55 protein-coding genes are annotated in these 57,021 nt (G+C 56.2%); 28 read left to right on the forward strand and 27 right to left on the reverse strand.

The window, feature by feature from the left end; all coding sequences use genetic code 11:
- From ACTRWH_RS17760 to ACTRWH_RS17800, 9 genes are all read right to left on the reverse strand, one after another.
- On the reverse strand, window positions 1–435 hold a 435-nt coding region (locus ACTRWH_RS17760), incomplete at its 3' end, for an aldehyde dehydrogenase family protein (RefSeq protein WP_462826694.1).
- 31 nt (window positions 436–466) lie between these two features.
- The gene (locus ACTRWH_RS17765; protein ID WP_379866295.1) at window positions 467–1,390 is read right to left on the reverse strand and encodes a catechol 2,3-dioxygenase; all 924 of its coding nucleotides are present in this window, start codon (window positions 1,388–1,390) and stop codon (window positions 467–469) included.
- 5 nt (window positions 1,391–1,395) lie between these two features.
- Window positions 1,396–1,731 carry a 2Fe-2S iron-sulfur cluster-binding protein gene (locus ACTRWH_RS17770; protein ID WP_379866293.1) on the reverse strand — a complete coding sequence of 112 codons (336 nt, stop codon included), beginning with the start codon at window positions 1,729–1,731 and terminating at the stop codon, window positions 1,396–1,398.
- Between the two features lie 13 nt (window positions 1,732–1,744).
- Entirely contained in the window at window positions 1,745–2,806 is a 1,062-nt protein-coding gene (locus tag ACTRWH_RS17775; protein ID WP_286810081.1) for an NADH:ubiquinone reductase (Na(+)-transporting) subunit F, read from the reverse strand.
- A 10-nt stretch (window positions 2,807–2,816) separates the two neighbouring features.
- A complete protein-coding gene (locus ACTRWH_RS17780; protein WP_379866291.1) occupies window positions 2,817–3,176 on the reverse strand; it encodes a phenol hydroxylase subunit P4 in 360 nt (119 codons plus the stop codon).
- 66 nt (window positions 3,177–3,242) lie between these two features.
- Window positions 3,243–4,790 (reverse strand): aromatic/alkene/methane monooxygenase hydroxylase/oxygenase subunit alpha, encoded by a 1,548-nt coding sequence (locus ACTRWH_RS17785; RefSeq protein WP_286810082.1) that lies wholly within the window; start codon window positions 4,788–4,790, stop codon window positions 3,243–3,245.
- Between the two features lie 14 nt (window positions 4,791–4,804).
- Window positions 4,805–5,074: an MmoB/DmpM family protein gene (locus ACTRWH_RS17790; protein WP_041333559.1), complete on the reverse strand. Its 270-nt coding sequence runs from the start codon at window positions 5,072–5,074 to the stop codon at window positions 4,805–4,807.
- Window positions 5,071–6,072 (reverse strand): aromatic/alkene monooxygenase hydroxylase subunit beta, encoded by a 1,002-nt coding sequence (locus tag ACTRWH_RS17795; RefSeq protein ID WP_462826695.1) that lies wholly within the window; start codon window positions 6,070–6,072, stop codon window positions 5,071–5,073. The genes ACTRWH_RS17790 and ACTRWH_RS17795 overlap by 4 nt, the downstream gene beginning before the upstream one ends.
- Before the next feature lie 48 nt (window positions 6,073–6,120).
- A complete protein-coding gene (locus ACTRWH_RS17800) occupies window positions 6,121–6,372 on the reverse strand; it encodes a phenol hydroxylase subunit (protein WP_462826696.1) in 252 nt (83 codons plus the stop codon).
- Window positions 6,373–6,754: 382 nt separating this feature from the next.
- Between ACTRWH_RS17800 and ACTRWH_RS17805 the strand changes: the two genes are divergently transcribed.
- The 5 genes from ACTRWH_RS17805 to ACTRWH_RS17825 all read left to right on the forward strand — a co-directional run bounded on the left by ACTRWH_RS17805 (window position 6,755) and on the right by ACTRWH_RS17825 (window position 15,487).
- Complete coding sequence (locus ACTRWH_RS17805) at window positions 6,755–8,461, forward strand: sigma 54-interacting transcriptional regulator (RefSeq protein ID WP_462826697.1); 1,707 nt, start codon at window positions 6,755–6,757, stop codon at window positions 8,459–8,461.
- A 258-nt stretch (window positions 8,462–8,719) separates the two neighbouring features.
- The gene (locus ACTRWH_RS17810) at window positions 8,720–9,709 is read left to right on the forward strand and encodes a WD40/YVTN/BNR-like repeat-containing protein (RefSeq protein WP_228210235.1); all 990 of its coding nucleotides are present in this window, start codon (window positions 8,720–8,722) and stop codon (window positions 9,707–9,709) included.
- 11 nt (window positions 9,710–9,720) lie between these two features.
- The gene (locus tag ACTRWH_RS17815) at window positions 9,721–12,186 is read left to right on the forward strand and encodes an MMPL family transporter (protein WP_462826698.1); all 2,466 of its coding nucleotides are present in this window, start codon (window positions 9,721–9,723) and stop codon (window positions 12,184–12,186) included.
- A gap of 42 nt (window positions 12,187–12,228) precedes the next feature.
- Complete coding sequence (locus ACTRWH_RS17820) at window positions 12,229–14,142, forward strand: DUF1302 family protein (protein ID WP_462826699.1); 1,914 nt, start codon at window positions 12,229–12,231, stop codon at window positions 14,140–14,142.
- Between the two features lie 16 nt (window positions 14,143–14,158).
- Window positions 14,159–15,487, forward strand: a complete 1,329-nt coding sequence (locus tag ACTRWH_RS17825; RefSeq protein ID WP_462826700.1) for a DUF1329 domain-containing protein — start codon at window positions 14,159–14,161, stop codon at window positions 15,485–15,487.
- Between the two features lie 47 nt (window positions 15,488–15,534).
- On the opposite strand, the gene ACTRWH_RS17830 is transcribed toward ACTRWH_RS17825, so the two are convergent.
- On the reverse strand, window positions 15,535–17,610 hold the full coding sequence (locus ACTRWH_RS17830) for a tetratricopeptide repeat protein (protein ID WP_462826701.1): 2,076 nt from the start codon (window positions 17,608–17,610) through the stop codon (window positions 15,535–15,537).
- Window positions 17,611–17,816: 206 nt separating this feature from the next.
- On the opposite strand from ACTRWH_RS17830, the gene ACTRWH_RS17835 reads away from it, so the two are divergent.
- Window positions 17,817–18,806, forward strand: a complete 990-nt coding sequence (locus ACTRWH_RS17835) for a helix-turn-helix transcriptional regulator (RefSeq protein ID WP_075195493.1) — start codon at window positions 17,817–17,819, stop codon at window positions 18,804–18,806.
- 22 nt (window positions 18,807–18,828) lie between these two features.
- On the opposite strand, the gene ACTRWH_RS17840 is transcribed toward ACTRWH_RS17835, so the two are convergent.
- Entirely contained in the window at window positions 18,829–19,821 is a 993-nt protein-coding gene (locus tag ACTRWH_RS17840; RefSeq protein WP_462826702.1) for a porin, read from the reverse strand.
- Between the two features lie 33 nt (window positions 19,822–19,854).
- On the reverse strand, window positions 19,855–21,540 hold the full coding sequence (locus ACTRWH_RS17845; RefSeq protein ID WP_075195495.1) for an arylsulfatase: 1,686 nt from the start codon (window positions 21,538–21,540) through the stop codon (window positions 19,855–19,857).
- A 312-nt stretch (window positions 21,541–21,852) separates the two neighbouring features.
- Here ACTRWH_RS17845 and ACTRWH_RS17850 point away from each other — a divergent pair, with 312 nt between their 5' ends.
- The 4 genes from ACTRWH_RS17850 (at window position 21,853) to ACTRWH_RS17865 (ending at window position 27,455) form a co-directional block, all read left to right on the forward strand.
- A complete protein-coding gene (locus ACTRWH_RS17850; RefSeq protein ID WP_075195496.1) occupies window positions 21,853–22,806 on the forward strand; it encodes an alpha/beta hydrolase in 954 nt (317 codons plus the stop codon).
- A gap of 35 nt (window positions 22,807–22,841) precedes the next feature.
- Window positions 22,842–23,762 carry a SphA family protein gene (locus tag ACTRWH_RS17855; protein WP_083637195.1) on the forward strand — a complete coding sequence of 307 codons (921 nt, stop codon included), beginning with the start codon at window positions 22,842–22,844 and terminating at the stop codon, window positions 23,760–23,762.
- Window positions 23,763–23,836: 74 nt separating this feature from the next.
- Complete coding sequence (locus ACTRWH_RS17860) at window positions 23,837–25,483, forward strand: flavin-containing monooxygenase (protein WP_075195497.1); 1,647 nt, start codon at window positions 23,837–23,839, stop codon at window positions 25,481–25,483.
- Window positions 25,484–25,748: 265 nt separating this feature from the next.
- The gene (locus ACTRWH_RS17865) at window positions 25,749–27,455 is read left to right on the forward strand and encodes a sigma-54-dependent Fis family transcriptional regulator (RefSeq protein ID WP_075195498.1); all 1,707 of its coding nucleotides are present in this window, start codon (window positions 25,749–25,751) and stop codon (window positions 27,453–27,455) included.
- 65 nt (window positions 27,456–27,520) lie between these two features.
- On the opposite strand, the gene ACTRWH_RS17870 is transcribed toward ACTRWH_RS17865, so the two are convergent.
- Window positions 27,521–28,633, reverse strand: a complete 1,113-nt coding sequence (locus ACTRWH_RS17870; protein ID WP_075195499.1) for an S-(hydroxymethyl)glutathione dehydrogenase/class III alcohol dehydrogenase — start codon at window positions 28,631–28,633, stop codon at window positions 27,521–27,523.
- Between the two features lie 89 nt (window positions 28,634–28,722).
- Between ACTRWH_RS17870 and ACTRWH_RS17875 the strand changes: the two genes are divergently transcribed.
- From ACTRWH_RS17875 to ACTRWH_RS17895, 5 genes are all read left to right on the forward strand, one after another.
- Window positions 28,723–29,310 carry a TetR/AcrR family transcriptional regulator gene (locus ACTRWH_RS17875; protein ID WP_075195500.1) on the forward strand — a complete coding sequence of 196 codons (588 nt, stop codon included), beginning with the start codon at window positions 28,723–28,725 and terminating at the stop codon, window positions 29,308–29,310.
- Between the two features lie 75 nt (window positions 29,311–29,385).
- Window positions 29,386–30,507 carry an alkene reductase gene (locus tag ACTRWH_RS17880; RefSeq protein ID WP_075195501.1) on the forward strand — a complete coding sequence of 374 codons (1,122 nt, stop codon included), beginning with the start codon at window positions 29,386–29,388 and terminating at the stop codon, window positions 30,505–30,507.
- 32 nt (window positions 30,508–30,539) lie between these two features.
- Complete coding sequence (locus ACTRWH_RS17885; protein WP_075195502.1) at window positions 30,540–31,289, forward strand: SDR family oxidoreductase; 750 nt, start codon at window positions 30,540–30,542, stop codon at window positions 31,287–31,289.
- A gap of 111 nt (window positions 31,290–31,400) precedes the next feature.
- Entirely contained in the window at window positions 31,401–32,723 is a 1,323-nt protein-coding gene (locus tag ACTRWH_RS17890; protein ID WP_075195503.1) for a DASH family cryptochrome, read from the forward strand.
- Between the two features lie 35 nt (window positions 32,724–32,758).
- Entirely contained in the window at window positions 32,759–33,238 is a 480-nt protein-coding gene (locus ACTRWH_RS17895; RefSeq protein ID WP_075195504.1) for a DUF6231 family protein, read from the forward strand.
- Window positions 33,239–33,247: 9 nt separating this feature from the next.
- Here ACTRWH_RS17895 and ACTRWH_RS17900 read toward each other — a convergent pair whose 3' ends face one another.
- Window positions 33,248–34,075 (reverse strand): fructosamine kinase family protein, encoded by an 828-nt coding sequence (locus ACTRWH_RS17900; protein ID WP_083637197.1) that lies wholly within the window; start codon window positions 34,073–34,075, stop codon window positions 33,248–33,250.
- A 35-nt stretch (window positions 34,076–34,110) separates the two neighbouring features.
- On the opposite strand from ACTRWH_RS17900, the gene ACTRWH_RS17905 reads away from it, so the two are divergent.
- The 8 genes from ACTRWH_RS17905 to ACTRWH_RS17940 all read left to right on the forward strand — a co-directional run bounded on the left by ACTRWH_RS17905 (window position 34,111) and on the right by ACTRWH_RS17940 (window position 41,903).
- Window positions 34,111–34,530 (forward strand): YkvA family protein, encoded by a 420-nt coding sequence (locus ACTRWH_RS17905; protein ID WP_075195505.1) that lies wholly within the window; start codon window positions 34,111–34,113, stop codon window positions 34,528–34,530.
- Between the two features lie 64 nt (window positions 34,531–34,594).
- Entirely contained in the window at window positions 34,595–35,371 is a 777-nt protein-coding gene (pomA, locus tag ACTRWH_RS17910; RefSeq protein WP_075195506.1) for a flagellar motor protein PomA, read from the forward strand.
- A gap of 2 nt (window positions 35,372–35,373) precedes the next feature.
- Window positions 35,374–36,291, forward strand: coding sequence for a flagellar motor protein MotB (locus ACTRWH_RS17915; protein ID WP_075195507.1), 918 nt, complete (start codon window positions 35,374–35,376; stop codon window positions 36,289–36,291).
- Window positions 36,292–36,514: 223 nt separating this feature from the next.
- A complete protein-coding gene (locus ACTRWH_RS17920) occupies window positions 36,515–37,723 on the forward strand; it encodes an ammonium transporter (RefSeq protein WP_075195508.1) in 1,209 nt (402 codons plus the stop codon).
- A gap of 214 nt (window positions 37,724–37,937) precedes the next feature.
- Window positions 37,938–39,371, forward strand: coding sequence for a circularly permuted type 2 ATP-grasp protein (locus tag ACTRWH_RS17925; RefSeq protein WP_091641618.1), 1,434 nt, complete (start codon window positions 37,938–37,940; stop codon window positions 39,369–39,371).
- Complete coding sequence (locus tag ACTRWH_RS17930) at window positions 39,365–40,303, forward strand: alpha-E domain-containing protein (RefSeq protein WP_036202232.1); 939 nt, start codon at window positions 39,365–39,367, stop codon at window positions 40,301–40,303. The genes ACTRWH_RS17925 and ACTRWH_RS17930 overlap by 7 nt, the downstream gene beginning before the upstream one ends.
- Window positions 40,300–41,085: a transglutaminase family protein gene (locus ACTRWH_RS17935; RefSeq protein WP_036202229.1), complete on the forward strand. Its 786-nt coding sequence runs from the start codon at window positions 40,300–40,302 to the stop codon at window positions 41,083–41,085. Before ACTRWH_RS17930 ends, ACTRWH_RS17935 begins: the two co-directional genes overlap by 4 nt.
- A gap of 92 nt (window positions 41,086–41,177) precedes the next feature.
- The gene (locus ACTRWH_RS17940; RefSeq protein ID WP_036202227.1) at window positions 41,178–41,903 is read left to right on the forward strand and encodes a proteasome-type protease; all 726 of its coding nucleotides are present in this window, start codon (window positions 41,178–41,180) and stop codon (window positions 41,901–41,903) included.
- Between the two features lies 1 nt (window position 41,904).
- Here ACTRWH_RS17940 and ACTRWH_RS17945 read toward each other — a convergent pair whose 3' ends face one another.
- The 3 genes from ACTRWH_RS17945 to ACTRWH_RS17955 are packed head-to-tail and all read right to left on the reverse strand — an operon-like array spanning window position 41,905 to window position 45,944.
- A complete protein-coding gene (locus ACTRWH_RS17945; RefSeq protein ID WP_075195509.1) occupies window positions 41,905–43,005 on the reverse strand; it encodes a lipocalin-like domain-containing protein in 1,101 nt (366 codons plus the stop codon).
- Window positions 43,002–45,275: an FtsX-like permease family protein gene (locus tag ACTRWH_RS17950; RefSeq protein WP_462826703.1), complete on the reverse strand. Its 2,274-nt coding sequence runs from the start codon at window positions 45,273–45,275 to the stop codon at window positions 43,002–43,004. The genes ACTRWH_RS17945 and ACTRWH_RS17950 overlap by 4 nt, the downstream gene beginning before the upstream one ends.
- Window positions 45,276–45,278: 3 nt before the next feature.
- The gene (locus tag ACTRWH_RS17955) at window positions 45,279–45,944 is read right to left on the reverse strand and encodes an ABC transporter ATP-binding protein (protein WP_075195511.1); all 666 of its coding nucleotides are present in this window, start codon (window positions 45,942–45,944) and stop codon (window positions 45,279–45,281) included.
- A gap of 241 nt (window positions 45,945–46,185) precedes the next feature.
- On the opposite strand from ACTRWH_RS17955, the gene ACTRWH_RS17960 reads away from it, so the two are divergent.
- The 3 genes from ACTRWH_RS17960 (at window position 46,186) to ACTRWH_RS17970 (ending at window position 49,137) form a co-directional block, all read left to right on the forward strand.
- Complete coding sequence (locus ACTRWH_RS17960; protein WP_036202215.1) at window positions 46,186–47,265, forward strand: GGDEF domain-containing protein; 1,080 nt, start codon at window positions 46,186–46,188, stop codon at window positions 47,263–47,265.
- Window positions 47,266–47,335: 70 nt separating this feature from the next.
- Complete coding sequence (locus tag ACTRWH_RS17965) at window positions 47,336–48,604, forward strand: sensor histidine kinase (protein WP_136633427.1); 1,269 nt, start codon at window positions 47,336–47,338, stop codon at window positions 48,602–48,604.
- Window positions 48,601–49,137 (forward strand): response regulator transcription factor, encoded by a 537-nt coding sequence (locus ACTRWH_RS17970; protein ID WP_075195513.1) that lies wholly within the window; start codon window positions 48,601–48,603, stop codon window positions 49,135–49,137. The genes ACTRWH_RS17965 and ACTRWH_RS17970 overlap by 4 nt, the downstream gene beginning before the upstream one ends.
- 39 nt (window positions 49,138–49,176) lie before the next feature.
- Here ACTRWH_RS17970 and ACTRWH_RS17975 read toward each other — a convergent pair whose 3' ends face one another.
- Complete coding sequence (locus ACTRWH_RS17975) at window positions 49,177–50,559, reverse strand: MATE family efflux transporter (RefSeq protein ID WP_462826704.1); 1,383 nt, start codon at window positions 50,557–50,559, stop codon at window positions 49,177–49,179.
- A gap of 130 nt (window positions 50,560–50,689) precedes the next feature.
- The gene (locus ACTRWH_RS17980) at window positions 50,690–51,118 is read right to left on the reverse strand and encodes a MerR family transcriptional regulator (RefSeq protein WP_462826705.1); all 429 of its coding nucleotides are present in this window, start codon (window positions 51,116–51,118) and stop codon (window positions 50,690–50,692) included.
- A 78-nt stretch (window positions 51,119–51,196) separates the two neighbouring features.
- On the opposite strand from ACTRWH_RS17980, the gene ACTRWH_RS17985 reads away from it, so the two are divergent.
- Window positions 51,197–51,688 carry a DUF2938 domain-containing protein gene (locus ACTRWH_RS17985; RefSeq protein WP_085681871.1) on the forward strand — a complete coding sequence of 164 codons (492 nt, stop codon included), beginning with the start codon at window positions 51,197–51,199 and terminating at the stop codon, window positions 51,686–51,688.
- Between the two features lie 36 nt (window positions 51,689–51,724).
- Window positions 51,725–51,949 carry a DUF2798 domain-containing protein gene (locus ACTRWH_RS17990; RefSeq protein WP_305936265.1) on the forward strand — a complete coding sequence of 75 codons (225 nt, stop codon included), beginning with the start codon at window positions 51,725–51,727 and terminating at the stop codon, window positions 51,947–51,949.
- Between the two features lie 191 nt (window positions 51,950–52,140).
- Here ACTRWH_RS17990 and ACTRWH_RS17995 read toward each other — a convergent pair whose 3' ends face one another.
- The 8 genes from ACTRWH_RS17995 to ACTRWH_RS18030 all read right to left on the reverse strand — a co-directional run bounded on the left by ACTRWH_RS17995 (window position 52,141) and on the right by ACTRWH_RS18030 (window position 56,361).
- A complete protein-coding gene (locus tag ACTRWH_RS17995) occupies window positions 52,141–52,725 on the reverse strand; it encodes a class I SAM-dependent DNA methyltransferase (RefSeq protein WP_305936266.1) in 585 nt (194 codons plus the stop codon).
- 100 nt (window positions 52,726–52,825) lie between these two features.
- Complete coding sequence (locus ACTRWH_RS18000) at window positions 52,826–53,047, reverse strand: DUF3565 domain-containing protein (RefSeq protein ID WP_305936267.1); 222 nt, start codon at window positions 53,045–53,047, stop codon at window positions 52,826–52,828.
- A gap of 115 nt (window positions 53,048–53,162) precedes the next feature.
- Window positions 53,163–53,552 carry a hypothetical protein gene (locus ACTRWH_RS18005; protein WP_085681876.1) on the reverse strand — a complete coding sequence of 130 codons (390 nt, stop codon included), beginning with the start codon at window positions 53,550–53,552 and terminating at the stop codon, window positions 53,163–53,165.
- Between the two features lie 85 nt (window positions 53,553–53,637).
- The gene (locus tag ACTRWH_RS18010) at window positions 53,638–53,934 is read right to left on the reverse strand and encodes a hypothetical protein (protein ID WP_199480265.1); all 297 of its coding nucleotides are present in this window, start codon (window positions 53,932–53,934) and stop codon (window positions 53,638–53,640) included.
- Window positions 53,935–54,016: 82 nt separating this feature from the next.
- Entirely contained in the window at window positions 54,017–54,415 is a 399-nt protein-coding gene (locus ACTRWH_RS18015; protein WP_136632733.1) for a GFA family protein, read from the reverse strand.
- A 103-nt stretch (window positions 54,416–54,518) separates the two neighbouring features.
- Entirely contained in the window at window positions 54,519–55,136 is a 618-nt protein-coding gene (locus ACTRWH_RS18020) for a hypothetical protein (RefSeq protein ID WP_199480263.1), read from the reverse strand.
- A gap of 100 nt (window positions 55,137–55,236) precedes the next feature.
- Complete coding sequence (locus ACTRWH_RS18025) at window positions 55,237–55,689, reverse strand: hypothetical protein (RefSeq protein ID WP_199480262.1); 453 nt, start codon at window positions 55,687–55,689, stop codon at window positions 55,237–55,239.
- Window positions 55,690–55,794: 105 nt separating this feature from the next.
- Window positions 55,795–56,361 carry a tetratricopeptide repeat protein gene (locus tag ACTRWH_RS18030; protein WP_462826706.1) on the reverse strand — a complete coding sequence of 189 codons (567 nt, stop codon included), beginning with the start codon at window positions 56,359–56,361 and terminating at the stop codon, window positions 55,795–55,797.
- Between the last annotated feature and the right edge of the window lie 660 nt (window positions 56,362–57,021).

Here is a 57,021-nt window from a genome sequence, read left to right on the forward strand (position 1 = left end):
CTTGGGGCGGCGTACGGCGTAGTTCAGCGCGCCGGTGCCGTCCGGCGTGGGCATTTCGAAGGATTCCGTGGGCACGTTCTTGATCATGTCCGCAAACACTTTGAAGTTGGCTGCGCCCCGGGGGATGTCGATGTGGCTCGCCAGGGATCTGGGCTTGCCGGTATCCAGGCATTCCGCTTCCAGGAACTCGTCAAACCGTGCGTTGATGCCGTCGGCCACCTTGTGCAGGATGCCCGTGCGTTCCTCCAGCGTCATCTTGCCCCAAGGGCCACCCAGGGCCGATTTCGCGGCCTTGACGGCAGCATCCACCTCCTCCCGGCCGGCTTCGTGAACCTTACTGATCACCTGGCCGTTGGCTGGGTTGACGTTGTCAAAAAGCTTACCGCTGGCCGAACCAATGTACTGTCCGTTGATGTAGTGTTTTATGTCTTTCATTGCTGCTCATTCCCGTGAGGCCAGTGTTGGGTTAGGTCAATACCGTCAAGAACCGTTCGTTCAGTACCCGGTCGTGGTAGAAAATCGCTTTACCGAGATCTTCCGCTTTCCAGGTGATCGGTTTGTGGTCCGGGTAGGTGTAGTCACCACCACAGAACACTTCGTTGCGGTTGCCGGACGGATCGAAGAAATAGATGGTCTTGCCATGGGTCAAGCCATGACGGGTAGGACCGATATCAATGGAAGTATCAGTCATGGAGATCAGGTCCGCGGCCCGCAGGACGTCCTCCCAGGTTTCCAGGAAGAACGACGCATGGTGGAATTTTCCCGGTTCTTCATGGTGAATGAAGGCGATGTCGTGTTCCTTCATAGAGACGGTCAGAAACTGGGCGACGCGGGTACCTTCCGGGTCCAGAACCTGCTCGGCCAAGTGGAAGCCCAATACATTGACAAAAATGTCGTAGGTTGCGGCCAATTCCGGGCCGTAAAACAGGCAGTGATCGAAACGTACCGCTTTCATACCCTCAAGACCGCGTGGCCAGGCTTCTGGATTAACCTCGGTGACCCCCCATTTTCCGGTGTATAACTTGTCGGCATACAGCTCGAAGGCGTGCCCCGAGGGCACACTGAAACGAATCCGGCGACCACAGTCTTTCAGGTCACCCTCGGGAATCTGATCGACATCCACACCAAAGCTCACCAAGTCATTTTCAAGCTGGACCAGCGCCGCCTCATCAACCACCTTGAAGCCCATGAAGTCGCAGCCAGGCTCGTCTGCTTCGCGCAGGACCACGGAGAACTTGTCCACCTCGGACCAGGCCTTCAGATACACCCTCCCCAGGTCATCACGGTCGGTTTCGATCAGACCCATCAGGTCCGTGTAGTGTTTGACGGCTTCATCCATATCGAGAACACGGATCTGGACATGGCCGGGACGCATTACACCTTTTTTCATGACAGTTACCTCAACGCTGTTGTTTTTGTCTGCTTGCTTGTGAGACCGGGCTGCGATGGCGGCCGGCACTCGATGGTCAAATCAGTCAGGGGATACACCCGGCAGGCCAGGACTTCCCTTTTCTCCAAGGCTTCCGGCGGAACATGGACCTTGCTCATCTTTCCGCACTCGAACTCTCCTGCCAGAACCTGGATCTTGCAGTAGCCGCAGCCACCGCCCCGGCAGCCCACGGGCACGCACTTCATGCCCCGTTGTTCCATCGCCTTGAGCACACTCTGGCCGGCCTCGCATTCAAAAGACTTGCCGCTGCACCGCTCGGTTATCCGATAGACCTGAGCCATATCGCACCTCCGGTCAGATCTTCTTAAACAGGGCTGAACGCTGGGTTTCTTCCGCGCCGTCTGCCGCTGTCAGGAACTTTTCCATGAAGATGTCCCGCTCAAACAGCCGGCCCTGCATCAATGCGGTAATCGCCGCATCGATCATCGGCGGTGGTCCGCACAGATAGGCTTTGTGCTCAGCAAAACGACCATCGAAGTGTTCCCTGGCCGCATCGTGCACATAGCCCCGGAAGCCAGACCACTCACCGTCTTCGTCCGCCTGGCTCAACGCCGGCACGTAGGTGAAGTTGTCGTTGTCCCTGGCAAGGGCCTCGAACAGCTCACGGTTGTAGAGCTCGGCACGGTTACGGGCACCCTGGAACAGGGTGATCTGGCGGTCATCGCCCTGCTCCAGCAGGTCGATGATCATGGATTGCGGGCTGGAGAGACCGGAGCCGCCGGCAATGAAAATCAGGTTGCCGGGCTGCGAACTGCGCACGAAAAACTGGCCGTATGGACCTGACAGATGCAGTTGCTCACCCACGTTCAGTTGCTGGTGAATGTAGGTGGTTGCGGCACCGCCCTCGACCAGTCGCACATGAAGCTCTACCTCATCCGCCTTGCTCGGCGGATTGGCCAGGGAGAAGGCCCTCGGGCCATCAACGCCCGGCAGTTCGATATTGATGTACTGGCCGGCCTGGAAGGTCATCGGGCGGTCGAGCTTCAGGCGGATGCCCTTGATGGTCGGAGACAACTCGACGATGTCTGTGACGGTTGCGGTGTAGTCCTCCACCGGATAGCCCTCGAAGTCTTCGTCGACATCGATATCCGCCTCGATGGTGACGTCGCTTTCAACGGTGGCACAGCAGGCCAGCACCTTGCCTTCGTCCCGTTCCACATCCATCAGGGCAAAGGGCGAGGCATCGCCGATTTCAACATCGCCCTCGATGACCTGGACCTTGCAGGTGGCACAGGTGCCGTGGCCGCACGCAAAAGGCAGCCAGACACCCTGGCGCAAAGCGGCGGCCAGGATGGTCTGGCCATCCTCGACCTCAATCTGTTCACCAATGGGTTCGATAGTAACGGTGTGACTCATAGCGCTACCCTCAGAATCCGGCGCCGGCAAGGCCATTAAGGCCCGGCGTGGTTACCGTCAGCATGCTCTTGTGATCAATGCCATTGTCTTTGAGGCTGGCATCAACATCCGGCGTAAACGGTTCATCATTCAGCAGCCACTGCGCCTCCAGGAAGTCAGCGTTCGCTGAATCCGGATGGGATGCCGTAGCCGGTTTCAGGATCTCTTCAACCATGGCTTCGAAGGTCATGTCCGGTTGCACCAGCAGGGCAAACGGAGCACAGAACATCAGATGATTCGGCCAGAGTACATACAGCAACTGCATGCCGTTGAAGTTCTCGACCTTATCCCGTGGTTCAAACTTGTAGTCGTATAAAGCGTTAACACTCATGGTGGTCACCTTGTTGTTTTTGCGGGTAAATCACCCGGCGTCAGATGACACCGGGTAATCTCCGTATCAGGCCGCGTCCTGCTTGGACCCTTCAGCCTTGTCATCAGACGACTTGCCCTTGATGGACAACCAGCGTTTGTGGTCCGGCGAGCCGACATACTCGAAATTGTCCTCGCCAATGTTGATGTGGTAGTACTTCTGAACCACCGTCTCGACGTCGCCACCTTCACAGTTGCCCTGGTAGATCTGGTGTACCGGCAACCACGCCTGAACGTACTTCTCCGGCTCGTGCTTGAAGATGTCGCAGCAGGCTTCCGAGCAGAAGTGGTAACGCTCACCTTCGTAGTTCATCTGGCGGTGGCTGAGCTTGGTGGGCTCGCCCATCTCGGTAAACAGCGTCGGTACCTGGCATACCTGGCACAGTTGCGGCAGGGTGTTGTTGTAGAAGCGGCGGCCTTCAGCATGCTCTTTGGCCCAATGCTCGTAGCGCGGGCGGTAGTACTTGTCGAAAGTCTCCGGATACTTCTCGGACATCCAGTCCATTTCTTCCTTACCGGGAATCCAGGTATGGAAGTTGGTGGCCTGGCTGTACTGGTAGAACGTGCCCCATAGCTGATGGCTGATGTGGTGCTTGGCATCGTTGGCCACATCCTGATATTTGGGCGGGCGGATGCCGTAGCGCTCAAGGTCTTTGAAAAGGGCGCCGCCGTTTTGCTCGTAATACACTTCCCAGGCTTCCGACCAGGACATGACCTTGTTCGGCAGCATGTAGTCCATCATCATGCTGACTAGGCTCAGCAGGCGGAAACCGCGCCAGAACCACTTGTCGATCCAGCGCTGTACGATCGGCACATTGTCCTCATGCTGTTCGAGGATGAACTTGATCACTTCAAGGCCCAGGGTCATGTGCCGTGCTTCGTCGGACTGCGCCGAGAAACCAAAGGTGACGGTGGCCATGTCGCCGTTATAAGCAGCACCGGACATGAACGGAACGAACAAAAGGTTAGTCAGCACATACTCGAACGAGAACGAAATTGCAGTCAGAAACTCGAACGGACCGGCCGAACGGGCATCATCGAAGAACGACTTGGGTACGGACAGAAACCACACCCGGTCGTGCATGTAAGCCGCATCGTGCAGGCCATTAAAATGCTTGTTGTAATGGCTCATCGCATGCTGCTGGGTCTGTGAATGGCGCAGCTCGTCAATGGACTGCATCTGGCACGCTACCCTGGCTCCGGCGCCACTGAACTGGCGCCCCACCTTGGCGTAGCCCTGGAAAGCCGCGTGTTCCAGGGGCGACACACCGGTCAGGAACAGTTTCAGCGCATTCACATAACGGCCGTCCGAAATGTTCTGGTGGCCGTTGTTCTGGGCAAAGGCATCGAAAATGGCGTACAGCTTTTTCTCTTTTTCAGCCTGGTACTTCCAGTAGGCGTCCATGGTCAGACGGAACGGATCTTCCCATTGGGACCAGTCGGTAATCTTGATACCTTCAAAATCCTCGTCCGGAAAAATGTCCTTCTTCTTTTGATAGGTTGGTTCCCAGGCCATGTCCCGGGTCAGGTACTGGTACTTGTCCTTGAGATTCAGCTTCTTGTTTTTAACAGCCATGATAAGTCTCCCAATTAGGTCCACTGAAGAATGAAGTGGTCGTCGTCTTCGTCGACATTGCCGCCGATGCTGATCACGTCGATGAGCATTTCCTGAACATCCCATTCGCGACCGAGCTTCTCTTCCATCGTTTCCCGGTTAATCACCAGTCGCTTCTCGGCCTGGATCCGGATCATTGCCGGCTGGTGCTGAACTTCCGCTTCCGGATTGTCTTCGGCGATGGCTTCCACCAAGTAGCGGGCGTTGTCGTTGTCCTGAAAGGCAATAAATACGAGCTGGCTCATGCGGATACTCCCTGGCTCTGCAGCTGGAATTTCTTGAGACGGGTGGAGAGTTGAGCCCGGGTTTCATCCAGGGCCTCAATGCCGGTGCTGGCCTCGGCCAGGGGCTTGAGTGCGCCGTACACCTGAGGTTCCCACTGATCGATCCAGGCCTGGAGCTGTTCGCGGTTGGCGTCGCTTTCCGCCGCCACAACCTTGATCATGGCGTTGGTCCAGCGCAGGGATTCCTTGTACCAGTCCCGCATGAATTCGGTGAGCATGGAGACATCTTCGGCATCCTGCTCGCCCAGCCACTGGTCCATCCTCTCGTACACCAGTGGAAACAGCAGGCCATCCACCAGCACGTTCTGGACCAGCGTCAACTCGAACCAGTCATCCACCACCAGGGTGTCTTCCACCAGCTTGCGCATTGGCTGCCACAGCTCGTCATCCATCCAGTAGCACTTGGATTCGTCCAGTGCTGCACCGGTACTGCCATCCAGCATCAGGGCAATTCGAGACAGGTACTGGCCAATGCCCAGGCGATCCATGGCGGTATATATGTGCATCTGCGAGACCGTCGTGGCGTTAACATCGCCCGCGATCTTGCTGTTGTTCATGTTGGCACCCAGCTCCACGTGGCGCAGAGGCACCAGCAACCTCAGGATCTGCTTCTGAGTGGCTTCGGGAAGTCGGGTCAGCAGGTTGCGCTTTTCGCAGAACCCGAAACTAGTCTCCGCGGCCTCCTGCATCTTGGCCCTGTTGCCAACGTAGGCGCCGTAGTAGAACTGGCGGGGATCGGTGACGGCGTACCAGTCTTCCATGCGGATCGCCGTGCGTGTGGGATCGTTCAGCGTGTGCTTTGAATCCCACAGCGGACGGTAGTGAAAGTTGGTTTTAGCTTCCAAGTCATAGCTGGCTTCCTGGTAGCGGGACGCCGGCTTGTTGCCGAAGCGACGGGCGATGTGCCCGTATGTCTGGCGGATGGGTTCCACCGAATTGGTTTTGATCTCAATGCTCATATCAACTTACCGTTTGTTGTTTTGAGTGGATGATCGATTTGGCGACGTTCAGCGGTGACCCTTCTCGCCGAAACGCCACTTGACCATGTCCGCATCAATCTCGCGGATCATGTCGGAATCCATGTGAACGACATTGTTGTGCTTGCAGAAGATCTCGAACGCTTCGCGGGGAAGGACAAGCTCAACAAACAGTTCGGGATGTCCGATGGCAAAATCGAACTCTACGAATCTGTCCTTTGGCCCGCTTCGGACCCGGATGTAGCGGGTCAGCTCGTCGAAGCTTTTTGCATGCTCAGTCATCGTTGGCACCCTTGTGTTTGTTATGGGTTGCCATGGCTGGAGCAACGGCTGTGCCAAGCATCGAAACCTACCATCAATAAAAACCCAAGCTTCTGTTTTAAAAGACTTTATATTGAGACGCGGACACTGAAGCAGCGTGAATTATCGGAGGGGAGATCAGGAAGCGAGACGAATTTTTTCACCATTTGATCAACATGAAATCGTGAACTGAGCAAATGCTCAGCTCACTAGCCAACAGCGACTTTGGCCCGAAATTTCATCATTTGATTGATTTTTGCCAAGGTTCGGGTGTTATATAAAATAAGGCGGCGTTCGGCTGCCTTCGCACTGGACGACCTTTCCAGGGTGCGACCCCATACAATTACAAACGGGGCTCCTGAGTATGGCTATTACCTACAAACCACAATTGCAATATGTGGATTTTCAGGATCTTACGGAACAGATCCGGTTCCAGAGCACGGAAGGCAAAATCTGGTTTGGCGAGCAGCGCATGCTACTGATGCAAGTCAGTGCCATGGCCGCCTTTCGGCGCGAAATGGTGAATACCATGGGTATTGAGCGTGCGAAGGGTTTTCTCCTGCGCCTGGGATACCAGTCCGGGCTGAAAGATGCAGAACTGGCCCGGAAGCTTCGCCCGCACTGCAGTGAACTCGACATCTTTCTTGCCGGCCCCCAACTGCATTCGCTAAAGGGCATGGTCAAAGTCGTTCCCATGGAGATCGACATTGATCACGACTCCGGCGACTTCTATGGCGAGCTGGAATGGGTCGATTCGTTTGAAGTGGATATCTGCCAGACAGAACTTGGGCAGATGGATGAACCGGTCTGTTGGTCACTGCTTGGATACGCCTGCGCCTATACCTCCTCGTTTATGGGCCGGGAAATCATCTTTCGCGAGGTCAGCTGCCGTGGCTGTGGTGACGAAAAATGCATGATCGTGGGCAAGCCTGCTGAGGAATGGGAAGACGCCGCCGAATTTGCCCAGTACTTCAAGGCAGACACCATCATGGAAGAACTGTATGACCTCCAGAGTCAGGTCAGTTCTTTACGCAGCAGCCTCGAAAAGCAGGAGGGGCAGTATTACGGCATAGGCCAGTCCGCCTCTTACAACAAGGTTTGCAAGATGATCGACAAGGCCGCTCTGGGTAAAGTGTCGGTCCTATTGCTCGGCGAAACCGGCGTAGGTAAGGAAGTGATTGCCCGCAGCGTTCACCTTCGCAGTGAAAGAGCCGAACAACCCTTTATCGCGGTCAACTGCGCCGCTATTCCCCCGGACCTGATCGAAGCGGAACTGTTTGGCGTGGAAAAAGGTGCCTACACCGGTGCCAACCAGTCCCGACCGGGCCGGTTTGAGCGGGCCAACACCGGCACCATTTTTCTCGACGAGGTGGTTGAGCTCACCCCCCGGGCTCAGGCCACGCTGCTGAGGGTGCTGCAGGAAGGGGAACTGGAGCGCGTGGGTGATAACCGCACACGGGCTGTCGATGTCAGGGTTATTGCGGCCACTAATGAAAGCCTGGAAAAAGCCGTGGAAGAGGGTCGTTTCCGCTCTGATCTGTTTTATCGCCTCAATGTCTTCCCCGTGAAAATTCCGCCGCTCAGGGAACGGCTGGAAGACCTGCCGCTGCTGGCCGAACATTTCCTCAATAAATTCCACTCTGAGTATAACAAGCGCACGCTCGGGCTCTCCGACAAGGCCCTTGAACTCTGCCTGCACTATCATTGGCCGGGAAATATCCGGGAGCTTGAAAACGTTATCGAGCGCGGCGTCATCCTGACTGACAACAATGAGTCCATCAGCCGCGAATCCCTTTTTGCAGGTATTCCCGAGCCGCAACCTAGTCAGCCACAGGGTATTGTCGACAGTCACGGACAACTTGTCGAAAAAACCTCTGAGACCTCCAAAGGCGACTGGGCCAGTCAGATACTGGGCAGTGGTATCGGCCTTGACGATGTCGAGGAAACATTAATGCGGCGTGCCATGGAAGAGGCTAACCAGAATGTTTCCGGCGCGGCTCGTATCCTCGGACTGACCCGTCCCGCTCTCGCCTACCGGCTCAAAAAGTCCGGTATTCTAGCCGAAAGCTGAACAACAACCGGCGCAGTTAGGACAGGGACGTCCACGGTTCGCTTTGCGGTTTGACGATATCAATAAGTACATCACTCATTTCATCATTTGATAAAAAACAATCCTCTTAATTGTCCCACCCAGCTTCCCTCACACTTCTTAAAATACCCATTTTATATATAAATACATATAGTTAGAGCATACAAGTCGTGCATGGCACACGCGTTGCTAAATCACCGTCAGTCGCGTTATCCACAAAAACAAAGACGGTGACATAAAATGCGAAATGCCTCCCTGCGCACATGGCGCACTACCGGCACAGCCGTATCGTTGGCCGGATTGTCTTCGGTTCTGTTAACGGGTTGCGAAGCGCCCCTGGATCTTGGCGCGGTTCGGGATCATTCGGTGCAAGCCGTTAAACGTACCGACTTCTATCAAGCCATTGCTCGCAATGACGAGGTTATCGTGCTGACTGGCAACAATGGTGTTGTGTTGGTCAGCTCAGACAACGGAGAAAGCTGGAAACGGCAGACGCCAACGTCGGAAAGCTTCCTGGCGTTAGATGTTTGCCCGGACAACAGCTTCATTGCGCTGACGTTTGACAACGAAATCTGGCATGGCGACACCAACGGAGACAACTGGACAGCCCACTCCCTGCCCAGCCAGGAACAGATGATGACCGCCGCTTGCGCTCCGGACGGCAACTGGTGGGCAGCAGGTGCCTTCACCACTATTCAGGGCAGCACCGACCAGGGTGAGACCTGGACCGAGACCTCACTCAACGAAGACGCTATCCTCAACAACCTTCAGTTCATCAACGCCGACCATGCTTTCATCACCGGCGAATATGGCCTGGTACTCAAAACCACAGACGGCGGCGAAAACTGGGACTATGCCGGCTACCTTCCAGACGAATTCTACGCCCATTCCAGCTACTTCCGTTCAGACAATGAAGGTTGGGTTGGCGGACTGAACGGTTTCATCTACCACACCACCGACGGCGGAGAGAACTGGGAGAAATCCCCCACCGGCATCAACGCTCCAATTTTCGGTTTCGTTGCCGGCCCTTCAGGGTTATACGCCCTGGCGGATAACGCCACCGTAATGCAGCAGACAGGTCAATCCTGGCAGAAGATCTCTGCGTCCGACCAACCCCTGTATCTGCGTACCGGCCTGATTCTCCCCAACCACCGACTACTCGCCGCTGGTGGCCGTGGCCTGCTGCTGAACCTTGAAACTCCCGTGGCCCACTCGGCCAGCACTGACTGAGGAAATCCGCCATGCCTGGATTGCATCGATTCACCCATCTCCTGCATTCGCTGGAGCTATGGATCTTCAACAACCCGCGCAAGGTATTGAGCGTGATCGCCATCCTCACACTGGCGTTCGCCCTGCGTATCCCCGGGCTGAAAATCTACACCGACTTCGCCGACCTGTTGCCGCAGCAACATTCCTATATCGAACTGCACAACAGCATCAAGGACAGCTTCGGCGGCGCCAATGTCCTTGCGGTGGGCATCGAATTCGAAGACGGCGACATCTTTACCAACGAGAATCTCGCCAAGATCGACCGAATCACCCAGGCCGTCGACAACCTACCAGGGGTGAACCACAACCTTGTGTCCAGCGTGACTCACCGGAATTCCCGCAAGATCTGGCTGACGGAAGTCGGCAGCATCAACTCGGAACCCTACTACGACTCCACCTCCGGCGAGTACTCACGGGAAGCACTGGCTGCCATGAAAGCCGATGTGGCGGCCAACCCACGGGTGTACGGCCCCCTTGTGTCTCCAGATATGAAAATGGCCCTGGTCAAGGCGCAACTGATTGAAGGCAAGCTGGATTACGAAAAGACGTTTGCACAGTTACAACAGCTGCGTGAAGCGGAGGAAAGTGCAGGAGTCAAGATCTACGCCACGGGACAGCCAGTCCTGGTGGGGTGGGCCTACACGTATATGGAACAGATCCTCCAGATATTCATTTTCACCGTAATCACCATGCTGGCCTTGCTCGTTTTCCATTTCCGCAAAGCCTACGGTGTGCTGATCCCCCTTGGTGGCGTTTTGGTCTCCACGATCTGGGGGCTTGGGATCATCAGTCTGCTCGGTTACAACCTGGACCCGCTCGGGCTGGTGATCCCCTTTTTGATTGCAGCCAGGGCGATGAGCCATGGCGTGCAACTTGTTGAACGCTACTACGCGGAAACCCGCGAACTGGGTAGTGGTCCCAAAGCCGCAAAAGCGACCTTTGACAGCCTGTTCCGTCCTGGTTCCTTGGGTGTTGTGTCGGATGCTATTGGCCTGTCGCTCATTGCCATCGGGTCCATTCCGTTGAATACCCATCTGGGCATCTATGCTTCCCTTTGGGCGATTACTGTTGTGTTCACGGTCTTGATTGGCGTGCCACTGCTGTTATCCATTCTGCCCACACCCAAAGATCCAAACCTGCGCGAAACCGCCCTGCGCCATATCGGCGCCAGTTGCTCACGCACGGTTGCTCGGCCGGGTGCGGCAAAAGTGGTGCTGAGTGTCGCGGCACTGGCGATGGTCGCAGGACTATTGGCGGCGTCCAACGTGCAGATTGGCGACTCGGAGCCGGGCTCCCCCATCCTCTATCCCGACCATGACTACAACGTCTCTTCCCGTGTGGTGAATGATCGCTTCCCGGGCTCCGAGGAGCTCTACATCGTGGCGGAAACCGAAGAGAAAGGGGGCCTGAAACGTCCAGAGGTACTGGCGGCCCTTTCTGACCTGCAGTCCCACATGCTGAAGGACCCGGAAGTGGGCGGTAGCAAAGGCCTTCCCGACCTCGTCAAGCAGGTTAACCGCCTGATGCACAACGACGATCCCCGCTGGTACCAGATTCCTCACGATGCCGGCTATGTCGGCGGGCTGATGTTTACTTACATGGCCTCCAGCCCGATTCCCGGGGCCCTTGATGAATTCAACGATACCGACGACCGCATTGCCAATCTGGTGTTCTATTACAAGGACCGCCAGGGCGAAACCATCCGCCGTGCCATTCACATGGCCAAGGAGTGGATCGCGGAGAACGGTGACCGCGTTGAGGGCCTGACCATCAAACTGGCGGGGGGCACCCTTGGTGTTGCTGCCGCAATGAACGAATCAGCCTTTGAAACCAATGTCATTGTTCTGCCATTGGTTTTCCTGCTGATCTTTGCCTTCGTCATGCTGTTCTACACCTCATTGCATGCCGGGCTGATGATGCTGTTGGCGATGATTTTCGCAACCACCCTCACCTACGCCTATATGGGCCTCAATGCGCTCAATATCGACATCAATACCGTGCCGGTGATTGCCGTGGGCATCGGCGTCGGCATCGATTATTCCATCTACATGATGGACCGGATACGGGAAGAAATGGCCCGGCTTGGCAACCTGCGGGACGCCGTCAGACGAGCCATCTCCACCACCGGCATGGCCATCAGTTTCACAGCCCTGACGTTGATGGCGGGCATCGTCATGTGGGTCATCTTCTCAGACCTTAGATTCCAGTCCGATGCGGCATTGCTGCTGTGCGTCATGATCGTGATCAACGGTATCGCAGCCATGCTCCTGGTGCCTTCCTGGGTACTGGTCTTCAAACCCCGCTTTGTTACCAATGTCTACGCCGACGAAGACGGCATTCTCCATGCTGATCGTCACCCAGCAACACCATCTCCATCGTCTGGTCCCTCACGGGAACAGCAGGATGGGTTTGTGCCGGGAGAGCCGTACCGGGTCTGACCCTGGTACCAAACTTCCATAAACCTGAAATGAGGACATGCCATGCAAACAACAATAAAAGGCCTGAGGTTCTGGTGCTGCACCCTCGCGGGTAGTGCCACCCTGGCGCTGTTAACGACGACTAACACCGTGGCGGCTGAAGACACCCGCGTTAATGGTTATGTTGAGAACGCAACGTACGGGCGGGAAGGTGTAGGCCTTTCCAAATTCCGCAACACACTGCAACTGGAAATGGAAAAAGGGGCGGGGGATATTGGCATCCTCAGCAACGTAAGATTCAATGCGACCCTTCGTGCCAGTTACGATGGGGTGTACGACCTCAATGACGATGAATATGGACGTAATGCCGGCGGCCCTGTTCAGTTGCAGGGCACACAAGGTTATGTCCCTCACGGCGGCGGTATAGCGCCTACCCCTTTCTTCGGCTTTGACACCAATCAAAACCCGAATGACGGCATGGTCGTCCTGGGCGAACACCTGCACGGGCAGGACAACGGTGTCGCCTTCGGTGTTCCGGTCCGCCCCTGTGATGAAGATGGCCGCGGTTGTATTGACGGCTATCTGGACAAAGATACCAATGACCTGCGCTACCAGGAGTTCAATGATCGTGCCGACGTCATTCGCGAACTCTACGCCGATTTCAACATCAATTTCGACAACGGCAACATTCTCAGCACCCGCCTCGGTAAGCAACAGGTGATCTGGGGCAGGACGGACCTGTTCCGGGTGCTGGATGTGATCAACCCGGTGGATTTCTCCCGTAACAACATCTACGACGAACTGGAAGATATCCGGATTCCCATGTGGATCCTGCGTACCGACTACCGCATGGGGCCCACCGAGGTATTTGACGGCCTGGCCTTCGACGACCTGAACTTCCAGGTGGTGTGGAACTTCGACAAGTTTCGTCCCCACGATATTGGCCAATGCGGACAGCCAAACGTCATTCTTGATGCGGGATGTTTTTTCCGCGGGATGCATAACCTCTGGGAGAACGGCGGTACCGTCGCCAACTTCGCAGGCGCCACTCCGGATGGCGGCTTCGCCACCGACTTCGGCCCCGGCCAGATTGGTATCCGCAAGGCCCATATGCCGAGCTGGAGCCTTTCGAACACACAACTGGGCCTGAAGATGGAAGGCGTCTATGGTGATCTGGGCTTCTCGCTGAACGCGCTGACCTACCGATCTCAGCTACCGTCTCTACGGGGAGGAATCCCCGCACAGAATGCGTTCGACGGCACCACCGATGTCTATCCGGGCCTGATCGCATTCGATATTCACTTCCCTCGCGTCAATCTGGTCGGTGGCTCGCTGGACTACTATTCCCAGGGTATCGATACCGTATTTCGGGTTGAAACGGCCTACACCTCAGGTGAGGAATTCGCCAACACTCTCCGCAAAGAACTCTACTCCGAGTCCGATGTGCTTCGTTACGTGTTCGGTGCCGACAAGAACATCTTTATCCCGGCTCTGAATGAAAGTCAGGCCTTCCTGTTCTCCGGCCAGATTTTTGGCCAGCACATCCTGGATCACGAACGCGAAGAGAGAACCTATGGCGAAGCAGGCATTCCAGACTGGGAGCACAACTGGACGGCCACACTGCTGATCCAGGGCTTCTATATGAACGGTCGTCTGACTCCGAAAATCATCACCGCTCATGACTTCCGGGCCCAGGCCACGGCGATTGCTCCCTCGGTTGACTGGCTGGTCAACGACAACTTCAAACTGACCCTGGGCGGCAATTTCAAAGTTGGCGACGGCGCACGCAAGTTTGATGACTGCCGTTCTTGCAACCCCTGGGATCCGTTCACGCAAACACCGGGAGTAGCCAACCACCAACCGGGTGAGTCCGCAGGGCTTTCGAGTTACGAGCCCCTCGGTCGATTCAAATCCGGCCCCATTGGTATGGCCCAGAAAGAAGATGAAATTCAGCTGACTGCCCGTTACAGCTTCTGATAAAAGAGGAAACACCATGAAAACAAAATTGCATAGATCCCTGTTTGGCGGCCTGGTTATTGGCCTGACGGCGATCGCTTTTTCCGCCAGCACTATCGCCAGCGACGCAGTCATCAATGAGTCGTTCCACCCCTACAACGATGGGACACCAAGCCATGATGGCCTCAATGCCGGCATGACCCTGGATCAGTCCAATGTGGAGCAGTTCAAAGACATTGTCGATCCGGCCTTCTACACGTTTATCAAAAACGGCTGGACCTCCATGACGGTTGGAGAAACCACATCGTTCGACCTCCATCCCGCCTACGTGGAAGCCACCCGGAAGTCACTGGGTGAGGTTTCCCTTGGTAGCCAAGTCGGCGAAATCAATGGATGGAATGCCGGCCGCCCGTTCCCACAGGAGCCGAGTGCGGATGACCCCCGTGCCGGCGAAAAACTGGCCTGGAACTACAAGTACGGCTACAACTGGGGTGACAGCGCTGCGATCTATCCCTTCTACTGGAAATACCGCGACATGGATTCGGGAAAGGTAGAACGGACTATCAAGTTCAATTTCCACTTCCTGAACTATATGGGCCGGGTTATTCAGGAACCTACCCCTGAAATCACTCCTAATCCGTCTGAACTGTTCCGCGCCATTTACGTTCAGGTGCTGGACCCTGCAGATGTTCGCAATACCCAACTGCTGATTCATCGTGCTTCTGACGATCTCAAGCGGGACAATTCATGGCTCTACCTCGGCTTTCAACGCCGTGTTCGACGTCTGGCAACCGGGCAGGTAACTGATGCTTTCCTGGGGTCGGACCTGATGATCGAGGACTTCGAGGGCTACAACGGTCGCATCTCTGACATGAACTGGACCTATAAAGGCACCCGCTACATGTTGATGCCATTCTACAACCACAACGATATGAAACTGGACGCGGAAACCCATGAGGACAATGACGGCTATCAGGTTGTCGCCTTCAACGGCCAGGGTGGATGCTTCCCGGACATTACCTGGCAACTCCGCAAAGTTTACGAAGTGGAATCCGTGCCAGTTGATGAAAGCCACCCGCTTTCAAAACGGGTTCATTACATGGATGCCCAGACCTTTACCATCCCCCGAACAATATCCTATGACCGCAAGGGCAGCCTGTGGAAAACTTTCACTATTGGACAGGCTCATCCTGATCATCACTTACCCAAGAATAAGGGTACGGGGGTGTCTATCGACGACAGCTTCAGCATGATCGATGTACAAGCCAGCCACTGCACAACAGGCCAGTTCAAGGGCCAGGTCGACCCTGAATTGTCACGCCCCAGTATGTTCAACGTACAGCATCTCCGCGCAACCGGCAGTTAAGGCTGGTGTACCCCTTGGGCCCGTATTATCGGGCCCTTTTTTATTCATTAAAGATGGCTCATCAGCGCCCGGATGCGACGATTGTCGGGGAACCGGCCCAGCAAAGACGCGATCACCTCACGGGCCTTATCCTTCTGGCCCAGCTGATACAGTGCCACCGCGTAGCGGTAACCGAACAACCATTGCTCCGGGGCAAGCTCAGCGGCCTGCTCCAGATTTTCCAGGGCTGCTGGGTAGTCCTCCAGCTTCAGGTTTATCAAGCCACGCAGGTGAACCAGCTGCGCCTCACCCGGCGATGCCTCCAGCGTTGAGTCAATCAACTGGATCGCTTCACGGTTACGACCTCCAGAGCGGAGAACATCCGTTAGCTGAATGGCTGCCGGGACATAACCACGGTCTTTCTCCAGGGCACGGTCTAACGTCTTTTCGGCCTTGTAGATCATGTCGTTCGCCAATAGGTAGCGGGCCTTCAGGACAAGGCCCGAGGGAAGGTCTGACTGAACATCCAGGAAGTGCTCGTATTCGTTCCGGGCATTTTTCCAGGCCCCTGAATCCAGGGTTTGACCCAGCCTCACCAGCGTTTCGAAGGCTGCGATGCGTACCGCAAGGGATGGATCATTAAGGCCGACTACCGCCAATTTCAGGGCCTGATCTTCGGCCCCATGGCGCAGCACTCTGTAGGCACTCTCACGAATCACCGCATGTTTGCTCCGGAGCAGTTCCGCGACAAGTGATGGTTTGTTCCGGGCCAGCGCTTCACCCCATCGCTCCAACAGCGTAGCCCGGCGTAGTGCCGGTTTGTCAGAGTCTGTGAGGTAAGCCGTCACCTCTGCTATGTCCTGCTGCTGAACGTGATACCAGGTATCAGTCTCATAGAGTTCCGGGAACCAGCCACCCACTGTGGCTACTGACCAGTCGCGCTCCTTGTCAGAGTGGCACGCCAGGCACACATCCGGGCTACCACTAGCTTTTGAGACATCCGGCCGCGGCACCATGAAGCTGTGTTCACGGCGGTCATCAATCTTCATGAAGGTGGTTTCTGGCATGTGGCAGTTCACACACAGGGCCCCGCCGCTGTCTTCAGGATGATGGTGATGCTCCGGCGTATCAAAATCGCCGGCATCGTGGCACTGCGCGCAGACGGCGTTTCCCTCTGCTTTAAGTTCCCCGCTGTGGGGGTTGTGACAGTCGCTGCATACCACGCCGGCCTGAAACATTCTGCTTTGCTCAAAGGAGCCCAGCACAAACACTTCTTCCCGCACCCGGCCATCGGAATAATACAGCGGCTGCTCTGGCCGGCTCAGGCTATACTGGTCATGGACCTGGCCGCCCTTAGTGTCGGCCAGACTGGTCCTTAACGAGTGGCAACGCCCGCAGGTAGTCACCTGCGCATCACTGGATGATTTTCCCGTGTGTCGTGGCGGGCGGCCACCTTCACTGACCAGCCAGGCTCCCATCGCCGCCAGATCGACGCCGGCGCCGAGGGACCTGTCCTGGTGCTTGGCTTCGGCGTGTGCCTGTGCCGTTTCATGACAGGCAGTGCAGCTCACTGCAACGTGATCCCAGGTGGTATTGTAAGTATCGCTTTGCGTATCGTAGTTGCGCTCTAGCCCAGTGGAGTGGCAATCCGCGCACTGGTTGTTCCAGCTCTGGTAGATGCCGGTCCAGTGCATGGCATCTCCGGGATGGTTTTCACCCGCTTGATCCAGCCTGAACCAGCGCTGACCACCTTCGGGCTCGTCCCGGGAATCCCAGGCAATATTGAACGCCTGGAGCCTGCCATTACCGATATCGATCAGATACTGTTGTAACGGATAAACACCGAAGGTATATCGCACCGTCCATTGCTTTGTTTTCCTGCCTTCAGTGGTATGGATAACGTAGGTATTTTCAGTGCGGCTGAACCGGACCTCAAGATCGTCGTCGCTGTAGGTCGCCCCGGAGAAATCGCCTGATACAGAACCTGGGCTGGCAGGCGCCATCGCCGCCGCATGTTGCGACTCACTCCATTGTTCCACTTCATCTGCATGACAACCGGCGCAATCTGCCGGTTTAGCGACAACACCTGCGCTTGTTAATACCAGACAAAAGAACACCGACAAACACCGGTCAGGGTTAATCATATCGTTCAATCTCGCGTCGTGAACGTCGGGTATTTACCAGATGCTTAATTGATTATCGCGTCTGGATCGCCTTATTGGCTTCCGTTGCCTTTGTCCTGCAAGGCCCGAGCTGAGACCCACTACAGCTGGCCTGTCCATTGCTTATAATACTCAACAAAACGGATGGAAATTCCGAACAGAGCATACAAAAACAACGATATTGCGCTATGAAGAAAGACGACGTTCCCTTTTCCCACAACATCGGCGTTCAGTCCTCCGATTTTGAGGAAGCCCGTTGCTTTATCAACTCCCGCATCGATGATCGGGAAGTGTCACCGCTGTCCGCTAGTGGGAGCGCTAACAATCTGCTGACCTGCCAACCACTGGGGGGCTCTACTCTCTTTGGTGCTCAATGGTCGGAGAAAGTCCATGTCCAGTCGGATGCACAGTCAACCTTCCATGCAATACTGGTATTGTCAGGTCGCATTCACTGCAACGCACTGAACCAGGATATTCCCCCCAACAGTTTGCTTTTAATCGCGCCGGGGAAGCTCGCAGATCTGGTCTGGGAAAAATCCACCAGATCCGTCGTTATAAACCTCTCCAAACAAACGTTGATTGACAACCTGGGCGTTCCAAGCCTCGAACTCCTGCGGGACGACACGACCCTTGTGTCTGGAAACCACCAGGATGCTCAGTTGCTTAAAAACGGCATTGAGTGCCTGGCAGCGCAGCACCAGATTTATCAGGGAAACATCGGGGTTTCAGTTCAAAAACAATGGGAGAGTCTCCTGGTAGCTCAGTTATCAGATCAACTCCACCGGCCTGGAACCGAAAACCTGAATATTCTGCCAGCGCGTATCCGGCTCGCAACAGACTGGATTCTGGCGAATATTCGGGAACCCATATCAGTATGCGATTTGCTTCGTGTTACCGGAGCCAGAAGGCGCTCCCTTGAGTCCGGTTTTCGAACCTACCTGAACACCACGCCTGCTAAATTCATTCTTCGTCATAAGCTCAAAGGTGTAAGGGAAACGCTCCTGTCGGACCCGGATATCAACATCGGCGATGCTGCGTTCTCCTACGGTTTCAATCACCTCAGCCATTTCACATGCAAGTACCAGGAGGCCTTCGGCGAGCTGCCTTCGGAAACCGTGCGGCAGCGCCGAAATGCGCACTTCGTGTTGCCTAAAAAGGCCCGGTCCAGGACGGTATAGGCCGGGCAAGACGCTTTCATGTTCAGAAAGACAAGCTAAAGCCCACCGCATAGTTGCTTGGCAGAGTGTCGTACTGACCGGTCTCGGCCCAGACTTTCATCTGCGGTGCCACTCGCTGTTCCACCTTGAGGGTGTAAACGCTCTCATCTGCAGCGTTATAGTCATGGTTCTTTTCCTTGTACCCAATCGCAACACCCGCCCCACTACTCGCAACGTAGTTGGCCGATATACCGTAAGAGTCATAGTCTGCCTTACCATCAGGCGCCAGGGGGTATGGTGAGTTGGAGTTGTGTTCCCAAACCGCGCCCAGTGTCAGGCCCCCAAGGCTGTAGCTAGCTCCGGCGGCGGAGATCTGGTAATCGTCGGTGGCGAATGGTGGCAGTTGTTCCTGCATCAACATCGTTGTTCCAACCGCAAAATTAAGATTCTCACTCTTGTGAACCAGGCGAATTGCTCTACCGTCCACATCCTGATCGTTGCTGTCATTCAGCGTAATTGCCGCCACTACCAGTTTGGTCTTCATTAACCAGGGTGTGTGATAGGCAAATGTCCCGGATGTCCTGTCCGGCTGGGCAAAAATTCCGTCAGGGTGGAGATCAGCGTGGGGCTCGTTGAATTCGTAATGATTGATGGGGCTATAGATGTCTACCCACTGCCCACTCGTTCCGCGCGGCGCCACTACAAACATGCCGTAACGGGTCGGTAGCCAGAACTTTGCTTCTTTGACATGTACCTCCGCTTCTCCTCCCGGATTGCGGCTATCAGCATCGTTGGCGGCCGCGGCCAGATCCACCTCAACTGCATAGTTCAGGTTCAGCCCCTTGTCGATGACCGCCTTGCCCCTCAATCCCAGCTCCAGTTCAAAAGCCTCAGCCTCGGCATCAGCACCTTCAATTTTCAGGGCACCGGCGCTCAGATAGCCGTACGCCTCCGGTTGCTCCAGCTCTACCGCTATTGCGGGGGTCGCGACAGCGGCGGAAACCGCAGCTGCCAAAACAGTTTTACGGATTGTCATACTAGTTCTCCTGCTTGTTTTTGCGGGGCGCGGTTACTCAACACACTTGCCGTACAGGCAGGTGGTGAAGCTGTAACCTACTTTCCTCATGTCCGCAGGATCAGCAGGAAAGACACCGTTGCGGCTAATGTATGCGTCCCACTCCACTAGCATTTCCTTGAGCTTTTCCGGCTTCTCCGCAGCCAGGTCGGTTGTTTCAGCAGGATCTTCTTCCAGGTTGAACAGCTGCCACTCTCCCTGGCCATAGGGCTCTTCCAGTAGCCGGATTTTCCAGTCGCCCTTACGCACCGCGGCACGGCCCAGCAACTCCCAACCAACAACGCGGTTTGTCTTGGCTTTACCATTCAGGCCTGGGAGCATGGACACGCCCTGGATATCGAAAATTTCACGGCCGTTATAGGGGCTTGTGGGCTGTTCAATACCCGCCAACTCCAGAAAGGTGGGCATAACATCCATCACGTGGAAGAACTCGTGGTTAATGTCGCCACCGGACTGACCCGGCAGGCTGAGAATGGCCGGAACCAGCAAGCCGCCCTGGGACGGGTATGCCTTCCACATAGGATATGGCGTAGCACTGACCTGCCCCCACTGAGCGCCATACCAGATGTAAGAGTCAGGACGGCCGATATTGTCGTAGCTGTTGTCGTACTCGGAGGCAATCCATTCCTTATTCCTGGGCAACACTTCCGGGCTATTGCCATCGGCACCGTTATCGGAGATGAACAGCACGACGGTGTTGTCCAGCTCGCCCGTCTCCTCCAGATAGCCCATCACACGGCCGATATTGTGGTCCATGTTGTCGACCATGGCCGCGTATACTTCCATCTTGCGGGCTTCAATCTTGCGCTGCTCATCAGTCAGTTCATTCCAGGTGGGAAGTTCATCAAACGGAACATTGGCTGAAAGCTCATGGCCTATGAGCCCCATCTCCTTCATCTTACCCACACGCTGCTTGCGAATTGCCTCATAGCCCTCGCCATACTGGCCCTCGTATTTGTTTATGTAGGACTCTGGTGCATGGAGCGGCCAATGGGGTGCGGTAAATGCAAGAAAACTAAAGAAAGGCTTGTCTTCTGCAGCATCGATATATTCGATGACCTTGTCGGCGTAGAAGTTAGATGAGTAGAAACCTTCAGGCGCCTCAACCTGCTTCCCATCCTCCAGATAGATTGCCTTTGGATCGACACCAATAATGGCGCGCCCATCATCAAAATGGCTGGCGCCACCTTGGACAAGCACCCAGGAGTTATCGAAACCACGAGCTGCCGGGCTCAGCTCTTCCGTCCGACCGAGGTGCCACTTACCGGCTATCGACGTACTGTAACCATTGTCTCGAAGGACTTCTGGAAGGGTTGCTACGAGATCGTTCAGATACCCTTCGTAACCGGGTTTACCTTTCTGCTCTGCAGTGAGTAGTTCAGCCATGTTACCGATACCGGCCTGATGGCTGTCAGTACCGGACAACAGCATGGACCGAGTAGGAGAGCAGGTTGGTGCGGTATGGAAGTTGGTCATGCGGACGCCTTCATCCGCCAAGGCATCCAGGCTTGGGGTTTCGATTTCCCCGCCGTAAGCGCCGATGTCGGAGTAGCCCAGGTCATCGGCCACAATCAGGAGAAAGTTGGGTTTGCCGGCCTTATCAGCAGAGGCCATCATCGAGGCTGCCATTAGCCCCAGGGCCATACCCAACCGACGAAGCAGTGCATTGTTGTTATACATTTCATGCCCTCAGTCAGTTTGTTGTTGAGCCACCTGTGAGTGGTCAACTTCATTCTGCTGAGGGTTGTCGCGTAAGGGTTATCCCGTATGCGCAGGCACTATCATAATAGCGCAACAAATTGATTGCGGATTTGCTGAAACCAACTAGAGAATTTCATGAAACGCCATCGTCGGTCATGCGTTTACATTCACTGTCAAAGCCAAGAATAAACACCCTATCTAATTGAATAAACAAGCCATTTCAAAAAAAGCATCTCTATGGCATAGCCGTTGCAATCCCGTTGACGACAACAACAATCAAGGGGAAACGTTATGGCTCTCGATCAAGCAAGCAGTCAATTCCTTCAGCAACTCGCCGATCAGGGTGCACCGGCTTTTCATACGCTGAACGCCCCCGACGCACGGGCGTTCTTCTCCACCCTGAGGGAAATCATCGGCAAAGGGCCTGTCGTCCACCGTAGTCAGGAATTCAGCATCACCTCCGGTAGCGCTGCCATATCACTCCGGGCGCTGGTACCCAGCTCCGAGCCAGACGGCATCATCGTTTACCTGCACGGCGGCGGTTGGGTGGTTGGTGATCTGGACGATTACGACACCCTGGCAAGATTCATGGCGACCGAGAGCAACTGTGCGGTGGTTCTGGTGGATTACCGGCTGGCTCCTGAACACCCCTTCCCTGCGGCCATTGATGATGCCTGGGCCGCGCTCCAATGGGTTTCGACTAACCAGAGCATGGTGTCAGGTCTGGACAATCCGCTCCCTCTGATCGTGGCCGGAGACAGCGCTGGCGGTAACCTGGCCGCCGTCGCGGCCCGCAAAGCCCGTGACGCCGGTGGCCCCGTCCTGACCCAGCAGGTCCTGATCTATCCGGTTACTCAACCGGATCTCGCCACACAGGGTTATCAGGATCCCGCTAATCAGGGCCTGTTAAGTCAGGACGATATGATCTGGTTCTGGAACAGTTATGTGCCAGACACCGCCCAACGCAAGGATCCCGACGTCTCCCCACTGCTGGCGAAAAATCTGTCCAATTTACCGCCAGCAGTCGTCATCACCGCGGAACACGATGTTTTGAGTGACGAAGGGGCCGCCTACGCCAGACAACTGGAAGGCGCCGGTGTTCCAGTCGTCTATCGCCAATGCCAAGGCCAGATACATGGCTTCTTCACCATCCTGAACGCACTGCCTGAGAGCAAGCCGGCCAGAGAGTTTGTAGTGAGCGAAATCGGCCGTGCGATCCGGGAAAGCAAAACCGCCAACGCATGATCCACCCGACAAAAGCAACAAAAAGGAGAACCAACATGAAACTGAAAAAACAGATACTGACCCGAAAAATCCTCGCCATGGCAATCTGTACCGGTACAGCGGTCACGGTCCAGGCCGTCGAGAATGGAGTGACCAACTGGCCCAACGGTGTGAATACCGTATTACCGGCAATGATGCCTGCCCCGGGAGAAACACAGTTCTACGGCTACACCGTGTTCTACTCCGCGGATGAATTTAAAGATACCAACGGCGACACTCTGCCCGGAAAATTCGAACTGGACGTGTTTGCCCAGGCATTTCGCCTGAATCACACCTGGGACTACCAAACCGATTCCGGAATCACCTTCACCAGCGGCGCCATCCTCTCTGGTGGCCGCAACTCCCTCGATGTGGGCGTGGCTGATGACTCGGAAACCGGTCTGAACCAGATATACCTCACGCCGCTGTACGTGAATTGGTCAGCCTCAGAAAGCCTACATTTTTCAACCGGTTTCAGCGGATTCATTCCGTTGGGCGACTACGACCGCAACAACCTGATCAACACCACCAGCAACACCGCTTCCTACGTTCAGGAGTTCAATATGACCTGGTTCGCGAACCAGGAGTGGGAGCTATCGCTGTCCCCCACCTTCACGTTCAACTTTGAAAATGACGACACCGACTATGAATCCGGCGACGTGTTCAACGTTGATTACTTTGCCGGCTACCGCCCCGCCTCCGCGCCACAGTGGCAAGTCGGCGTTGCCGGGCATTACACCAAGCAGTTCTCGGACGACGAGATCAACGGCCAAACCGTTGGTGATGGCAATCGCCTGCAGAAGTTGGCGATAGGACCTCAGGTTTTCTACGGCCTCGGACCAAAAACTGCCATAGTTTTCAAATATTTACATGAAACGGAAGTGGAGAACAGTTCCGAAGGCGGCTCCTTCTGGTTCCAGTTCGCCATGCCCCTTTAATTATCCGAACGCGTTGTAAACACGGGCCAACCGGCCCGCTTTGCTGAAGCAGACAAAAACAAGAGGTTAATATCATGACGACACAAACCAACACCACCCACACCGATGCCGTTGTCGTAGGCGCCGGCTTTGCCGGCCTCTACATGCTCCATACCCTGCGCGACAAACTGGGTATGAAAGCCGAAGTGTTCGAAGCTGCCGATGACGTCGGCGGCACCTGGTACTGGAACCGCTATCCAGGCGCCCGCTGCGACATCTCCAGCTATCACTACTCTTTCTCTTTTTCAGAGGAAATCCAGCAGGAGTGGAGTTGGTCCGAGAAGTATGCCGCCCAGCCAGAGATCCTGGCCTACCTGGGATTTGTTGCGGATCGACTGAATCTGCGCCCGGACATCAACTTCGAGACCCGGGTGATTTCGTCCGACTACGATAAGGACACCCAACGGTGGACCATCAAAACGGACAAGGGTCACACCGTGATTTGCAAATACTACATTTCGGGCGTGGGCACACTTTCTTACGCTGCCAACCCTCACTTTGACGGTAAGGATTCGTTCAAGGGCGAAGTCTACTCTACCTCCAGTTGGCCACACGAAGGCGTTGATTTCACGGGCAAGACGGTCGGCATCATCGGTACCGGCGCTTCTGCCATTCAGGCTATCCCTCTTATCGCCGAGGAAGCCAAACACCTGACTGTGTTCCAACGTACGCCGAACTACGCCACACCGCTCCAAAACGCTCCAATGGATGAAGAAGAAGCCAGGGCCATCAAGGCGAACTACGGTGAATTCCGCAAGGAAGCCCGTGCCGCACTGGCGGGCGTCCCCTTCTCCAATATGCGGGAATCGATTCTGAAAGAAAGCCCGGAGGAAGTTGAAAATCACCTTGAGAACTGCTGGGAAGAGGGCGGGTTCTCTCTCTGGCTGGGTAGTTACGGCGATATCCTGTTCAACGCGGAAGCCAACAAAGTCGCTGCAGATTTTGTGCGAAAGAAAATCCGCGAGCGGGTCAAGGATCCGAAAACCGCAGATCTGCTTTGCCCGAACTACCTGTATGGCACCAAGCGCCAGCCCTGCGAAACGAATTACTTCGAAACCTACAACCGAGACAATGTGTCCCTGGTGGACATCAAGTCCAATCCGATCCGGAGGGTCACCGAACATGGACTGGAGCAGGAAAATGGCGATGCACACACGTTTGACTGTCTGATTTACTCCACCGGCTTCGATGCCTTCACCGGCCCACTGTTTAATCTTAACCTCAAAGGCCGGAACGGCATCAGCCTCAAGGAATACTGGAGTGAGGGCCCTCGCACCAATCTGGGCATCATGTCCCACGGATTCCCGAACTTCTTCATGATCACCGGGCCGCAAAGTCCTTCCGTACTATTCAATATGCCGCTGGGCATCGAGCAGCACGTCGAGTGGATTGCCGATGTCATCCATTATATGGAAGACAATGGTCTTGAAAGTATTGAGCCCGAAAAGGCCAGGGAAGACGAATGGCGTGAGATGGTTGAGGGCATTGCCAACTCCACGCTGTTACCCAAAACCAACACCTGGTACACGGGCTCCAATATTCCGGGCAAACCACGTTCATTCATGGTGTATCTGGGTGGAGGCGCCGCCTACAAACAGGAGTGCGACCAAGTCGCACAGAATGGCTATGACGGGTTCATACTGGGTAAATCGACTGCCAATCGGGAGGCCATTGCATCTTGACCTCTCTACCGGGGAGGTAACCTCCCCGTTTCCCGGCGCCACCGGTGGCGCCGGGCTTTTTCAGCTCCAAAAATTCATCATTTGATGAAACGATTCTTTATATCCTGAAATTAGCCCCCCGAAATCTCCCCTCAAGGCCTGCCCCCCGTCATGTCTATGGCAGCAGTATCCGGGCATGAATCCTGCACCCTGTTCTATAAACTATTCTAATAAAATCTAAAATGCGGCCCTATAAAACGACAATAACAAAGGAATCACGATACCTATGTCAAAAGACCCAAGATTTCCAACTAGTCAGGATCTGGTTAGCCAGATCCGATTCGACACCAACTTCGGCAAGGTTTGGATGCAGGAGCAACGAATGTTGCTGATTCACAGCAGTCTGTTTTTGAATCTGCGTAATGAGCTGACCGCAACCATCGGAGAGCAGCGTACACGTGGGCTGTTGATGCGGTTGGGGTTCCACTCAGGCTGGCGTGACGCGGAGCTTGCTCGAAAATTACGCCCGGAACTCAGCACCGCCAATGCTTTCGCTGCCGGGCCACAACTGGCGATGATCAAGGGGATGGTCAACGTGACGCCCGTGCGCATGGATTTTGACCTTGATAAGGGCAGCTTTTACGGTGAATTCCTCTGGGACAGCGCCTTTGAAGCTGACTTGCAACTGACCGATGGTAGCCGTACCCAAAGCCCAGCATGCTGGCTACTAACCGGTTATGCCAGCGGCTTTACCACTTATTATATGGGCCGGCATGTGCTGTTCCGAGAGGAGGAATGCCAAGCCTGTGGAGACCCAAGCTGCCGGATTGTGGGTCGCCCTGCGCAGGAATGGGACGATCCGGAGGAACTAAACCGGATCCTGCAACCGGATGCCCTGGCTGAGGAGCTGCTTTCCCTGCAAAACCAACTCAGTGAACTGCAGGCCAACCAAAGCAATCCATACTATCCGGACGAACTTGCGGTGAATTCTGTCGGAAATTCCCGAAGCTTCCGGGACGCCTGGAAACTGCTCCAAAAAGCCGCAAATAACGATGTCTCCGTGCTTCTGCAAGGCGAAACCGGCGTTGGCAAGGAAGTATTCGCCCGCAGCTTGCACCTGAACTCTCCCCGGGCCAGCAACCCATTTGTAGCGGTCAACTGCGCCTGCATCCCTCCGGACCTTATCGAGTCTGAACTGTTCGGAGTTGAAAAAGGTGCTTTTACCGGCGCGCACACCAGCCGTCCCGGAAGGTTCGAGAGGGCTGATGGCGGTACTCTGTTTCTTGATGAGGTAGTGGAACTATCTCCGCGTGCCCAGGCCACTCTCTTGAGGGTATTGCAGGAGGGGGAGCTGGAGCGGGTTGGCGGCACCGAACCCCGAAAAATCGATATTCGGCTGGTGGTCGCTACCAACGAAAATCTTGAGGAAGCTGTAAAAACCGGTAAATTCCGCGCCGATCTTTTCTACCGCCTCAATGTCTATCCAGTGCATATTCCCTCACTGAGAGAACGCCGGGACGACATCCCTCTGCTCGTGGAACACTTCCTTAACAAGTTTCAGGCTCAATACCAGAAAAAGATCCCCGGCATCTCCGACAAGGCACGCCAGGCCCTTATGGAATACGACTGGCCGGGAAATATCCGGGAACTGGAGAATATGGTGGAACGAGGCATCATTCTGACCGACAACAATCAGCTGATTGATCTTGATGCCCTCTGCCCGACCCTGGGGGTGTCTAATCAACAGAATGCCGAGGTTACCCGACGCGGTCACGTTCAGTCTTCTATCTTCCAGAATTTTGGCAAACCGGATCCAGTCTGTGAGTCCATGCTGGATGAGGGATTCGAGTTTGATGAATTCGAGCGACGCCTAATCAGTACCGCCATGCAAAGAGCCGAAGGAAATGTATCACAGGCTGCACGACTACTCGGGTTAACCCGAGCAAAACTCGCCTATCGATTGGAAAAACTGGAAGCGACTGGAGCCAAATAGCCAGCCACAAAAGTATCTCCCCGAAAAGCCAACCCCGCTTTCCGGGGATTAAAGCAATCAGTATTTCAGAAATGAATAACCGTCCGAATACTCTTCCCCTCATGCATCAACTCAAACGCCTCGTTGATGTCCTCAAGGGGCATGTTGTGTGTAATAAACACATCCAGAGGAATGTCCCCTTTCTCGGCTTTCTCAACATACCCCGGCAGTTCGGTACGACCTTTTACGCCACCAAACGCAGAACCTTTCCAGACCCGGCCGGTGACCAGCTGGAACGGCCGGGTGCTGATTTCCTCACCGGCACCGGCCACGCCAATGATGATGGATTCGCCCCAGCCCTTGTGGCAGCACTCCAGGGCGGAGCGCATCACATTGACATTGCCAATGCACTCGAAGGAGTAATCCACACCGCCGTCGGTCATTTCAACGATCACTTCCTGAATCGGCTTGTCGTAGTCCTTGGGGTTCACCACATCCGTGGCGCCCAGTTGTTTCGCGATATCGAACTTGCCGGGATTGATGTCGATGGCGATGATGCGGCTGGCTTTGGCCATGGTCGCACCAATAATCGCCGCCAGGCCGATACCGCCGAGACCAAAGATAGCGACCGTCGCACCTTCTTCCACCTTCGCTGTGTTCAGCACAGCGCCGATACCGGTAGTGACGCCACAGCCCAGCAGGCAGACTTTCTCCAGCGGCGCATCCTTGGGTATTTTCGCCAGGGAGACTTCCGGTAATACCGTGTATTCCGAGAAGGTGGAGCAACCCATGTAGTGGTAGATAGGCTCACCCTTGTAGGAGAAGCGGGAGGTGCCATCCGGCATCACACCCTTGCCCTGGGTTTCGCGCACGGAACCACAGAGGTTAGTTTTACCGGACCTGCAGAACTTACATTTTCCACATTCGGCCGTGTATAGCGGGATCACGTGATCACCCACGTCTACAGAGGTGACACCTTCACCAACGGCTTCAACAATGCCGCCGCCTTCATGGCCCAGAATGGCCGGGAAATTACCTTCGGAATCGGCACCGGACAATGTGTAGGCGTCCGTGTGGCAGACGCCAGTGGCGACGATACGCACCAGCACTTCCCCTTTCTGGGGTGGAGCAACATCCACTTCTACAATTTCGAGCGGTTTGTTGGGGGCAAATGCCACTGCGGCACGGGATTTAATCACTGGCAGACTCCTTGATCATGGTACAGAATTGACTGTCTCGGGTTTTACAGGTTTGACGTATTCTAGACGACCGGTCTAATATAACAACCATGACATCGAACGACACGCGCAATCACATCATAAACACCGGCGCCGACCTGATCGGCCAAAAAGGCTTCGGCGCGACGGGTATCAATGCCGTGCTGACCACCGCCGGCGTACCCAAAGGGTCGTTCTACCATTACTTTAGCAGCAAGAACGATTTCGGGTTGGCTGTCATCGACACTTTTGCGCAGGAATACGACACCAAGCTGGATCTGATTCTGAACGATCACACCCGCTCGGGGGTGGATCGCCTCAGAGCCTACTTCGACACTGGCCTGGAAACCATGACCAGTTGCGAATTCACCCGGGGCTGCCTGATAGGCAATCTTGGCCAGGAGCTGGCCGGGCAGAACGAAACGTTCCGCAGGCGCCTGGACACCGTCTTCCAGGGCTGGGAAAAGCGCTTCGAGCGTTGTATTGAAGAAGCTCGTCAGGCAGGTGATATTGACGACTCCATCAATCCTGCCGACGTGGCCAGCTTTCTGCTTTCGGGCTGGGAAGGCGCCATTCTGAGAGCCAAGGTCCTGAAGTCTACGGAGCCCATGGAGCTGTTTGTGCGGGTCTTTTTCCGTCAATGCCTTGGTATTCGCTGAACGAACATATTTTTTTCTCAAGTTACTAGTAGACTGGTCTAATTAAATCTGGTTAATCCTCAAGGAGAGTAATCAATGAACAACGTAAACGACGCACTGTTTCAACCGCACGATCTCGGCACCGTAACGCTGCCCAACCGCGTGCTGATGTCGCCCCTGACCCGTTCGCGCTCCAGCCAGCCTGGAGACGTACCGAGCGACATGAACGCGCAGTACTATCAGCAGCGGGCCGGTGCAGGGCTGATCATCAGCGAAGCAACCCAGGTGTCACCTCAGGGTAAGGGCTATGCATTCACGCCAGGCATCCACTCGGAGGAGCAAATCGAAGGCTGGCGCAAGGTCACCAGTGCGGTGCACATGGCGGGCGGACGCATTCACATGCAGCTCTGGCACGTTGGCCGAATTTCCCATACGGCGCTGCAGCCGGATGGCAACAAGCCTGTAGCACCATCGGCGATCAAACCCGAGGGCGCCAAGACCTTCATCAGCGCCGACTCCGGCATGGTGGACGTGCCTGAGCCCAGGGCTCTTGAAGCCGGCGAAATGGCGGACATCGTGGAGCAGTATCGCCAGGGCGCCCTGAACGCCAAAGCGGCCGGGTTTGATGGCGTTGAAGTACACGCCGCCAACGGATACCTGCTGGACCAGTTTCTCAAGAGCGGCAGCAACCACCGCAGTGATGAGTTTGGCGGCTCCGTTGAAAACCGGATGCGCCTGCCACTGATGGTGATCGAGGCCGTGATCGACGTCTGGGGCAAGGACAATGTCGGCGTTCGGGTCAGCCCGACCGGCAGCTTCAACGCCATGTACGACGAGGACCCGGTCGAAACCTTTGGTGAATTCGCGAAGCGGCTGAACGACCTGGGCATCAGCTACATCGAGGTCGTGGAAGACTCGTTCCAGGGCAACCATGCGAACGGCCGCCCGGAATCGGTGATCGATGCCATCCAGGCTGGATTCCACGGCACTTACATCGCCAACGGCGCCTACACCGCTGAGGAAGCTCGCAAACGGATCGGCAATGACCGCTGTGATCTGGTGACCTTTGGCCGTCCATTTATCGCCAACCCCGATTTGCCCGAGCGTTTCCGCCAGCATGCGGAACTGAACAAATGGGATGACAGCACCTTCTACGGCGGCGATGAGCGCGGCTATACCGATTACCCGACGCTGAAGGAACTTGAACCCAGCGTCTGAACATCACTTTCACACGAGTAAGGAGTCAAACCATGAGCAATACCAACGACCCAATCAATAGCAAAGTCGTGATTATCACCGGCGCCAGCAGTGGTCTGGGTGAGGCAACGGCCCGCCGCCTGGCAGCGCGAGGAGCCCGGCTGGTGCTTGCGGCCCGTCGCGAAGACCGCCTGTCCAAACTGGCAGAAGACCTGAAAGCCGAGGGTGCTGAAGTCACCTGGCAGGTGACCGACGTGACTGATCGAAACCAGGTCGAGTCACTGGCTGCCACCGCGAAAGAAACCTTCGGCCGGATCGACGTACTGATCAACAACGCCGGCCTGATGCCACTGGCACCGCTGGACGCTTTGAAGGTTGATGAGTGGGACCAGATGGTGGACGTCAACATTAAAGGCGTGATGTATGGCATCGCGGCTGTGCTGCCGACCATGCGGGAGCAACACAGCGGGCATGTGATCAACCTGTCGTCCGTCGCCGGCCACAAACTGTTCCCGGGCGCGGCTGTATACTGCGCCACAAAATACGCGGTGAAGGCGCTGTCTGAAGGCTTGCGCATGGAAGCCGGTGACGAGATCCGCAGCACCAACATCTCTCCGGGCGCCATCGACACCGAACTCACCAGCACCATCACTGATCCGGATGCAAAACAGGCAGCGGATGAGCTCTACAAGGTGGCGATTGATTCCGATGCGGTGGCGCGGGCCATCGTCTATGCCATCGAACAGCCTGCGGACGTGGATATTAACGAAATCATTCTGCGCCCCACCGCCCAAGAGCTGTAAAAGCCTGAAATGCCGTAATGCCGCCTTCCCGATTGGCGGCGTTGCGGCAATCTAACACCCCACGAACGACGTAACACTCCCTGTCTTTTCCCTATTCCGAGGTTCCCTACCGTGGTCAGCCTTTACTGGTTCACGCGAGACCTTCGTCTGCATGACAACGCAGCGCTTCTTGCCGCCTCAAAGTCGGACATGCTGCTTTGCGTCTACGTTGTTGATCCGCGCTGGTTTGTCCCTGGTCCATTTCAGTGCAGAACGCTGGGGGAACATCGCTGGCGATTTTTGTGGCAAAGCCTGATGTCTCTCGAACGTAGCCTTCGACCTCTAGGGCAAAGGCTGCACATCGCCTTTGGTGAACCAGAGAAGGTGATTCCCGACCTGGTACACGATCACAACATAGATCGAGTCGTTCGTTCCCGCCTGCCTGGCACACGGGAAGCGGATCAGTGGAAGAGCGTCAAAGACAGGCTGCCGCGAACGATTTTCCAGCAATTTGAAACGCTCAGCCTTTTTACAGAAGGCTCTCTACCGATGGCGCTTGCGAACCTGCCGGGCACTTTCTCCCAGTTCCGTAAACAAGTGGAGAAAACCGGCGAGCGCAACTCGGAACGGCTGCGTATTCGCACACTGACAGCACTGCCCCCAGCCCCCGGCTACCCTGAGGACAATCGAGGTAACTGTCCGGCCATTTCCGAACCACGGCATGCATTGTCGTTCACCGGCGGGGAATCGGCAGGGCTCCGGCGCCTGGAAGACTACTTGTTCGTCAATCACCACATCGACCACTATAAAGAAACCCGCAACGCACTGGACGATACCGAAGCATCTTCCCGGTTATCGACCTGGTTGGCTAACGGTTCCCTATCCGCGCGGGAAGTGGCCGACACCATCATCGACTACGAAAACCAGCATGTTAAAAACGACTCCACCTACTGGCTGTGGTTCGAGCTGTTGTGGCGGGAGTATTTCTACTGGTATGCAATGAAGTACGCCGCCAAACTATTCCGCCGTGACGGCATACAACAGAACAAACGTTCTGCGTCCTTTTATCCCCATCGATTCAAGGCCTGGTGTGCCGGCACCACCGAGTATCCGTTGGTCAATGCGGCCATGAATCAGCTACGCGAAACCGGCTACATCAGCAACCGCAGCCGCCAGATTGTCGCCAGTTGTCTGGTTAACGAACTGGAATTGGACTGGCGTTACGGCGCTGCCTGGTTCGAGCAACAACTGGTGGATTATGACGTGGCGAGCAACTACGGCAACTGGCAATACCTGGCTGGCGTGGGTGCCGACCCCAAGGGACCGCGGCATTTCAATCTCGAGAAACAATCCCGCCAGTTCGATCCGGACGGCAAATTCGTCAAGCGCTGGCAGGGGGATGCGGCACAACCGATCGGATTGCACGTGGTTGATGCCGCCGACTGGCCGGTGTGATACTGGTTATTCCATTCCAGACGGACACACCAAACATGACCACTGTGCAGCAGGCCCTGGCCCGCATTATCGACACCTGCCAACCGGCCACACTGGTGGTTTGCGGCGAGATCGCTGGTGAGGTCGGGGATCACTGGTGCCGGCACCACAGCGAGTCGGCCATGACCACCCTGAACACCAACGCCCCCAACGATGCCTTCCCTCTGCCCGAGACCCAGGACCTGGCCCTGGTGACCAACACGCTCGAACACCTGAGTCACGACGAAGGTCAGGTTCTATTGGGCCAATTGCGCAACTACGGCACCCACCAGATTGCCGTTGTGGTGAAAGACTGCCCCGGGTGGTCGTTTACGGACTTCATCGGGCTGGGCTTTCGCAGACAGGCTGAGCTTGGTGACGAAGACAGCCCTCTCACGCTCTACACCTACAACATCGACAGCTACAACCACAAACGCGCCTGGAACAATCCCGACAACTGGGCCAATCCGGAAATGTGGGACAAGGCCTGGTGGTAGCGGCCACGCTTACAGCGAGGCCACCACATCCAGGTTGTGGCGACAGGCGCTCAGATAGGATGCCCCAAAAAGGTTGTAGTGATTGAGGGTGTGGTACAGGTTGTAGATGGCCCGCTTGGTGTTATAGACATCCGTTCTGGGGTAGCCCCGGTCATAGGCACGATAAAAAGCCGAGGAGAAGCCACCAAACAGCTCTGTCATGGCAATGTCCGCCTCCCGGTCACCGTGATAAACCGCCGGATCAATGAGCCATGGCCCGGCGCTATCGAACAGGACATTCCCGGACCATAGGTCGCCGTGGAGCAGGCTTGGGTGTTCGCAATGCGCATTCAGAAACCGGGCAAGCTTGTCGCCCTGACGCTCAAGCACCGTTTCAAACTCTCTCCGGACATGGTCGTTGCGAATCATGCCTACCTGCACACCCAGTCGATCTCTCAGGAAAAACGCACCCCAATCGTCCGTTAGGCGGTTCTTCTGGGGTGACATCCCAATCATGTTGTCGGCGTCGAATCCGTACTCGGGCTGACGTACCGCATGCATTTGCGCCAGGCCTTCGCCAAGCGCGGCCATGGCTTCCTCGCTCGCCGGGCCGGAGTGGATCTTCGGAATCACCAGTTCGTGGGCTGAGACAGCTTTCACCTCCGGCACACGCAATCCGCTGACACCGGCCGCCTTGAGAGTGCCTGCCAAAACCTCAAGACCTCGCGCTTCGCACAACAGCGCATCGGGAAAGGACGAGGGATTCTGTTTCACGAAATCGGTCATACCACCAGTATAACCATGATCGGAAATCGCCTCGCAAACATCCTTGGCTTTGTCACAGGCTTCATGGATCATGGAGAGGCAAGGCCATCCGACACAGGAATAGCCCGATGACAGGTTTTAGCAAGCGCACGGCAAACGAACAGTTGAATCAAGAGGCGGACAAGGTTCACCGCAGAGATGTGGGCGCCCTGCTCGACCGCCAGCAGGCCATCGAGGACAAAGTCAGGAACAGTGGCAAACTGAGCCGGTTCAGCACCGATATCCGGCTGATGTTTTCCATGCTCAGGGACTACTGGCAGGGCAACTATCGCGAAGTACCCTGGAAAAGCATTGCGGCGATCGCCGGTGCCCTTGTTTACGTGCTCAATCCCCTGGATTTGATTCCGGACCTGCTGCTTGGATTCGGCCTGCTGGACGACGCCGGTGTGGTGGCCGCATGCCTGGCCCTGGTGGAATCCGACCTGCTTCGTTACGCAGCGTGGAAAGATCTTAAAATAGAAACACAAACGCTTACGGATAGCGATTGATTCAATAGTGGACTACCGTTAATCTTCGAAAGCCCTCTGAATCACAAAACCCTTTGGAGCTAATGTGGATTTTGCCACCCTGATCGGCCTTGTTGGGGCCATCCTGCTTATAGCCTCAGCCGTCATTCTTGGCGTGTCGCCGGATGTTTTTATCAATCCCCCCTCCATACTGATTGTGGTCGGTGGCACCATGCTGGTTGTGCTGGCAAAATTCAGCTTCAACCAGTTTTTCAGCGCCTTCAAAGTGGCCGCTCGAGCGTTCAAATTCCGCTTGCCGGACACCCGTGAAAGCATTGATGAACTGATTGAGGTAGCCAATGTTGCCCGCAAGCAAGGCATGCTCGGCCTGGAAGAGCGCGAAGTTGGCTCGCCGTTTCTCGGCCAGGGAATACAGATGCTGGTCGATGGCCAGGATGCTGAAACCATCAAACACCTGCTGTCCAAGGAGCGCCTACTGACGCTGGATCACAACCGGTCTGGCGCAAAAGTCTTTACGGCAATGGCCGATGTGGCCCCTGCCATGGGGATGATCGGAACCCTGATCGGGCTGGTGCAGATGCTGTCCAACATGGAAGACCCGAAATCCATCGGTCCTGCCATGGCGGTTGCCCTGCTAACCACACTCTACGGCGCAATGATTGCCACCATGATCGCCACCCCCATCGCGGACAAACTCTCGCTGCGAATGACTGAGGAAGCGCGTCTGCAATCGCTCTATATTGATGCGCTGGTTGCTATCAAGGAAGGCACCAATCCGCGGATTATCGAACAGATGCTGTCGAGTTACCTGACCCCGAAAGAACGTGAGAAAAACTCAGAAGCCGAGACCGCAGGCGTTTAGCCATGGACGAATTACCAGAAGAGGAAAAAGCGGGCATTCCCGCCTGGGTAGTGACATTCGCGGACCTGATGTCGCTGCTGATGTGCTTTTTCGTCCTGCTGTTGTCGTTCTCCGAGATCGACGCACAGAAGTTCAAACAGATCGCTGGTGAACTGTCGAAAGCGTTTGGTGTGCAGCGCGAGGTGCCCGTCCTTGAGGTACCCATGGGCACCAGCCCGATTTTCGATCAGTTTTCTCCGGCACCGCCCGAGCCCACCGTCGTCAACGAAGTCAAACAGACAACCACCGACGAGCAGCCCGAACTGGAAACCCTGAAAAGCCCTACGGATGTGGCTGTGGAATCTGCCATTCAGGAGGAACTCGAGAAGACCCTGGAGCAGGTTCGATCGGTTCTTGAGACCGCCATCGAAGACGGCCGGGTCAACCTCACCCAGGATCATCATAGAATCATTGTTCGCGTTGAGGAAAAAGGGGCGTTTCCCTCTGGTTCGGCAGACCTGACCTGGGAGTTTGAAGGGCTGTTGCTGGAAATGGCCGACATATTGGTGGAGATCCCCGGTAAGCTGACCATCGAAGGCCACACCGACGATGTTCCCATCCGCACGCAGCGGTTCTACAGCAACTGGGACCTGTCCGCCGCCCGGGCAGCAGCGGTTGCCAATACGCTCCTGGCCGAAGGTAAACTGGAGCCAGCCCGGCTAGCGGTCACCGGTCTCGCGTTTACCGAGCCACGGGTACCAAATACCTCTTCGGAGAACCGTGCCAAAAATCGTCGCGTGGAAATCATCATCGATCTGTCCGGGCCAATCGAGGAACAGGAGCTGAGGTTGAGGGAACTCATGAACCCCGAAGCCGATGTGTCCGCTGCACCGGATTCCCGCAGTTCCGACGACTCCGACCAGGACGAATTGCTGTGGTAAGCGGCCAGATTGGTGCGCCTACCCCATAAATGCACCATTAAAGAGCGAAAATACCCCGCCTCCAACTCAGCCCTGCCCAACTTCAGAGCAGAAAATCACCTAATCGACTACCCGCTCTGAATTTGCCTCAAAATGGAACACTCCTTGCTTGGTGTGCACGCTATCAATGCACAACCCGCCCGTGACAGGTGGATAAAACCAAAAAATCAGGAGCAACCAACCCGTGGACATCACGAGTGCAGTACATACCCTGACCGAAAGCGCCAACACACTGTTCATTCTGATCGGTGCCATCATGGTACTGGCCATGCATGCTGGCTTCGCCTTCCTGGAAGTCGGCACCGTGCGCCACAAGAACCAGGTGAATGCCCTGGTAAAAATCATGACCGACTTCGGCATCTCCGCCGTGGCCTATTTCTTCATTGGCTACTACATCGCCTACGGCAGCCACTTTATGGCCGGCGCTTCAGAGCTAACGGCCGCAAATGGCTATGACCTGGTCAAGTTCTTCTTCCTGATGACCTTTGCCGCCGCCATTCCCGCCATCGTCTCCGGCGGTATCGCCGAGCGTGCGAAGTTCTACCCCATGCTTATCGCCTCCGGGCTGATCGTGGCATTTGTATATCCCTTCTTCGAGGGCATGATCTGGAACGGCAACTACGGCTTCCAGGCCTGGCTGGAGAACCAGTTTGGTGCAGCCTTCCACGACTTTGCCGGCTCGGTCGTGGTGCACGCCGTGGGCGGCTGGATCGCCCTGGCCGCCGTGCTCCTGCTGGGCGCACGTAAAGGCCGTTACCGCAATGGCCGCGTGGTGGCGTTTGCCCCCTCCAACATTCCATTCCTGGCGCTGGGCGCCTGGATTCTCACCGTCGGCTGGTTCGGCTTTAACGTGATGTCCGCCCAGACCCTGGATGGCATCAGCGGCCTGGTGGCGGTGAACAGCCTCATGGCCATGGTGGGTGGCGTTCTGGTGGCCATGCTGGTCGGCCGCAAGGACCCGGGCTTCATCCACAACGGACCGCTCGCCGGCCTGGTGGCGGTGTGCGCCGGTTCAGACCTGATGCACCCGGTCGGTGCGCTGATTACCGGTGGCATCGCCGGCGCCATCTTCGTGTACATGTTTGAGTGGGCCCAGGACAAGATTGAGCGCCTGGACGATGTACTGGGTGTATGGCCCCTGCACGGTGTGTGCGGTGTATGGGGTGCCATTGCCGCCGGCATCTTTGGCCAGGAAGCGTTCGGGGGCCTGGGCGGGGTCAGCCTGATGTCGCAGATCATCGGTGCGGTTGCCGGTGTTGTGGTGGCTTTTGTCGGCGGCCTGATCGTCTACGGCATTGTTAACGCCATCTCCGGCCTGCGTCTCACAGAAGAAGAGGAATTCAACGGTGCGGATGTCAGTATTCACCGCATTGGCGCTACGTCCCTGGAATAACCCTTGCCCGCCAGCCGCCTTTCCCGGCGGCTGGCAATGCTTTTTATTGACACTTCCCTCCGTCTGGCCTTTTCTTAAATAACCCGTTCCGGTGATAAACCCACGGTTTGCCGCCAGAGTGGCCTGCCTTTTGCTGTTCCTTTACATCATGGGAATGGCTGAATACCGACCGCCCACATCCGGTGGACGGCGTGTTCAGGAGAGGGTCATGGTTATGTTGATACAAACCCCACCCGAGGGTATCTACGACGAACTGTTCGACCAGAATAATCGGGTACGACCCAGCTGCAGGATGCTGGAGGACTGGCTGATCCGATCCGACGAAGCCCTGTTGGCCGAGAAGCGCCGCGAGGCAGACGTGCTGTTCCAACGCCTGGGCATCACCTTTAATGTCTATGGCGAAGACCAGGGGGCCGAACGGCTTATCCCGTTTGATCTGATCCCACGAGTAATCTCCGCCAGCGACTGGCAACGTCTGCAAGCTGGTTTGCGCCAGCGGGTGCAGGCGTTGAACCGCTTCCTGTTCGATATCTATCACGAGTTCGAGATTATTCGCGCCGGTGTCATCAGTGCTGAACAGGTATTCGCCAACCCCCAGTACCAGCCCGGCATGCAAAACCTCAAGCTGCCACGTAATCTGTATTCCCACATAGCCGGCATCGATTTGATCCGCCACAACGACGGCGATTTCTACGTGCTGGAGGACAATCTCCGCTGCCCCAGCGGTGTCTCCTACATGCTGGAAAACCGGCGCATGATGATGCGCCTGTTTCCAGAACTGTTTGCCAAGGCCCCGGTAGCACCGGTTGAACATTACCCGGCCCTGTTGGGCGAAACACTGCGCGCAGCGTCGCTAAATCCCAACCCTACCGTAGTCGTGCTAACCCCCGGCCGTTTCAACAGTGCCTATTTTGAACACGCCTTCCTGGCCCGGCAGATGGGTATCGAACTGGTGGAAGGGGCGGACCTGTTTGTACGGCGCAATAAGGTCTACATGAAGACCACCGTCGGCCCCCAGCAGGTGGACGTGATTTACCGGCGGGTCGACGACGACTTCCTCGATCCGCTGGCTGGCAACCCGGATTCCATGCTGGGTGTCCCCGGGCTCTATGCAGCCTACCGCACCGGCAATGTGGTGCTTGCCAACGCCATGGGCACCGGCGTCGCCGACGACAAGGCCATTTACCCCTTCGTACCCGAGATGATCCGTTTCTACCTGGGTGAAGAACCGATCCTGAAAAATGTCCCCACCTGGCAGGGCCGCAAGCCAAAAGACCTCAAGTACATCCTCGACAACCTGCCGGACCTGGTGGTCAAGGAAACCCAGGGCGCTGGTGGCTACGGCATGCTGATCGGCCCCAAGGCCAGCAAAAAAGAGCTGAGCCATTTCCGCTCGCTGTTGCGGGCCAGGCCAGACAACTACATTGCCCAGCCCACACTGAGCCTGTCTACCTGCCCGACGTTTGTAAACGAAGGCGTAGCGCCCCGACACCTCGACCTGCGGCCTTTTGTGCTTTCGGGCAAGAAAGTGCAGATGGTACCTGGTGGATTGACCAGGGTGGCCCTGAAAGAAGGGTCGCTGGTGGTGAATTCGTCCCAGGGCGGTGGCACCAAGGACACCTGGGTACTGGAGGGCGAGGAATGCTGAGCCGAGCTGCATCAAGTCTGTTCTGGATGGCCCGCTATCTTGAGCGGGCGGAAACCCAGGCCCGTCTGCTGGACGTCAGCCTCACCATGGCGTTGATCGACGTTCCCGAAGACCGCGAGGAACAGCTATCCGTGCCATTGCTGGTGACCGGTAGCCGCGAAACCTTTCACGAGCTCTACCCGGAAATCACCCCCCAGAACCTGATTGATTTCCTGCTTCTGGACGACCGCCACCCTGCCAGTGTGTTCAGTGTGATCCGCAGCGCCCGGGATAACGCCCTGCACGTGCGAGGCAATCTCTCCGCAGATGTCTGGGAGAGCATTAACCTGGCCTGGATGGAGCTGAAGGAACTACGCCATAAAGGGGTGACCGAATCCAACGCCAGCCGGGTGTTTGACTGGACCCGCGAACGCTCAAACGTGTTCCGTGGTGCGGCCTATGGCACCCTGCTGCGCAATGACGCCTTCCATTTCCTGCTCCTGGGTACGTTTATCGAGCGTGCAGACGCCACCGCCCGCGTGCTGAACATCCGCCACCACATGGCCACCAAATCCCTGGAAGGGCACCCCACCCAGTCGTTCTTCGAATGGACGGCGCTGCTGCACTCGTTGGCCGCCTTTGAGGCCTACCAGAACACCTACGGCCACAATATCGAACCGATGAATGTGGCCGAACTGTTGATTCTCAAACCGGATGTTCCCCGTTCGCTCCACGCCTGCCTGGAGGAAATCGCGGATCTTCTGGAGCAGATCGAAAGCGGCGAGGCCCGCCGGGCCCGGCGCCTGGCCACAAGCCTGTATGCCAACATCCGCTACGGCGACCGCGAGTACATTGCCGAGCGCGGCCTGAATGAGTATCTGACCGACTTCCTGCAACGCATCCAACGCATCGCCGGCCAGATCCAGAAAGACTACATGGGGTGGAAACAATGAAGCTGAATATCCGCCATGACACCACCTATAGCTACGACGAACCCATGCACAAAGGCATCCAGTATCTACGCCTGACACCCCGTAACACACCCCAGCAGAAGATACTGGAGTGGCACCTGAGTGCCCCCGGCGAAACCAGCCAGATGACAGACGGCTTCGGCAATATTGTTACCGTCATGACCATGGACAAAGCGACCAGGGAGATCACCCTGACGGCGGAGGGCGTGGTTGATCTCACGGGCAAACCATTAACCAAGGACGACTCACCGTTTCCGCCCGAGGTGTTCCTGCGCCACACTCCGTTAACCGACGCCGACAAAGCCATCAAGGCCTTCGCCAGCCAGTTCTCCGCCAACAAGCGCAGCCTGGTGCGAATGATGAACCGTATCCTCGAGCACATCGAATTCACGCCCGGCGTCACCACGGTGACCCACACAGCCGCCGAAGCCTTCCAGCAGAAGGCGGGGGTGTGCCAGGACCATACCCATGTATTCATCTCCTGCTGCCGCCACATTGGGGTGCCGGTGCGGTATGTCAGCGGTTACATCCACACGTTCAGCGATGACCACCTGGCCACCCACGCCTGGGCCGAGGCCTGGCTGGGCCATAACTGGCATACCTTTGATGTGGTGAACCTGCTCAATGTTGCTGAAAGCCATATCAAGCTGGCAACCGGGCTGGATTACCGGGATGCAGCACCCGTGCGGGGCATTCGCAGCGGCGGCGGCATGGAGCACCTGCAGACCCGTGCCTGGGTCACCATGGCCGGGGAAAGCCAGTAACAAAAAGCTGTGCAAATTCCACACGCCGCCCCATGCTTTCTGCGCAGAAACGGGTAAACTGAGCGCATTCAGTACGACCCGAGGGTAGCCCCATGACCTATTGTGTGGCGATGCGCCTGGCCGACGGCCTGGTTTTCGCATCCGACTCCCGCACCAACGCGGGCTTTGACCAGATTTCGACCTTCCGCAAAATGCATGTCTTCGAACAGCCGGGGGAACGGGAACTGGTGATTCTATCGGCGGGCAACCTGGCCACCAGCCAGAGCGTGATCAGCCTGCTGGAAAAACGCGCCGGCTCCGAAGACCCCAATGTGTTCTCCACCGCCTCCATGTTCGAGACGGCAGAGGTTGTCGGCAGAACCATCCGCGAGGTTATTCACCGCGACAACCCCGAGGGCAAAGTGAACCATGTGGACTTCAGCTGTTCACTGATACTGGGCGGCCAGATCCGGGGCGAACAGGTACGCCTGTTCAACATCTACCCCGAAGGCAACTTCATTGAAGCCACTGAAGAAACGCCTTATTTCCAGATTGGCGAGTCGAAATACGGCAAGCCCATCCTCGACCGCGTCGTGAACTACAATTCCTCACTGGACCGGGCCTACCAGTGCGCCCTGATTTCCTTCGACTCCACCATGAAGAGCAACCTGTCGGTGGGGATGCCGCTGGATGTGGCCATCTACCGCAACAACGAACTGAAGCCCTGCTTCGTCGACCGGGTGGACGAACACAACGACTACTTCCACCAACTCCGCCAACAGTGGCACCGGGGTATCCAGGAACTGATCAGCGGTCTGCAGCCGCCGGCTATCCGCTAGCTCAGTTGCGGTAACCGGTCAGTTCCATATACCCCACACCATCGTGGGAACCTGTCACCGTCACCGGGCTTTCCCAATACGGGTAGAGCCCGGCGTTCCAGTAGTCGCCGGGCGGCGCGGCAACCTGTACATCCACGTTTTGCTGTGGCATCCGCAGGCGCCACTCCACTGGAACCCTGCCCTGCGGCGAGGATTGCCAGTCGAGTGGGCTCAGGCTGATGTCGTTTCCGTTCAACGTTTCAACCTGCCCATTGGCGTTTATCCAGCTGCCAGACACGAAGGCGCCTTGGTCTTCCCGCAGGCGAAACGCCATCAGTTTATGGCCGTCATCCAGATGCAGGGCGAACCAGTCCCAGCCCTGCTGGCCAGCCTTCAGGAACTGACTGCTCCACTCGCGATCGAACCAGCCCTTGCCGGAAACGGCCAGGGTTTCATCGCCAAGGGTCACCGTACCCTCAATGTGCAGATCCACCAGGCTGAAATACATTGAGCCCTCGCCACTGGCGGATTTGGCACTGAACCCGTTTTTCCCATGGGGTACCGGTTTGCCGGTGTTGCTCAGGCGCAGATCGTAGCGCCAGTTACCGCCCTCAACCTGCAAATGCCACTGTTCGGAATCCGGTTGCGATACCAGCCGCCAGTCATCCAGCCATACCTGTAACGGGTCCGCCCTGGCCCCGGCATGCCCCAAATCACCCCGGGCCAGCTTTTCTTCAAACCAGTGCTCACCCTCAAATGACACGGCGGCGTGTGCCATCCACGCCGCGTCCAGGGGCCAGGCACTGGCCTCTGGTGGTTCCGCATTGGCGGGTCGCGGTTTCAAAGCCTGACGGAACTGTGTCCACTGCAGCCCCAGCGGTCTGCCGTCCTGGGTTTCCAGGTTAGCGGTCAGGTACCACCATTCAATACGGTGTTGCGGATGGGGCCCCCAGTCCTCGGGAAAGATCAGGGTGTCGCCTGGCTCCGGCTGCTGGAATTGCGATTGCTCCACCTCGCCTGTCTGCTGCGCAAGCCCGGCGAATCCGGTGTCGTTCTCCAAATCCGTACAGCCCGCAAGGACGACCGCCAGTAGGCCGGCAACAACGCCGGTTTGGATATTCATGGCTCCACCTGTTTAATGCTGTCCATGTGGCCAAGCTGCCGGCGCATCAGATGGGCGATTATCAGCCCTGTCGCCACGGCCACCAAACCCAGTTCAATCCAGAACAACGGGTACAGGTCCATCGGCAATGACCACCCAAAAGCCAGCGGGTTGATGCGACTGACCAGCACCCAGGTCAGCCACACGCCCAGCGGTAGCGCAGCAATGGTCACCGTGAGGGTCAGCGCCACCGACAGGCGCCGGAGCTGACGCCTGACCTTCGATGCAGGCAGTCCCCAAACGCCCAGCAGTTGAAAGTATTTCACCCGGGTAATGAAAAAGACCCATCCCATAATCAGCAGGGCCATCGCCGCCAGCAACAAGGTCAACAGGCTGATGGCGCGAGTAAGCAGGAACGTCTGACTGAAGACCTTCGACGCCAGCGCGCGGATGCTGTTGTTGTCCCTGATGGTGAGTTCCGACGTCTGCCAGGTGTCCGACAGGCGCCCGCGGATGTCGGACATCGCCACGCCGCCGGGTGTCACCGAAAAGCTTTGGAAGTGGGGCTTGAAAGCCGCCGGCAGCGCAGAACCGGCCATCAGAATTTCCCCCGCAGGCCGCCCGTAGTCAGCGTAGATAGCCACCACTTCTGCATTACGATTGGTATCCGCTAATCTGATGTCGAGGGTGTCGCCCACCTCAAGCCGGTAGCGCCGGGCCAACTGCTCATTGATCATTACGCCATCGGATTCAAGCTTTAGCCAGGGCTCCTCAACACTTTCCAACAGAGACCACGTTGTCACCAGATCACTGATTGGCATCAGGGCAAGCAGGTCCACCGCAATACGCTCATCGCCAAGGCCGCGTTGGCTCCCGGAATCCGCCCTCGCAATGTGTGCCTGGCCACGGATCACCCGATGCCACGGCCCGATGCCGTCCAGGCTCTGCAATTGCGCAGCCGCCATGTCGGCGTCTGCATTCGCAGGCACCTCCACATAGAACTCCGCTTCCAGGCGCTGGGCCAGCCAGGTTTCGAAGGTGCCCTCAAAGGTCGTCACCAACGCCTGCACCGCCAGCACCGTGGCCATGGCAAATTGCAGCGCCACCATCGGCAACGCCAGGTGCCGGAACATCACCGCCAGTTCCCGTTGCCGCCAGCGGGCAAGTGGGTCTTCTCTTCGTGAGCCGGTGCGATCGGAATGTCGCTGGGCGAGCAGCGCCAACCATCCAGGTGTCAGCCAACCGGCGCCCGCAAACACCATCGCCGTTGAGGCAAAGACCCAGACCAGGTCCGGGGCCAGGGCAACCCCCACCAACCCGACCAGAAACATCAGGAAGGCAATCGTTCGCCCCCGGGCCTGGACCTGGCCAGCCATCGCCCGCCAACGCGCTGGCACCACCCAGTCCACCAGACAGACCGCCGGCACCAGAAAGAGCATGATGCCGGCCGCCCTCCAGGGCAGTGCTCCTTCGGCGCCGGCATAGACGGCCACATCAAACAGGCTGTCGAGGGCCTGGCCGAAACCGCTACCCAGCATCCCGGCAAGCCTTGCCCCCAACCATAACCCCGGCACAACGCAAATACCGGTCAGCACCAACAGCTCCAAGGTCAGCCACTGCGTTATCCGTTGGCGAGGCACTCCGAACCGGTGCAGCAGGGAAAAGCTGCCGTGCCGTTGAGCAATCCCCAATCGATGTACGCTGCGCACCAGAAGGCCCGTAATCAGAAGCACCAGGAGGCTCAGGGCATCCAGATTCAGCAGGAAACTGTCCGCCAGTTCACCGGTGGGTGGGCCCATGGAAAATTCACGCAGAATATAACCAGTTGGTAAATCCCTGTTCTCATCCCGCGCCAGCAGGTAAAGCCGGCTGCCGTACCCTTCTTTCGAAAGTTCTGCGGCCTCGCTGATATCGAGGAAAGGCGCACCATCCAACGTGTCGGCACCACTGCCGAGGCCAGTGTCACCGAAACACCCCATCGCCAACGGGTCGATGCCGATCACCCGCCCTTCCGGCGGCGGTCGCTGCAGCTCCAACCAGGGCGCCACACACACGCCGGCCATACGCAGGGCAGCAAAGTCATCCACACCCACCGGTCGCCCATCCGAGCGAATCACATGAGCGCGAGCCGCCACCGCATTCTCGCTCTGCAACAGACTATTGCGGGCCTGGTCGGTCAGTACCGTCACCCCGGTCCAAAGCATGGTTGCCAGCACAATCATCAACGCCAGAGCCAACAGCTGGATGGGGTGGCGGCGGTAGTGGCTGACGAAGGCGCGCGCAAGCATCATTGGTCAAACAGTCGTGCTGAGATCAAGCAAGTGGTCGCAGCGGGACGCCAGCTCCCTGTCGTGGGTAGCAAGGACCAGTGCACAACCGGTTTGCTGTTGCACAGTGAACAGGCAGTCCGCCACCTCATCAGCGGTGTGACGATCAAGGCTGCCGGTGGGCTCGTCCGCCAGAATCAACGCCGGAGCCATGGCGAATACCATGGCCAGTGCCGCTCGCTGGGCCTGGCCACCCGACACCTGATCCGGGTAACGGTCAGCTTCGGCCCCCACACCCAGGCGCTCCAGCCACTCACGCTCGCCGCCAGCATCGTGGCCGGCCAAATGGGAGCGCAGGCGAACGTTGTCCAGCAGCGAGAGCGCGGGCATCAGATTAACGTCCTGGAACACCACGCCAATGGTGCGCCGGCGGAGTTCTGCCCAGCGCACTTCGGCGCCTGCGCCAGTTGCTGCAAAGGACTCACCCGCGACGGCGATGCGTCCGTCATCCAGTGTCTGCAGGCCACACAACAGGTTCAACAAAGTGCTCTTACCGGAACCTGATCGTCCCACAACCGCCAGGGACTCCCCCGAACAAACCGACAGGGACAGATCCGCCAGCACGGACACCCGCTGGCGACCGCTGATATAACCTTTGCTTAACCCTTCAACGGCCAATACCGGACTTCCCATCATGCGCTCCGCTGGACAGTATCTTTAAGTACTATACAGCCCGAATGCCCTTATGGATCCGGGCCGGGACGTTGGTGAATTTGGATTTAGAGGCAGAAATGCTACGACTTTAGTCTTAACTCCCCTCACTTTTTTGTTGAAAATCTGATCTAATTCGCCCCTCTTTACTTGTGCTTACATTACCTACATATTTTTACCGCCTGGATACATTGAGTTACCGGGCCACCAAAGATCTCGCCTCATGGATAGCTACAAAGAACCCCTGAAAGCCCTGGCTCGCCCCTATCGCAAGGCGGTATTAAAGGCGTTGCTGGTTCTCACCATGCTCGGGGGCGCCCTGTTTGCCATGCTCAACCTGCTCACAGGCAGTTATCCGTTAGCCATCGTCGAACTCGCAATGGGTGCATACGCCATTCTCGTTTACAGGGCGGTACGCAACACACAGCATCTTGAGCGCTGGATCATTGCTTACGCCATCCCGTTTTTCACCGCCATGATGTTCGCCATGACCATCCCCAGAGCCTCGGCCACCGTACACGCCTGGGTGCTCCTGATTCCGATCGTCTCTCACCTGCTGATGGGGCGTCGACTTGGCCTGGCTATATCCGTGTTCTACATGAGCGTCGCCGGCATTATTTTCCTGCTCAGGTATCACGATGAGCCGGCCATGATGCAAGCGCTGCCAGTTGCCAACATTGCCGTCATCTCCCTGTGCATCCTGGTGTTCTCCCACGTCTACGAAGTGACCCGGGAACAGTCACAGCGCCAACTGCTCAAGATTGCCCAGACCGACACCCTCACTGGCCTTGCCAACCGGGCCAGGCTCAGTGACATCTTCAAACGGGAGCAACAGCGCAGCCGACGCTATAACACGCCGATGACCCTGCTCGCGCTCGACCTCGATCATTTCAAAGAGGTCAACGACCGCTATGGCCACGACACCGGCGATCTGGCCCTGCAACACGTTGCCCGTATTTTCCGGGAATGCCTGCGTGCAACCGATCTGGCGGCACGCCTGGGAGGGGAAGAGTTTGGCATACTGCTGACCAATACCAATGGCCAGCAAGGCCTGGAGGTGGCTGAAAAAATCCGCATTGCGGTCGCCTCTACCCCATTGACCGTCAACAACGACGTTATCCGTCTGACCCTCAGTGGTGGCGTCGCGGAGTTCGGGCCAGACGGCGAGACCCTGCGCCAGTTGGTAAGAGAAGCCGACAAACGTCTGTACGAAGCAAAGGACCGGGGCCGCAATCTGATCATACCTGCGGAGACAACGGCCAGCCTTCTGGAACCGCTGGAGTCAGACACCCACCGCGCATGAGACAGAATGCCGCATCCGACTGAAGACATTCCCGCAGTAGCACCGTCGAAAACCCGCTAGAATGCATGCCATGGAATGGCTGACTCACTCACAAACCGGTTTTCAACAGGCGGCGCGCTACCTTCTCACCATGCGCCTGGCCATCGTGGTCATTCAGTTGGTCGCCGTTGCCATCGCCGACACCATGGTCACCCTGGCCCATCGGCCAGAAGCCCTGTTGATCTGCCTGCTCTACACCGTACTGGCAACCCTTGGCTGGCTCTGGTTTACCCGCCGGCCTCCCCGTTTGACGGTTACGGTCAGCCTCGGGCTCGCCCTGGATCTTTTCCTGATCAGCGCCTGGCTATTCCTCACAGGAGGCTATACCAATCCGCTTGTCTCGCTGCTGCTGCTTCCCATTGCCGTTGCCATCATCCTGGTCCCCTTGCGCGAAAGCATTGCTCTGACGGTCATCGGTTTTGGCTTCTACACCGCCATGGTGCTGTGGCACACGCCGCTTACCCACGAACATCACAACGCCAACCTGACCCAACTGCACCTGATGGGCATGTGGGCCACCTTTGCCATCACTGCCACCATGCTGTTGCTGGTGGTTGGCTCACTGGCCCGTCGGTTGCGACAGAAACAGGGACAACTGGCCGAATTCCGGGAGAACCGGCTCAGGGATGAACAGGTGATTGCCCTGGGCCTGTCCGCCGCGGCGGTGGCGCATCGGCTGGGTACGCCGCTGAACACCATGGCCCTGCTGGTGGACGAAATGAAATCCGTGCACACCGACCCTTCGCTTGCAGACGACCTTGGGTTGATGGAGAAGCAACTGGGCCTTTGCAGCAACCACCTGCACCAACTGTCTACTGCCGCCATGCAGGCCAAGGCCGCGCAGCAGGAAATCCTTCCGCTGCACTTCTGGATGATGCGGCTGCGGGAGTCAGCCACGCTGTTGTGGCCGGCGTCGCCCATCCACTGGCAGGCGCCATTCCCCGACCAGCCCGTCGCCGTGGATGCCACCCTGGACCAGGCCATACTGAACCTTCTGGCCAACGCCCTGACGGCCAGCCCATCGTGGGTCACGGTCAGCGCGGGGGACAGCGACGAGGGACGGGTCGCAATCGTGGTTGAGGATCATGGCAAGGGTCTGGAACTCTCACTGCAGAACACCGCCGGCGATGGCGTTGTAGACTCCGAACATGGCCTGGGCGTAGGGCTGTTCCTCTCCAACGCCACCATCCAGCGCCACGGCGGCACCCTCAAAGCCAGGGCCGACCGCACGGGCACCACCATGATCATCGACCTGCCACAAGCGCAAGCCCATACCCAGGGCGACAAGGAGGCGGAATGAACGGCCAGCCGACCTGGTTGCTGATCGACGATGACGAAGCCTTCGTGCAGGTGCTACAGCGTTCCCTGAAGCGCCAGAACATCGAGGCCACGTGTGCCCTCAACCGTCTGGAGGCCATAGCAGCACTGGAATCACAGACCTTTCATCGCTGCGTGCTGGATCTCAACCTGGCCGGCGAAAGCGGCCTGCAATTACTGCCGGAGCTGCTGGCCCTTCAACCCGAACTGGAGGTGCTGGTACTGACGGGGTATGGCAGCATCGCCACCGCCGTGGAAGCCATGCGCCGGGGTGCCGTCAACTACCTGTGCAAACCGGTCACACTGAGCCAACTGACGGCCGGTTTCAGCCCACTGGACGGCCCACCGGCAACCCGTGAAGAACCCCCAACGGTGGAGGAAATGGAGTGGGAACACATTCAACGGGTGCTGAACGAGCACGACGGCAATGTGTCCTCAACGGCCCGGGCGCTGAACATGCACCGGCGAACCCTGCAACGGAAGCTTCAGAAGCATTCCCGCTGGCGGAATCAGTGATGCTATGAACACGCAGCGTTGGGTGCGGGTTAAACGGCGTCAGGCCAGGCGCCGTAGCCAGGTTTCACGCTGCAGGTAGATCACCATGATAACGGCTTTCACCACTTCATCCGCAACAAAGCCGGCAAACACACCCCAAAGGCCAAACCCAAGATAGAGCCCAAAATACCAGGCCACGGGCACCCCGACACCGGCAAAGCCAATCAGGGTGATCACCATCGGTGCGCGGGTATCGCCACCGGCCCTCAGAATGCCCGGAATAATCATGGTTAACGCCGTGGCACCGCTGTAAAGAACGCTCAGGGCCACCATCCAGATCACCCGCTCCCGGGTTAAATCGCTGATTTCGTAGAACTGCAGGAACAAGGGGGTAAGCAATGCCACGATCAATGTCAGCAACGGCAGCACCAGCAACACCATGCGGATACCCATGGCGGTGTAGGCTCGTGCCCGCTGCGGATGCCGGCCGCCCAGCGATTCCCCCAGGGCAATGCTAACGGCCTGCTGCAATCCGACACCCGGAGCCAGCGAAAACCCACGAATAATCGACGCCACCAAAAAGGCCGCGTAAGCTTCCGCACCCACCCGGTTAAACATCATGGTGTAAATGAACGCCGACCCCTGCCACAGAAAACCATCTACGGACAGCGGATACCCCAGGTACAGGATTCGCCTGAGCCGTTGCCACGCCAGCCCGGAGACATCCCTTACCCGGGCATTGACCGCCGGATGGCGGAGAACGGCGCGTAGCATGAACATCGCCTGAAACAACCACGCCAGAACAGTGGCGATTGCAACACCGGGAAGCCCAAGAGGCGGAAACAGGGGCTCGGTTACGCCCTGAATGGCACCGCCAAACAGCAACAGGTAGTTACCAAGGGCGTTAAGCACATTGCCATACAGGGCCAGTCGCATGGGGGTGCGGGTGTTGCCGAGGGACTGGAGCACATACATGGCCACATGGGCAATTACCAGAGCAGGCAACCCCAGCCCGATGATCCACAGATAGCCATAGCCAATGCCCGGCAGCCCGGAGCGCTCCGCCGGAGCACGGAACAGGTCCGTAGTCAGCAAAGCCAGAAGCGACTCGCCAAAGACAATATAGAGAGCCCCAATGGCCACGCCCGTAAACAGGCCGGCGGTCAGCAGGGTTGCCAGGGTCTCACGGATCTCGGCGTGCTTCCGGGCGCCACGCAACTGGGCGGTAATCACGGCACCACCCTCAGTCAGGACCGCATAGCAGAGTACCACCAGGAAGTTCAGCTGCAGGCAGATTCCCAGCGCTGCGATGGTCTGCTCACCGAACTGACCCACCATCAGGTTGTCCACCACGCCGGTGAGCTGAAACAGATAGAACTGGATAATGATGGGCCAGGCCAGGGTCATCAACCGCTGGCGCACGGGGCCTGAACTGGGGACCATAGGCCGTTCCGGAAAGGGTATTGCCAGATACTAACAAGCCGGGGCTGGCTTGCAGTCCTCCCCGAACGCCTTTTGGGGGGCGTAGGTTGCTCCTGGGCTATCGGTTGCTGAAAACAACACCCAGGATTCCTCACCGCCGCTTTTGCGGCAGTTTTCCCGTGTTTTTACTACGAATCGCCCCGCTTTGCGCCAATCCCAGCAGGCGGCGAAACTTGGGGCACTCCATATGACTGGGCGCAGAACAAATCGCGGCATGTCTAAGACCATCGCGCATCGCTACCAATTCGTGAATGGTCCGATCCAGTTCGTCGGCCTTACTCACCAGCAGTTCCCTGTCGATGTTCGGATTTCCCTTCGACCCAATCATGCGGGCGATTTCATCGAGTGAAAACCCCTCCGCACGTCCCAGCGCTATCAACGCCAGCCGCTCCAATATGCTGTCGTTGAAAACCCGGCGCAACCCTTGTCGGCCAATGGAGCTGATTAGTCCTTTCTCTTCATAGAAGCGCAACGTGGACGCCGGCACGCCAGACCGTTTAGCGACTTCAGCGATATCCATAAACACTCCTTGACCTCAAGTTGACTTGAAGTTGTACGATCTCAACAACGCGAAATCAAGAGGAATAAAGGACGAGTTATGAACCAACTACTTTTTATCGTATTCATCGGCATCGGAGCGACGGCTGTAACGGACTTGTGGGGGATCGTACGCAAGACACTGCTAGGCATTCCGCCCCCAAACTACGGGATGGTAGGACGCTGGATTGCCCATATGGCTCACGGGCAATTTCGCCACGACTCTATTGCAGCATCGTCTCCCAGGCGCGCGGAACACTTCATAGGGTGGGTAGCCCACTATCTGATTGGCACGGCCTTCGCTGCCTTACTCATTGGCATCTGGGGTGAGTCTTGGATTGATAACCCAACGATTGGTCCTGCACTCGTCGTTGGCATCGGAACCGTGGCTGCACCGTTCTTGCTGATGCAACCGGGCATGGGCGCGGGATTTGCCGCCTCCCGAACAAAAGACCCAACGGCAGCGCGACTGCAGAGCCTGATAACGCACACAGTGTTTGGTCTCGGCTTATTCGTATCCGGCTGGGCCACCCAAATCACTCAGTCACTGTGAACATCTCAGTCAGCAAACGATATCCAGGAGAACAGAATGCATATTCCAGCACGATTTGCCCCAATCTTATTCAGCGCCATGCTCTCGGCCATCATGGTCTGTATCGTATCCGCCTTTGTTCTTGCGACCTCGCAGGGGCTCCATTCCGGTTTCGCTGCACAGTGGCTCAAAAGCTGCCTGACAACCTGGCCAATCGCCTTCCCGACAGTCGCGATTGTGGCGCCGTGGGTGCGGCGGATCGTTGAGCGACTGACCGGTTAGATTCGGAGGTGATAATCACTCGCTGTAGGGCGACCGGTTAGTTGTAATGATTACCCGAGTTCCCTGAAGCGTGTAAATGCTGATGCGATCAGCGCTCCATAGATCGGAAGAAAAACCACTAAAAACAGCATGCGCGCCCTTGGAATGGAGCCGAAGTCGCAATGAAAAGGGTGTCGCTGTGCCTGCGCTGGTTAGCCATTTTCGGCGACACCCATGAGTACATCCAAAGCACTACCTTCACTTTGCAGAGAAAAGGGAACCGATGTCGAACACTCAGCAAACCCCGCTTCCGTCAGTGCCGATTTAATCTGTTGCTCTGTGAATCCATACCCTTCATCGCCCTCTTCTTTGAGCCAATCCCACTGAACCAAGCAACCACCTTTGTTAAGTAGTTGTTTCAAAAGCCCGAGCGTTTTTACGTAATCGGGCACAAAGGCCAGCGCTGAGGAAGCCACCACAAGATCAAACTTCGGTGACAAAAGATTATTATTTTTGATCAGATCTTGATCTAGCTCTGATGCGATTGTTGCAACATTCTTCAGGCACTTATTTTCGAGTACTGAAATCATTTTTTGCGAAGCGTCGAGACCCACCACTGAGCTCGCTGCGTTCGACAACCTTTCGGTAAGCAAGCCCGTGCCGCAACCAAAATCAAAAATGCGAAGCCCCTCTAGCTCCACAGTATTTTGCAAGGCAAGGTAGGCGTTATCGGCATAATCAATGACGGCTTCATTGCTGTCCCACTCAGCTGCGTATTCATCCCAACTTCCACTCATTCTAGAAGGTTCCTTCGTTTATCTAATTTTTCCTAGCGCCAGCCGCAAAACGGCTGCTTGGGCGTCCCTCTATCAGCCTTTGTTAGGCGGACATGACTCGCTACGGCCTAATTTGAACTTTCTCATCTGGCGGAGCGCCTTCCTCGCACTTCTTACAGTTGAGAAGATGTCCGAGCATTTCATTCCGCGTTTCTAACGTTTCCACCCAAGGTCGATTCTGCCAGGGCGGATTGTGCCTCACATGCTGAAAATGCCCGCATGACAGTTCCGCAACCCAATCGTCGAACTCATCTTTGTGGAATCCCGTAATTGGTTGGTTCATGGGTAACTCGGCTACCTAACGCTGAGGTAACCGGCACCGGAGCGCAAGCGGAGGGAACCAAAACCCGCCAGGGGGTTGGTGTCCGGTTGACCGTATGGTTAGCTGCTGGTGCCGTTTACTCGCTGACAATTTTGATATCCCCAATCTCTGTAGCCCGCAGAGGCCTTGTTGCACCTTTGATAAGGACAGACTTAGGTCCAAGCCACTCAACCTCAATACCGGAGTTTTTCGGATGGCCTGTTTCGATGTAGAAGTTCCCCGCATCATCCGAGTGGAGCTCCTCCCCAGAAGCCAAAATCGATAGCTGAGTTGAGAAGCCAGTGGTTGCACCGCAGTCCCGCTGAAAGATGACAACCTTATTCGCGCGATTCGGGGCCCATATTTCTGATTCAACTTGATTCCCGCACATGTCATCAAGCGAAAGCCAAACAGCTGCCAAACCGCCAATGGCAATCACCACCAGTACTAGTAAGACGCCAAAAACAGCTTTGATAACCTTGCTCATCCTGTACAGCTAACGCCTGCGCAGCGAAGCGGAGCGAAAGCCGTCAGGTGGCGGCCCATCGGGCCGGAACGAATTTGAGCACTTGTTATGAGTTGTCATTGCCGTGCAGCTCCTCCCTAATTTCCTGCCACTGCTCCCACGCCTGTTCAGGGTCAATATCAGCGTAGCCGCGGCGCTCTTCAAGCTTCGGGATTACTGAAATAGGCATTGCGATACAGGCAGCACCGTCACGGATATTGATAACTTCGTCTTGCGTTAGCGGTGAACCCTTTTCCTTTTCTTTGTTGAGTAACACTGCAACCAGGGCAGGAACGGGAACGATCTCAATCGATTCCTCAGCTTCTGATTTCTTTCTAATCCGATTTAAAATATTCCCGAACATCTTGAGGCCTCAAGACTCATAACGCGGAGCGCACCAGCGGCCTGACAAGGCCGTTCGAGTAACGCGGCTTGTTATCAGTGTCTCAGTCATACTCCGCACTCTGAGGCAGATCGTCCGTAATCTCGAACCAGGGAGCCTTGCTGCCCACGAATACGTGGCGCCCTGCTTTTACTGCCGGATCGGTATCGAGTGTTCCGAGTGGGAAGCCGTAGATCTCGGGGTTTGCATCGAATTTTGTGTAGAGGCTAGAACCGCAATTTGAGCAAAAGCCCTTGCGCTCACCCGGAGAGGATTCGTAGAACTTCATCAGCTCCTGACCTTTGACGGTGTGCCAGTCAGAAGACTGCACCTTTGCGCGGGTTCTGAACGCTGAGGCGTGTAGCTTCCTGCACATTGAGCAATGACAGTTCAGGACATCGGTCAGCGGACCGTTGATTTCGTATTGAATGCCTCCGCAGAGACAGCTACCCGTTTGCTTCATTAATGCACTTCCTTGTGTGATAACGCTTGCAGCATGCGCGCCCATGGAATGGAGCCGAAGGCACAATGTAATGGGCGTTGCCGTGCCTGCGATTGTTAAATAATTATTTCTCAATCTTCAACGACGCGAGAATATCTTGAATCTCTTCACGGCTTCCAGTCCTTTCATCCTGGCGTGTTCCTGCGCCAATCATGAAAAAGTAATCTCCGCGAGGAACGATCCAGAGTTCTGAAGTGGTTTGGAAGGAGCGGCCGTCAGGAATTTCCATGGTGTAATTCATGCGGGCGTAGGCCGATTCAATACCCGAAACAAAGACCTCTTTGGGTGGTTGAACAAGCACAAAATCTTGGAACGCGTTCTTAAATTGGGGCATCACCAGGCTGATAATATCCTGAGGCGACTTTCCCTTGAGACCGCCAAATGGTTTGAGATTAACCTTGAAGCTTGGATTTACGTCGTCATACGGCATCGGGTATTTGGTCATCGCAACAAGGGGGGCTGTTGCATACTTCTGCATGGCCGCATGAAACTCCTCATCCTTAAGTTTGACGCCCTTAATGTTATCCATGTTTTGGGCGGCCGTTACGTAACTCCAGTCTGCTGGCTTAGTCACCTCAAGGCCAGCAGTCGGGTTGTTGTATACATCTGGCTCCGCCGCGACCGCCGAACCCGCACCCAAAATCAGAACTGCGGCGACAAACATATTTATATACGGTTTCACAAAACTCTCCTTGTTATCTAACGCCCTGGCTTTGCGGCGTGGATTTATCGATGCGTGTCTACTGAAGTGGGGGAAGTCCACATCGCTGTGACTGCGCTTGTTATGCATTTATATATTTAATATGGGTATTAATACGCCAAAAAAATCCAATTTGAATTATTGACACAAAGCCAACCATAATCCATTCCATAGCAGATTCAGGTAATGATAAAGCTTCACTTAAAATCCCAACTAACACACCAAATAATAGCGACAACAAAAATAACTTAACTAAAATTGGGAAGGTCAGAGCCGTCATTCTAGATATGTAATCAATGCCACTATCACCGTTATTAGAGGTGTACGTAATACTCACTCCAAAAATAAGTATGCCTACCATCGCTACGGCCTCTACCAATACCGAAACCAGATCTTCTCTGGGCGATAAGGCGGTAAGGTACATAGCTAAAGTCATAAATATTGATACGGCTAAATAGTATTTCTTCCACTCCCTTTGCCCAATCGAATTATTTTTTATATCTTCGGCAAGCGATGATGTTTTCCAAATATACATGATTACTCCTTAGTTTCAGATTGATTGCATAACGCTGCGCACAGCGGCGGCTGAAAGCCGTCCGGTGGCCGAAGGCCACGTACTGATGCGCCTTGTTAAATATTCTTATTGATTCTCTGAAAGCCATTCTTTGGATAGCTCTTTGCCTTCAGCAATTTGCTCTTTAGTCATAAACTTACTCAGCTCATCTAAAGCACCACGAGATGACCATTTTACGTCCATATCTGATGATTTCTGAGTTAAAAAGCGCGCGATATCGAACCATTTGTAAGCTTTAATATAGTCTTTCTCAACGCCTGTTCCCGCGACGTACATTGACCCTAGGTTTATCATACCTCTCGCTGATCCTGCTTCCGCGGCAGATTCATATAGCTCAACCGCTTTAGAGTCATCTTCATTCGTGCCTAAACCTAGGTCATACATATAACCGAGGTTCGCCTTCGCCAGAGGTAGCCCTTGCGCGGCAGACTTTTCATACCACATCAGGGCTTTTGCAAAGTTTTTGTCAACTCCATCGCCGAATTGGTAGTGACTTCCTAAATCGTTTTGAGTCTGTGGATCACCAGAGCTAGCTTTCAATTCCAGACCTGAAATATCAACTTTTGGCGCAGAAGCACAACCCACTAGAAACACCAGAAGGGTCGATGCAAAAATAACTTTAGGTTTACTCATAAACTCTCCATTTACGAGATATTTAACGCTGAGCACAGCGGCGCCACGAAAGTGGCGTCCGGCGGCCATCGGCCGCGTACTGATGCGCCTTGTTAATGGCCGGTTACCCGGCGGTTTATCCCTGGCACCCAAACCCGAATGCCCTCTGCCATGCAGCTTGCACCCAGCCTAGCCCATGGCGAAAGGAACCAGAACACGAAACCTAATGATTTTGCAGTGTTTTGCGGGGAGACGAGTTGGACGGTGGTAAACATTTGAAAGCAACTCCCTGCTTTACTGACTGAATCCTTCCGAGGCCTTGGCCATTAACAGCGTATTATACGAACCCGTTCGTATATCACCCATTCGTATAACTCCAATTCCGGCCGCCCCTTCCAATCCAATAAATCTCTTTAGAATCAACATATAAACAGGAAACACCACGGCTTCCGCCGGAGTTATACGCCCTCCTTGGTCTCTAACGCACCCACGAATAAGGGCGTATAACTCCGCAATGCTCTAAACCAGCTTCAACAGTATCAGATACTTATAACGATTTGCCGCCCCTTGCCTGGAGTTTTGCGAACCGGTTCGTATAACTCCAGGCTGCGAGGTCGGTTTTAGACCAAGCCCGTTCGCCAATCAGGGGCCACGGGTAACGCCGAATTTCCGATGTGGAAC

It is taken from the genome of Marinobacter sp. G5_S1_61_S3 (genome assembly GCF_054968585.1).

What these genes read in the sequence shown, in the direction of transcription:
- ACTRWH_RS17765 (WP_379866295.1), bottom strand. Translation starts at nt 1,390, where the DNA reads ATGAAAAAAGGTGTAATGCGTCCCGGCCATGTCCAGATCCGTGTTCTC.
- ACTRWH_RS17770 (WP_379866293.1), bottom strand. Translation starts at nt 1,731, where the DNA reads ATGGCTCAGGTCTATCGGATAACCGAGCGGTGCAGCGGCAAGTCTTTT.
- ACTRWH_RS17775 (WP_286810081.1), bottom strand. Translation starts at nt 2,806, where the DNA reads ATGAGTCACACCGTTACTATCGAACCCATTGGTGAACAGATTGAGGTC.
- ACTRWH_RS17780 (WP_379866291.1), bottom strand. Translation starts at nt 3,176, where the DNA reads ATGAGTGTTAACGCTTTATACGACTACAAGTTTGAACCACGGGATAAG.
- ACTRWH_RS17785 (WP_286810082.1), bottom strand. Translation starts at nt 4,790, where the DNA reads ATGGCTGTTAAAAACAAGAAGCTGAATCTCAAGGACAAGTACCAGTAC.
- ACTRWH_RS17790 (WP_041333559.1), bottom strand. Translation starts at nt 5,074, where the DNA reads ATGAGCCAGCTCGTATTTATTGCCTTTCAGGACAACGACAACGCCCGC.
- ACTRWH_RS17795 (WP_462826695.1), bottom strand. Translation starts at nt 6,072, where the DNA reads ATGAGCATTGAGATCAAAACCAATTCGGTGGAACCCATCCGCCAGACA.
- ACTRWH_RS17800 (WP_462826696.1), bottom strand. Translation starts at nt 6,372, where the DNA reads ATGACTGAGCATGCAAAAAGCTTCGACGAGCTGACCCGCTACATCCGG.
- ACTRWH_RS17805 (WP_462826697.1), top strand. Translation starts at nt 6,755, where the DNA reads ATGGCTATTACCTACAAACCACAATTGCAATATGTGGATTTTCAGGAT.
- ACTRWH_RS17810 (WP_228210235.1), top strand. Translation starts at nt 8,720, where the DNA reads ATGCGAAATGCCTCCCTGCGCACATGGCGCACTACCGGCACAGCCGTA.
- ACTRWH_RS17815 (WP_462826698.1), top strand. Translation starts at nt 9,721, where the DNA reads ATGCCTGGATTGCATCGATTCACCCATCTCCTGCATTCGCTGGAGCTA.
- ACTRWH_RS17820 (WP_462826699.1), top strand. Translation starts at nt 12,229, where the DNA reads ATGCAAACAACAATAAAAGGCCTGAGGTTCTGGTGCTGCACCCTCGCG.
- ACTRWH_RS17825 (WP_462826700.1), top strand. Translation starts at nt 14,159, where the DNA reads ATGAAAACAAAATTGCATAGATCCCTGTTTGGCGGCCTGGTTATTGGC.
- ACTRWH_RS17830 (WP_462826701.1), bottom strand. Translation starts at nt 17,610, where the DNA reads ATGATTAACCCTGACCGGTGTTTGTCGGTGTTCTTTTGTCTGGTATTA.
- ACTRWH_RS17835 (WP_075195493.1), top strand. Translation starts at nt 17,817, where the DNA reads ATGAAGAAAGACGACGTTCCCTTTTCCCACAACATCGGCGTTCAGTCC.
- ACTRWH_RS17840 (WP_462826702.1), bottom strand. Translation starts at nt 19,821, where the DNA reads ATGACAATCCGTAAAACTGTTTTGGCAGCTGCGGTTTCCGCCGCTGTC.
- ACTRWH_RS17845 (WP_075195495.1), bottom strand. Translation starts at nt 21,540, where the DNA reads ATGTATAACAACAATGCACTGCTTCGTCGGTTGGGTATGGCCCTGGGG.
- ACTRWH_RS17850 (WP_075195496.1), top strand. Translation starts at nt 21,853, where the DNA reads ATGGCTCTCGATCAAGCAAGCAGTCAATTCCTTCAGCAACTCGCCGAT.
- ACTRWH_RS17855 (WP_083637195.1), top strand. Translation starts at nt 22,842, where the DNA reads ATGAAACTGAAAAAACAGATACTGACCCGAAAAATCCTCGCCATGGCA.
- ACTRWH_RS17860 (WP_075195497.1), top strand. Translation starts at nt 23,837, where the DNA reads ATGACGACACAAACCAACACCACCCACACCGATGCCGTTGTCGTAGGC.
- ACTRWH_RS17865 (WP_075195498.1), top strand. Translation starts at nt 25,749, where the DNA reads ATGTCAAAAGACCCAAGATTTCCAACTAGTCAGGATCTGGTTAGCCAG.
- ACTRWH_RS17875 (WP_075195500.1), top strand. Translation starts at nt 28,723, where the DNA reads ATGACATCGAACGACACGCGCAATCACATCATAAACACCGGCGCCGAC.
- ACTRWH_RS17880 (WP_075195501.1), top strand. Translation starts at nt 29,386, where the DNA reads ATGAACAACGTAAACGACGCACTGTTTCAACCGCACGATCTCGGCACC.
- ACTRWH_RS17885 (WP_075195502.1), top strand. Translation starts at nt 30,540, where the DNA reads ATGAGCAATACCAACGACCCAATCAATAGCAAAGTCGTGATTATCACC.
- ACTRWH_RS17895 (WP_075195504.1), top strand. Translation starts at nt 32,759, where the DNA reads ATGACCACTGTGCAGCAGGCCCTGGCCCGCATTATCGACACCTGCCAA.
- ACTRWH_RS17900 (WP_083637197.1), bottom strand. Translation starts at nt 34,075, where the DNA reads ATGATCCATGAAGCCTGTGACAAAGCCAAGGATGTTTGCGAGGCGATT.
- ACTRWH_RS17905 (WP_075195505.1), top strand. Translation starts at nt 34,111, where the DNA reads ATGACAGGTTTTAGCAAGCGCACGGCAAACGAACAGTTGAATCAAGAG.
- ACTRWH_RS17915 (WP_075195507.1), top strand. Translation starts at nt 35,374, where the DNA reads ATGGACGAATTACCAGAAGAGGAAAAAGCGGGCATTCCCGCCTGGGTA.
- ACTRWH_RS17925 (WP_091641618.1), top strand. Translation starts at nt 37,938, where the DNA reads ATGTTGATACAAACCCCACCCGAGGGTATCTACGACGAACTGTTCGAC.
- ACTRWH_RS17930 (WP_036202232.1), top strand. Translation starts at nt 39,365, where the DNA reads ATGCTGAGCCGAGCTGCATCAAGTCTGTTCTGGATGGCCCGCTATCTT.
- ACTRWH_RS17935 (WP_036202229.1), top strand. Translation starts at nt 40,300, where the DNA reads ATGAAGCTGAATATCCGCCATGACACCACCTATAGCTACGACGAACCC.
- ACTRWH_RS17940 (WP_036202227.1), top strand. Translation starts at nt 41,178, where the DNA reads ATGACCTATTGTGTGGCGATGCGCCTGGCCGACGGCCTGGTTTTCGCA.
- ACTRWH_RS17945 (WP_075195509.1), bottom strand. Translation starts at nt 43,005, where the DNA reads ATGAATATCCAAACCGGCGTTGTTGCCGGCCTACTGGCGGTCGTCCTT.
- ACTRWH_RS17950 (WP_462826703.1), bottom strand. Translation starts at nt 45,275, where the DNA reads ATGATGCTTGCGCGCGCCTTCGTCAGCCACTACCGCCGCCACCCCATC.
- ACTRWH_RS17955 (WP_075195511.1), bottom strand. Translation starts at nt 45,944, where the DNA reads ATGGGAAGTCCGGTATTGGCCGTTGAAGGGTTAAGCAAAGGTTATATC.
- ACTRWH_RS17960 (WP_036202215.1), top strand. Translation starts at nt 46,186, where the DNA reads ATGGATAGCTACAAAGAACCCCTGAAAGCCCTGGCTCGCCCCTATCGC.
- ACTRWH_RS17965 (WP_136633427.1), top strand. Translation starts at nt 47,336, where the DNA reads ATGGAATGGCTGACTCACTCACAAACCGGTTTTCAACAGGCGGCGCGC.
- ACTRWH_RS17970 (WP_075195513.1), top strand. Translation starts at nt 48,601, where the DNA reads ATGAACGGCCAGCCGACCTGGTTGCTGATCGACGATGACGAAGCCTTC.
- ACTRWH_RS17975 (WP_462826704.1), bottom strand. Translation starts at nt 50,559, where the DNA reads ATGGTCCCCAGTTCAGGCCCCGTGCGCCAGCGGTTGATGACCCTGGCC.
- ACTRWH_RS17980 (WP_462826705.1), bottom strand. Translation starts at nt 51,118, where the DNA reads ATGGATATCGCTGAAGTCGCTAAACGGTCTGGCGTGCCGGCGTCCACG.
- ACTRWH_RS17985 (WP_085681871.1), top strand. Translation starts at nt 51,197, where the DNA reads ATGAACCAACTACTTTTTATCGTATTCATCGGCATCGGAGCGACGGCT.
- ACTRWH_RS17990 (WP_305936265.1), top strand. Translation starts at nt 51,725, where the DNA reads ATGCATATTCCAGCACGATTTGCCCCAATCTTATTCAGCGCCATGCTC.
- ACTRWH_RS17995 (WP_305936266.1), bottom strand. Translation starts at nt 52,725, where the DNA reads ATGAGTGGAAGTTGGGATGAATACGCAGCTGAGTGGGACAGCAATGAA.
- ACTRWH_RS18000 (WP_305936267.1), bottom strand. Translation starts at nt 53,047, where the DNA reads ATGAACCAACCAATTACGGGATTCCACAAAGATGAGTTCGACGATTGG.
- ACTRWH_RS18005 (WP_085681876.1), bottom strand. Translation starts at nt 53,552, where the DNA reads ATGAGCAAGGTTATCAAAGCTGTTTTTGGCGTCTTACTAGTACTGGTG.
- ACTRWH_RS18010 (WP_199480265.1), bottom strand. Translation starts at nt 53,934, where the DNA reads ATGTTCGGGAATATTTTAAATCGGATTAGAAAGAAATCAGAAGCTGAG.
- ACTRWH_RS18015 (WP_136632733.1), bottom strand. Translation starts at nt 54,415, where the DNA reads ATGAAGCAAACGGGTAGCTGTCTCTGCGGAGGCATTCAATACGAAATC.
- ACTRWH_RS18025 (WP_199480262.1), bottom strand. Translation starts at nt 55,689, where the DNA reads ATGTATATTTGGAAAACATCATCGCTTGCCGAAGATATAAAAAATAAT.
- ACTRWH_RS18030 (WP_462826706.1), bottom strand. Translation starts at nt 56,361, where the DNA reads ATGAGTAAACCTAAAGTTATTTTTGCATCGACCCTTCTGGTGTTTCTA.